The sequence below is a fragment of the Microbacterium memoriense genome, assembly GCF_025398275.1.
Lineage (GTDB): Bacteria > Actinomycetota > Actinomycetes > Actinomycetales > Microbacteriaceae > Microbacterium > Microbacterium memoriense.
On sequence record NZ_JAODOR010000006.1, the window covers coordinates 1 to 55,908 of the forward strand.

Genomic DNA, 55,908 nt, shown 5'->3' on the forward strand with positions numbered 1-55,908 from the left:
GGCAACAACCCGTTCGCGTCGGCACAGGGCATGGGTCAGCGTCCCGCCGGCCCCCGCCCCGGCAACAACCCGTTCGCGTCGGCGCAGGGCATGGGCCAGCGCCCGAGCCCGACTCCCGGCAACATCCCGCGTCCCCAGGCCCCGCGCCCCGGCGCCCCTCGTCCCGGCGCTCCGCGTCCGGGTGGTCCGGGCCGTCCCGGTGGCGCCGGTCGCCCCGGCGCTCCGTTCCAGCAGCGTCCCGGCGGCCCCGGTCGTCCCGGCGGTGCCGGTGGCTTCCAGCGTCCCGGTGGTGCACCCGGTGCAGCTCCGGCCGGCGGTTTCGCCGGTCGTCCCGGCGGTGGCGGTGGCCGTGGCCGCGGCCCCGGCGGTGGTACGGCAGGTGCCTTCGGTAAGGGTGGCGGCAAGTCCAAGCAGCGCAAGTCGCGTCGGGCGAAGCGGCAAGAATTCGAGATGCGGGATGCCCCGACGGTCGGTGGCGTCAACGTCTCGCGCGGTAACGGCGAGATCATCCGCATGCGCCGCGGCGCATCCATCTCGGACTTCGCCGACAAGATCGAGAACATCACCGGCTACACGGTGCAGCCCGGAACGCTCGTCACCATCCTGTTCAACCTGGGTGAGATGGCGACCGCGACCGAGTCGCTCGATGAGGCGACCTTCGAGGTCTTGGGCGCCGAACTCGGCTACAAGATCCAGATGGTCTCTCCCGAGGACGAGGACAAGGAACTCCTCGAGACCTTCGGTCTGGACCTCGACCAGGAGCTCGAGGACGAGAGCGAAGACGACCTCGAGATCCGTCCGCCGGTCGTGACCGTCATGGGTCACGTCGACCACGGTAAGACGCGCCTTCTCGATGCGATCCGCAACGCGAACGTCGTCGCCGGTGAAGCCGGTGGCATCACGCAGCACATCGGTGCGTACCAGGTGTGGACCGAGCACGAGGGCATCGAGCGTGCCATCACGTTCATCGACACCCCGGGCCACGAGGCCTTCACGGCCATGCGTGCCCGTGGCGCGCAGGTCACCGACCTCGCGATCCTCGTGGTCGCCGCCGACGACGGCATCATGCCGCAGACGGTCGAGGCGCTCAACCACGCTCAGGCCGCGAACGTGCCGATCGTGGTCGCGGTCAACAAGGTCGACAAGCCCGACGCCAACCCGGCCAAGGTCCGTCAGCAGCTGACCGAATACGGCCTGGTCGCCGAGGAGTACGGCGGAGATGTGATCTTCGTGGATGTCTCGGCCCGCGATGGCCTCAACATCCAGGGTCTGCTCGACGCGGTCCTCCTGACGGCGGACGCCGGGCTCGACCTCACGGCCAACCCGAACAAGGCTGCCCGCGGTGTCGCGATCGAAGCGAAGCTCGACAAGGGTCGCGGTTCGGTTGCCACCGTCCTCATCCAGTCCGGAACGCTGCGCGTCGGCGACTCGATCGTCGCGGGCACCGCCTATGGGCGAGTGCGTGCGATGGCGGACGAGAACGGCGACGCTGTTCTGGAGGCGTACCCGTCGCGTCCGGTGCAGGTGCAGGGTCTGAACTCTGTGCCGCGCGCCGGTGACACCTTCATCGTCACGGAAGAGGATCGCCTCGCCCGTCAGATCGCGGAGAAGCGTGAAGCCGCCGAGCGCAATGCCCAGCTGGCCAAGGCCCGCAAGCGCATCTCGCTGGAAGACTTCACGCGTGCTCTCGAGGACGGCAAGGTCGAGTCGCTCAACCTCATCATCAAGGGTGACGTGTCGGGTGCCGTCGAGGCGCTCGAAGAGTCGCTCCTCAAGATCGAGGTCGACGATTCCGTGCAGCTGCGGATCATCCACCGTGGTGTGGGTGCTGTCACCGAGTCCGACATCAACCTGGCGACGATCGACAACGCGATCGTCATCGGCTTCAACGTCCGCCCCGATCCCAAGGCCCGCGAGCGCGCGGCGCGCGAGGGTGTGGATGTCCGGTTCTACTCGGTCATCTACAACGCGATCGACGACGTCGAGCAGTCGCTGAAGGGCCTGCTCAAGCCGGAGTACGAAGAGATCCAGTCCGGTGTCGCCGAGATCCGCGAGGTGTTCCGCTCCTCCAAGTTCGGCAACATCGCCGGTGTCATCGTGCGGTCGGGAACGATCACGCGCAACGCCAAGGCGCGCGTCATCCGCGACGGTGTCGTGCTGGCCGATGGCCTCGCCATCGAGTCGCTGCGCCGCTTCAAGGATGACGTCACCGAGGTCCGCACGGACTTCGAGGCCGGTATCGGACTCGGTAAGTTCAACGACATCCAGATCGGCGACGAGATCGAGACCACGGAAATGATCGAGAAGCCTCGCGGCTGACTCGCATGACGTGAGGGGTGCCTACGGGCACCCCTCACGTGTCGAAAGGAACAGTCATGGGTAATGAACGTCAGGCACGCCTCGGCGACCGCATCCGCGTGATCCTCGCCGAACGCCTCGAGAAGGGCCTTCGCGACCCGCGTTTGGGCTTCGTGACGATCACGGACGTCCGCGTCACGGGCGATCTGCAGCACGCCTCGGTCTTCTACACCGTGTACGGCACCGACGAAGAGCGCCTCTCCTCGGCGCAGGCGCTCGCCTCCGCGACCGGGATGCTGCGCAGCGAAGTCGGCAAGCACCTGAACATCCGACTGACCCCGTCGTTGGAGTTCATTCCAGATGCGCTGCCCGACAACGCCGGTCACATCGCCGACCTGTTGCGCGAAGCGCGGGAGCGCGACGCTGCCGTGGCCGGTCTCGCGACCGGTGCATCGTACGCCGGCGACGCAGACCCCTACCTGAAGCCCCGTGAAGAGGGAGCTGCTGCTCCTGCTCCCGCCGCTTCGGTGAGCGACGACGAGGCCTGAGCGGACTACACCTCCCGCGGCAAGCGGAGGTGTCCGCCCGAGGCTTCGAGAAGTCCGTCGGCGATGAGGGAATCGATCGCGCGATCGCGCTGAGCCGCGTCCGGCCAGTCGGGGATCACGGCATCCTGCGGCACGTCGTGGGTGGATGCGTCGCGCAGCGTCTTCAGGACGGCCCCGCGTGTCTGGCGGTCGCTGCCCTCGTATCGGGCCTGGCGGCGACGGTCGTCGCCCGTGTCCGGATAGCCGGCCGCGCGCCACGCGCACATCGACGCGACCGGGCATGCCTCGCACTTCGGTGCCCTCGCCGTGCAGACGACCGCACCGAGCTCCATCGTCGCCGCGTTGAAGACCGCGGCATCCGTGTCGTCGGCCGGTAGGAGAGCATTCATCGCGACGAGGTCGGCCTTGGCCGGCGACCCCGGCTGCGAGCGTCCGGCGACGGCGCGGGCGATCACGCGCCGAGTGTTGGTGTCGACGACCGGATGACGATCTCCGTAAGCGAAGACGGCCACGGCGCGCGCCGTGTAGTCGCCGATCCCCGTCAACGCCAGCAGGGCCTCGACATCGCGCGGGACGACGCCGTCGTGCCGATCACGGATTTCGACCGCCGCGCGGTGGAGCCACAGGGCACGCCGCGGGTACCCGAGGTTCGCCCACTGCCGCACCGCCTCGGCCGGAGGATCACCGGCGAGGGTCGCGGGTGTCGGCCACCGGCCGAGCCACGCCTCCAGGTGGGGGACCACGCGCGCGACCGGCGTCTGCTGCAGCATGAATTCGCTCACGAGCGTTCCCCACGCGCCGAAGCTCGGTGCCCGCCACGGCAGTTCGCGCGCGTTGCGTCGGTACCACGCGATCAGCGGGGCGGCGAGATCGGGCATCCGGACAGCCTACGTCCCACGCCACGTCCCGTATTCAGTCCGCACGCGCGGGAGTCGGCGACTCCGCTGCGGAAATCCGCGCGCGACCCGGGAGTCCCGCGCCCGGGAGACTGAATACGGTCCGTGATGGCCGCGACATCGGCGGCCGGATTAGGCTGGAAGGCATGCCCGAGCCCCGACCGCAGCCCCGCGGGATCCTCTTGGTGGACAAGCCGCAGGGCATCACGAGCCACGACGTCGTCTCCCGTGCCCGCCGCGCCCTGAACACCCGCAAGATCGGCCATGCCGGCACGCTGGACCCCATGGCCACCGGTCTGCTCGTGCTCGGGATCGGCCCGGCGACGCGCCTGCTGACCTTCATCGTGGGCCTCGGGAAGACCTACGAGGCGACCATCCGGCTCGGCGTCGCGACCGACTCGGATGATGCGGACGGCGTCGAGACGAGCCGTACGGATGCGACCGCGGTCACCGACGATCAGATCCGCGCCGGGATCACCCCGTTGACGGGCGACATCTCGCAAGTGCCCAGCACCGTCTCGGCGATCAAGATCGGCGGCAAGCGTGCGTACGACCTCGCCCGGGCGGGGGAGCACGTGGAACTGCGCGCGCGTGCCGTCACCGTCAGCCGCTTCGACATCGTTGCCGTGCGCCGGGAGGCGGGTGTGGTCGACGTGGATGTCGTCGTCGACTGCTCGAGCGGCACCTACATCCGGGCGCTGGCCCGCGATCTCGGCGCGGACCTCGGTGTCGGAGGGCACCTGACGGCGCTCCGCCGCACGCGCATCGGGCCGTTCGACGTGGCCGATACCGTCGCCGAGATCGTCCCCGAGGTGGAGTTGCGCGCCGATGCGAGCGTCGCCGCCGACGTGCTCGGTGTCTTCGCGGTATCGGCGGAGGAAGCCCGCGATCTCCGGCACGGAAAGCGGCTCCCCGGGGCCGCGGCGCGGCTGACCCGCACGACACCCGCGGCCATCGCACCGGACGGGGAGCTCATCGGAATCGTCGAGCGTCGCGGCGACGACGTCAAAAGTGTCATGAACATGCCGCAGGGTGACGCATGATCGAGTGGTTCGCCCTCGTGCAGGTCGCCGTCGCCGTCGCCGTCGGGCTCGTCTGCGTGTCGCTCGGGCTCGCCGGGCGTCGTCCCAGCGACCTCAGCGTCGGCGGACTCGCGCTCATATTCCTGCTTCTCGTGGCGCAGATCGTCGTGGCGATCGTTGCCCCGCTGACGGGCAACCCGCCGACCGGCAGTGCCCTGGAGTTCTGGGTCTACCTGGTCTCGGCCGTTCTCCTGCCGCCCGCTGCTGTCTTCTGGGCGCTCATCGAACGCAGTCGGTGGAGCACCGTGATCATGGGCATCGCTGCTCTGGCCGTCGCCGTCATGGTGTGGCGGATGCAGGTCATCTGGACCCTGCCGACGCTGTGAAGGCCCGCTCGCTGCGCGATTATCATGGACAGGTCATGTCAACGCCCCGTCCCCGAATGACCGGCATCGGCCGCGTCCTCGTGATCGTCTACGCGATCATGGCTCTCGCGGCGACCGGTCGCTCGTTCGTGCAGATCGTCGAAGACTTCGCCGGCGCCCCGATCGCCTACACACTGTCGGCGATCGCTGCGCTGGTCTACATCCTCGCGACCATCGCGCTCGTGCGCTCCGATTCGCACGCGTGGTACCTCGTGGCGTGGGTGGCGATCTGCTTCGAATTGGCCGGTGTGCTCATCGTCGGGACGCTGAGTCTCACGCATCCCGAGTTCTTCGCGCACGACGCGACGGTGTGGTCCGGCTACGGCTACGGCTACTTCTGGATTCCGCTGGCGCTGCCGTTCATCGGCATCTGGTGGCTCGTGACGTCCGGGCGAACCGAACCGGCGGCTGTCCCCGTCGTGGAGGGATCGAGCTGGTGATCGTCTTCCGTGATCCGGCAGATGTGCCCGCCGGTTTCGGCCCGAGCGTCGTGGCCATCGGCAAATTCGACGGCGTGCACTCCGGGCACCGTGCGGTGATCGATCGCGCCCGCGTGGCGGCCGCCGATGCCGGTGCGCGCGTCGTGGCCGTGACCTTCGACCGCAACCCGCTGAGCTTCCTGCGTCCCGAGCTGTGCCCGGAACCACTCGCGAGTCTCGATCAGAAACTGCGGCTTCTCTCCGCCGAGGGGATCGACGCCGTCCTCGTCCTCCGCTTCGACGCGGCGCTCGCCGATCTCGAGCCGCGCGCCTTCGTCGAGCACGTCCTCGTGGAGTCCCTCGGGGTGAAGACCCTCATGGTGGGCGACGACTTCCGTTTCGGTCGGGGCGGCGTGGGGGATCCCGATCTGCTGATCGCCCTGGGCGGCGAGTTCGGCTTCGCGGTCGATGTCGTCGGGGACGTGCACGGTGGGGGGCGGCGCGTGTCGTCGACCTGGGTACGTGATCTGCTGGATGCCGGCGACGTCGAGGGTGCTGCGCGCTTGCTCGGCCGGCCGCACGCCGTTCAGGGCGAGGTCGTGCACGGGCTCAAGCGCGGGCGTGAGCTGGGGTTTCCGACCGCGAACCTGTCGACGGACGCGGAGGGCTTCATCCCGGCGGACGGCGTGTACGCCGGCTGGTTGATCGACGAAGGCCCGGCAGCGGAGGGCACGCAGCCGATCGGCGCCGTGACCCGGTACCCGGCGGCGATCTCGGTGGGCACGAACCCGACCTTCGATGACGTGCATGCGCGCCAGGTCGAGGCCTACGTCCTCGACGAGACGGACCTCGATCTGTACGGACACCGTGTGCAGATCCAGTTCACGTATCGTGTGCGCGGGATGCTGGCGTTCGACGGCATCGAGGCGCTGATCGATCGCATGGACCAGGACGTCGCGGAGATCCGCCGCGTCCTGGCCTGACGCGCGGAACTCAGTACGACGCGGCGTCGACCGCGCCGGTGGCCTGCTCGCCGGCATCCACTCGGCGTGCCTCACCGAGGATGACGGCGCTTCCGCTCGTGCCGAGCCGTGTCGCGCCGGCGGCGAGCATGGCGAGAGCATCCGCGTAGCTGCGGACCCCGCCGGAGGCCTTCACTTCGACATCCGCGCCGACGTTCGCGCGCATGAGTTCGACATGGGGGACGGTCGCGCCGCCACCGGCGAACCCGGTCGAGGTCTTGACGAAGTTCGCCCCGCCCGCCTCGGTCAAACGGCTCCCGCGTGCGATCTGCTCGTCGTCGAGCAACGCGGTTTCCAGGATGACTTTGGTGATGTGTCCGGATGCCGCCGCCACGACCGCGCGGATGTCGTCCGTGACGACATCGTCGAAGCCGGACCGCAGTGCGCCGATGTTCACAACCATGTCGAATTCGGTCGCCCCGTCGGCCAGAGCCTGCCGGACTTCGGCGACCTTGGCGGCGGTCGATGTGGTGCCGTGCGGGAATCCGATGACGGTGCCGACGGCGACGCCGGTACCCGTGAGACGCGCAACGGCGTAGGAGATATCGCTCGGGCGCACGCAGACGCTGAAGACGCCCCATTCCGCCGCGATGTCGAGTTCGGCGTCCACGTCGGCGCGGGTCAATTCGGGCTTGAGGATCGCGTGGTCAAGGGTGGCGGCGAGTGCGCGTTCGGTGATGGTGGCCATTCCTCCAGCGTACGCGCGTGGGCCTGTCGGGAGGACAGCGTGCGGCGACGTGGACCGCGGGTGAACAAAAGATAACGAATGGGTAACGTGACCCGCTAGGGTGGTCGAGACGACGTCGTCACAGCGTGAAGGAACCTCAATGACCGCACCGCCGCGGACCGATGGACTGCCGGCCCTGTTGATCGTGTGCGTGTTGGCCGTGGCCAGTGTGGTGATCGGGGCCATGGGGGTCGCGCCCAGCCGGGTCACGGCGGAAGAACTGCTCGGCGCGGCACGTGATCCGGGGGAGACGGCCTTCGTCGCCGGTCACCGTGGGGGCACGACCGCCGCACCGGAGAACACCCTGCCGGCTGTCCGCGAAGCCCTGCGCGCCGGCTTCGAGTACGTCGAAGTCGACCTCGTGCTGACCGCCGATGGTCATGCCGTCCTGATGCACGACAGAACCGTGGATCGCACGACCGACGGGCAGGGGTCGGTCGCGGCTCTGACACTCGACGAGGTGCGCGATCTCGACGCCGGTTCGTGGTTCTCGCCGGCCTTCGCCGGCACCCAGGTACCGACCGCGGAGGAGTTCCTCGATGTCCTGGCCGGCTCGCACGCCCGAGCGATTCTGGATCTCAAGGGCACCTGGACTCCGGAGGCGGCGGCGACACTGGTGGGCAGTCTGGTCGAGCGTGATCTCGAGCGGGTCGTGGCTGTCGCGAGCTTCGACGCGCGGACTCTGGCGTACGTGCAGGCACGTTCCGAGGTCGTCGCTCGCCTGATCAGCCTCAAGAAGCTGCCGAGCGACATCGCGCACGCGGTGCGACAGGTGGGAGCGCGCGGCATCCTGATCGGGAGGAAGGCCCTGGAAGCGCAACCCGAGGTGATCGACGAGTTGCACGCCGCAGGGCTGCGGGTGATCGTCTACACGCTCAATTCCGACACCCAGTGGGGGAGGGTCACCGATCTCGGCGTCGACGGGATCGTGACGGACGACGCGGGGCTGTTGTACTCGTGGCAGCAGGGTCTGGCCGACGGGTAGGGAATACCCCCGGGGGGTATTATTGTTGTCACCGAGGCGAGCGGTATCCGTTCCCGAGCACAGGAGATGACATGACGACTCAGACCTTCACGATCGACGGCATGACCTGTGGCCACTGCAGTGCAGCGGTCACGCGCGAGGTGCGAGGTGTCGCGGGTGTCGATGACGTCGCCGTCGATGTGGCGGCGGGAACCCTCACCGTCACGATGGATGGGGTGGCCGATGCGCAGATCGCCGCGGCGGTCAGCGAGGCGGGGTACACGCTCGTCGGCCGGAAGTGACATGACTCCCACAGATGCCCGCTCCGACGCGGTCCTCGATATCGAGGGAATGACCTGCGCCAGTTGCGTTGCGCGGGTGGAAAAGCGTCTCACCCGTGTCGAAGGCGTCGACGCCACGGTGAACCTCGCGACCGAAACGGCGCGCGTGAGCTTCCCGGCCGCCCTCGATCCCGACGAACTCGTCCAGGCTGTCCGTGCCGCCGGCTACGACGCCGTCGTGCGCCCTCGCACTGTTCCTGCCGAGGGCCACGTCGCCGGGGCTGACCACGCGCACGATCACGGCGACGTCGCCGGGCGCACGTCACTGCGAACCCGGCTGATCGTCAGCGCGGCACTCGCGGTCCCCGTGATCGCCGTCAGCATGGTGCCCGCGTGGCAGTTCCCGGGCTGGCAGTGGCTCTGCCTCGTGCTCACCACGCCGATCGTGCTGTGGGGCGGATGGCCGTTCCACCGCGCGACGTTCGCCGCCGGGCGTCACGGCGCGTTGACCATGGACACGCTGATCACCCTCGGTACCGGAGCTGCGTTCCTGTGGAGTCTCTGGGCGATGCTGTTCGGCACGGCCGGGCGGATCGGGCTCACCCACGATGCGGACCTGTTCGGCCCCGTCCACGACCCGAGCGCGCTCGTCTACTTCGAGGTGAGCGCGGCCGTCACGGTGTTCCTGTTGTTGGGGCGCGTTGTCGAGCAACGTTCCAAGCGCCGCGCCGGCGCAGCCGTTCAGGCGCTGCTCGCGCTGTCCGCTGCCGAGGTCGAGCTCGTCGACGGGTCCCGGATCCCGGTCGAGGATCTGCAGGTCGGGGACGACTTCCTCACGCGACCCGGCGAGAAGGTCGCGTCGGATGGCCGGGTCGCCCAGGGGCGCGCATCGGTCGACCAGAGCATGCTGACCGGTGAATCGGCCCCCGTGGAGGTCGGCCCGGGCGATGTCGTCACCGGTGGCACCCTCGCCGTCGACGGCCGATTGATCGTCACCGCCACGTCGGTGGGCGCCGATACGCGACTCGCGCACATGGCGCGCCTCGTCGAAGACGCTCAGGCGGGGAAGAGTCATGTCCAGCGCCTCGCCGATCGCATCTCGGCGGTATTCGTGCCGATCGTGATCGCGCTCTCGATCCTCACTCTGGTCGTCTGGGTCGCGCTCGGGGGTGGGATCGCAGCCGGATTCACCGCTGCTGTCGCGGTCCTCATCATCGCCTGCCCGTGCGCGCTCGGGCTCGCCACGCCGATCGCGATCCTGGTGGGTACGGGCCGGGGCGCGCAGCTGGGTGTCCTGATCACGGGACCCGAAGCGCTGGAGAGTGCCGACCGCATCGACACCGTCATCCTTGACAAGACGGGGACCGTGACGACCGGCGAGATGAGTGTGCGCGGCATCGACGTGCTCGATGCTGACACGCATGCCGACACGGTCGCCCACCTGGTGGCGTCGCTCGAGCACGCGTCCGAGCATCCCGTCGCGCGTGCGCTTGCCGCACTGAGCGCGACCCCGGCATCCGTCGAAGAGTTCACCGGCCACGCCGGCCGGGGCGTCACCGGCACCGTCGACGGACACGCCGTCTTCGCCGGTCGTCCCGCCTTCGCCGAAACGCACACCGGGGCGTTGCCCGACGTCGTGACAGCGGCCGTCCGCCGTGCGGAAGAGGCCGGTGCGACCGCCGTCGTGGCCGGATGGGACGGGCGTGTGCGCGCCGTCGTGACGGTCGCCGACACCGTCCGACCCGATAGTGCCGCGGCCGTCTCGTCCCTGCAGGGCATGGGGTTGCACGTTCTCCTCCTCACCGGAGACAACGCCGGCGCGGCCGCGACAGCGGCGCGCGCCGCCGGGATCGACGACGTGATCTCCGGGGTCTTGCCCGAAGGCAAGGTCGCCGAGATCCGCCGACTGCAGGCGGCGGGCCGCCGCGTCGCGATGGTCGGTGACGGCATCAACGACGCCGCGGCGCTGGCCACCGCCGACCTCGGGATCGCGATGGGCGGCGGGACGGATGCCGCGGTCCACGCGAGCGACATCGCGGTGACCGGCGTCGGGCTCGCCCCCGTCGTCACCGCGATCCGGCTCAGTCGGCGCACGATGGCGATCATCCGCGGCAACCTGTTCTGGGCGTTCGCGTACAACGTCGCCGCCCTCCCCCTCGCGGCGTTCGGATTGCTGAACCCGATGATCGCGGGAGCGGCGATGGCGTTCTCGAGCGTGTTCGTCGTGCTCAACAGCCTGCGCCTGCGGGCGGCGCCAGGTCGAGCGCGCTAGACTGGCGCCGAGGGCCTGTCCCATCTGTCGCCGCAGCTCGCAGAAGTGAGTACCCGCAGCCGGGTGGATCGGACCTCGTGCATTTCCCCCGCGGCGACAGTCGCGGACTCCGACCGACCGGTCATTCCGACCGGTTCCGCCGGCTCTCACCGGCATCCACGCTCAGGAGGAGCATGCCGCCCACGGCATCCACCGCATCTGCTCAGCGCGCGTCCAACAGACGGCGCAAGAGCTCTCCGGCGCGACGCGACGACGACGCGCCGCTCATCCCGATCCTCGCGCGCAAAGTGCGCGAGGTCGAGGCCAAGGCCCAGCGCGGCAAGCTCGGCCCGACCAACCGCGTCAAGTTCCAGGTGATCGCCTTCCTCGTCCGCGAGGAGCGCGCCCGCGTCAAATCCGATGAGTCCGTGCCCGCCGGCGCGCGTGCCGAGCTTCTCAAGCGCCTCGACGGTGTTGCCACGATCCTCGCCAAGACCGCCGCCCGCGATACGTCGCTGATCCAGCTGCTGGAAGTCGACCAGGCCACGACACCGGTCGCCAAGCGCATGCGGCGCGATTGGCTGCTGGAATCCGGCGCCGAACTCGCCGAAGACGAGCTGATCATCACCGACGTGGCCCCCGTGCAGACCCAGGTCGTGCCTGCGGCGCTCGCCGAACGGCAGGTCATCCCCGTCCAGATCGAGGCCCGACGCGAGTCGAACCCGTTCCTCGCGCCCGACGTGGCGCTGCGCGCTCCGTCCTCCACCGCCCGCCGTCGCCTCGACGGCTGGGAGCTGATGGGTCCGCTCTACAAGGCGTTCGAGACGGGCGCCGGTGGGTCTGCGGCTTCCATGGAGTTGCCGCCTGTGCCCGAGTTCGATCGCCTGTCGCCCAAGGGCCTGGAGATCATGCCGCACCAGTCGCGGTTCCTCGAGGCCGTCCGGGCCGGGCACCGCTCGTTCCTGCTGGCCGATGAACCGGGCCTCGGCAAGACCGCGCAGTCGGTCGTGGCAGCATCCATCGCGAATGCGTACCCGCTGCTGGCCGTCGTGCCCAACGTCGTGAAGATGAACTGGGCACGTGAGGTCGAACGATGGACGCCGCAGCGGCGCGCCACGGTGATCTCCGGGGACGGTGGCGACATCGACGCGTTCGCGGACGTGTTCATCGTCAACTACGAGGTCCTCGACCGGCATCTGGCGTGGCTCAGCTCGATCGGGCTGAAGGGGATGGTCGTCGACGAGGCGCACTTCATCAAGAACCTCACCTCGCAGCGGTCGCAGAACGTTCTCGGTCTCGCCGCCCGCATCCGTGAGCAGGTGCGCGACCCGCTCATGCTCGCTCTGACGGGCACGCCACTGATCAACGACGTCGAGGACTTCGATGCGATCTGGCGTTTCCTCGGCTGGACCAACGGCGAGAAGCCGGGGCCGGAGCTCATGGAGCGCCTCGACGCGACGGGCCTGACCCCCGCCGACAAGGCGTTCTACCCCGAGGCTCGCGACGCCGTCATCTCGCTCGGCATCGTCCGACGCAAGAAGAAGGACGTCGCGGCCGACCTGCCCGACAAGCTCGTGGCCGATCTCCCCGTGGAACTCGACGACGACTTCGGACGTTCGATCCGCGCGGCCGAGCGCGAACTCGGCGATCGCATGGCGGCGAAGTACCGCCGGATCATCGAGGCGCGCGGCGACAAGGTCTTCCGTGGCGAATTCGATGAGGACATCGTGCGGCTCGTCGCGCACGGAGAACTCGAGGATTCCAAGGCTGCCGGCAACGGTGGCGACAATGTCTTCACGATGGTGCGCAAGATCGGTCAGGCCAAGGCGTTGCTGGCGGCGGACTACGCGGTGCAGCTGCAGCGATCGGTCGGCAAGGTCGTCTTCTTCGCGAAGCACATCGACGTGATGGATGCCGCCGAGGCGCATTTCGCATCGGCGGGGTTGCGGACGATCTCGATCCGCGGCGACCAGACGACCCCGGCCCGACAGCTCGCGATCGATGCCTTCAACAACGATCCCGACGTCGCGATCGCGGTGTGTTCGCTGACGGCGGCCGGCGTCGGTCTCAACATGCAGGCGGCGTCCAACGTCGTGCTCGCGGAGCTCAGCTGGACCGCCGCCGAGCAGACGCAGGCGATCGACCGCGTGCACCGCATCGGTCAGGACGAGCCCGTCACGGCGTGGCGGATCATCGCGGCGCACACGATCGACACGAAGATCGCCGAGCTGATCGATTCGAAGCAGGGCCTCGCGGCTCGCGCCCTCGACGGCGAACAGCTCGATCCGACCTCGAGCGACTCGGTCCAGATGTCTGCGCTCATGCACCTGCTGCGGCAGGCTCTCGGCACGCGTTGACGCAGCATCCGCACGATCGGGTTTTTGCCCGGTCGTGCGGATGGCCGTGCGGTGCCCCGGAGCGATAGTGTCGGGGGAGGCAGCGACGCCGTACGCAGATCACTGAAACAAAGGGTCCCCACATGAAGATCGGCATCCTCACCAGCGGCGGCGATTGCCCCGGACTGAACGCCGTCATCCGCGGTCTCGTGCTCAAGGGCACGACCAACTACAACGTCGAGTTCGTCGGCATCCGTGATGGATGGCGTGGCGTCGTCGACGGCGACTTCTTCCCGCTCACGCGGCACGAGGTCAAGGGCCTCTCCAAGGTCGGCGGCACGATCCTCGGCACGAGCCGCACGAATCCCTATGAGGGTCCGCGCGGCGGCGCCGAGAACATCAAGGCGACGATGTACGGTCACCGCCTCGACGGCATCGTGGCGATCGGCGGCGAGGGCACTCTTGCCGCGGCGAACCGCCTGTACAACGACGGCATCAACGTCATGGGTGTGCCCAAGACGATCGACAACGACCTCCGCGCGACCGACTACTCGTTCGGTTTCGACACGGCCGTCAACATCGCGACCGAGGCGATGGATCGCCTCCGCACCACGGGCGATTCGCACCAGCGATGCATGGTCGCCGAAGTCATGGGACGCCACGTCGGCTGGATCGCTCTGCACTCCGGGATCGCCGCCGGCGCCCACGTCATCTGCATCCCCGAGGTGCCGATGTCGATCGACGAGATCACCGCGCAGGTGCAGAAGGCCCACGACCGCGGCCGCGCGCCGCTGATCGTCGTCTCGGAGGGGTTCACTCTCCAGGGCATGGATGAGGCGTACAGCGACAAGGGCCTGGACGCGTTCAACCGCCCGCGCCTCGGTGGCATCAGCGAGATCCTCGCGCCCGAGATCGAGCGCATCACGGGCATCGAGACCCGTGCAACGGTTCTCGGCCACATCCAGCGGGGCGGTTCGCCGTCGGCCTTCGACCGCGTGCTGGCGACTCGGCTCGGCCTGCACGCCGCGGACGCGGTCGTCGAGGGCGCGTGGGGCCAGATGGTGTCGATGAAGGGCACCGACATCGTCCGTGTCCCCTTCGAGGAGGCCCTGGGCGAACTGAACACCGTCCCGATCTACCGCTACGAAGAGGCCGCCGCTCTCTTCGGCTGACCCCCACCCGTCGTCCCACTTGGGGCGGCCCTTGTCCCACTTTCGGCATACTTTGTCCCACTTGTGGTCGATTCTGACGCCAGAAACCAGCCACAAGTGGGACAAGGGTCGGTTGTGGACCGGAGCTTCCTCCACAATGTGAGGCTTCGCCGCGTCATCCACCGATCGCACCGCAGGGTGCCCGCTCGCGGGGCGCGCGGACGACGATGGGCGGATGCCGGCATCCGACGATCCTGCCGCACTCCTTCCTGCGGCGTTCACTGTTGCGCAAGCGCGCGCGGTCGGCGTTGAGCGAGGACGACTGCGCGGGCTGGCCTACACCACCCCGTTTCATTCCGTCCGAGTGCGGGGCGCCGTAGAGGCGAACTCGCTGACGGCGTCGTGTCTCGCATTCGTGCCGCGGTTGACGGACGGACAGTTCTTCAGCCATGAGACGGCGCTCGTCCAGCACGGCGTGCCGATGCCGGAGTGGCCCTATCGGCCTGCCGTGCATGTGTCCGCGTACCGGCCCGCACGCGAGCCACGCACGCGCGGCATCATCGGGCATCGGCTGCAGCTTCGTGAACCGGCATTCGCGGTCATCGGCGCCCTTCCGATCGAGAATCCGGTGCGCGCATGGCGGCAGGTGGGGAGGCTATGGAGCTTCGCCGATCTTGTCGCGGCGGCTGACTTCCTCATTTCCGGGGATCGTCCTCTCGCGGCGGTCGAGGATCTGCGCGCGGAGATCGCCACCATGGGCGATGTGCGAAGCGGGATCCTCGCCCGTTCGTTGCGCGCCGTGCGTTTCGGGGTGCGGTCGCCGCGTGAAACGCGACTGCGGCTCCTGCTTGGGGATGCAGGATTCCCCGAGCCGGCCGTGGGGTGGAATCTGTTCGACGACCGCGGCGAGTTCGTCGCTGAACTCGACCTGGCGTTCCCGCGCTATCGCGTGGCGATCGAGTACGACGGCCGCGTGCACGCGGAGGATGCCGCGCAGTTCGCACGGGATGCGGACCGGTGGGCTGCCATCCGGGACATGGGGTGGGATCACCGGCGTGTGCTGTCGCATCACATGGGCAGCGGTGGACGTGCTGCCGTGGCGATTGTTCGTGATGCGCTGACGCGGGCGGGGTGGACGCCAGGCCGGTGACCGCCGATCGCTGGCCTCGCTGACCGGGCGTTGCGCGCTGCCGACCGGGCGTCGTCCCCCGCATCCTTCACCCTGCCGTCGCGTGCGCCGCCGCATCCTGCCGCCTCGCCCTCGCCCTCGCCCTCGCCCTCGCCGAGACAGCATGTCCCAAAAGTGGCTGAAATTCCGCGCCGAAACCAGCCACAAGTGGGACACCGGTTGCCCAAAGTGGGACACAGGCTGCCCAAAGTGGGACACGCGCGGCAGCCGCAGGGGCGGCAGCTGCGGGGATCAGTCGGCGAGGTCGAGGACGTCCAGCAGCCAGGCGAGTTCGAACGCCCGCTGGCGCCACGCGTTGTACCGGCCGCTGACACCACCGTGCCCGGCGACCATCTCGCACTTCAGCAGCGCGTCGGCGCCGACGGCGCGCAGACGCGCCACCCACTTGGCCGGCTCGACGTAGAACACGCGGGTGTCGTTGAGCGACGTCGCGGCCAGGATGCGCGGATACGCCACATCCGTCCGGACGTTCTCGTACGGCGTGTAGGACTTCATGTACGCGTAGACCTCGGGATCGTGCAGCGGGTCACCCCACTCATCCCACTCGATCACGGTCAACGGCAGCGACGGGTCCAAGATCGTCGTCAGCGCGTCGACGAACGGCACGTCAGCCAGGATGCCGGCGAACATCTCGGGAGCGATGTTCGCGACCGCGCCCATCAGAAGTCCCCCCGCCGAGCCGCCTTCGGCGACCATGCGATCGGGTGTGGTGACGCCCGAAGCCACCAACTCGTGCGCGCAAGCCACGAAGTCGGTGAACGTGTTGCGCTTGTGCCCGAGCTTCCCGTCCTCGTACCACTGCCGACCCATCTCGCCGCCACCGCGGACGTGCGCGACGGCGAAGATCACACCACGGTCGAGCATCGACAGTCGCGCGACCGAGAAGCCGGGTTCGATCGAGTGTTCGTACGAACCGTAGCCGTACAGGTGCACGGGCCGCGGACCGTCCCCGGGCGTGCCGAAGGACGTCTTCCACACGAGTGAGATCGGTACCCGCACGCCGTCGGATGCCGTCGCCCACACCCGCGATTGCGCGTAGTCGTCGGCGTCATAGCCGCCGAGCACCGGCTGGCGCTTGCGCAACAGGAACTCACCCGTCGCGACGACATAGTCGTACACGGTGCCCGGGGTCACGAACGACCCGTAGCCGAGGCGCACGAGCGGCGGCGCCCATTCCGGGTTACCTGCGGCGCCGGCCGAATACAGCTCCTCGGCGAAGTCGAGTTCGTCGACGCGGTCCGTCGCATAGTCGAGCATGCCCATGCGGGCGAGGCCCTCGCGCCGGTAGGACACCACGCCCCAGTCGCGGAACGCCGAGACGTCCAGCAGCCTGCGGCCGGGCTCGTGGGCGAGCACGACCGCGCGTGGGCCGGTCGGATTGGCCGCCGAGACCCGAACGAGCTCGAAGTCGAGAGCGTCGTGGTTGTGCAGGATGTACAGCACGTCCTCGCCGTCCACGACCGCGTGGGTCGCGGAGTACTCGACCCCCTCGCGCCGCGGCCAGATCGAGCGCGGCTCGGAGCGGAGGTCGGCGGCATCCACGAGGTACTCCTCGGAGGTGATCGACGACCCCACTTCGATCACGAGGTAGCGCTGGCTCCGCGTGAAACCGGCTCCCACCCAGTACCGCTCGTCAGACTCGTGGAACAGCGTCACATCGTCGGATGCCGGCGTTCCCACTTCATGCAGCCACACGGTGTCGGGCCGCCAGGCATCGTCGACCGTCGTGTAGACGACGAAGCGCCCGTCGGGGGAGAACATGGCTCCGGACGAGGTCTGCTCGATCACATCGGGCAGGTCCTTCCCGGTGCCGAGATCGCGGATGCGCAGCGTGTAGCGCTCATCGCCCTCGCTGTCGACGCCGTAGAGCAGGAGCGTGCCGTCGACGGAGACGTCGAAGCTGCCGAGCGAGAAGAACTCCAACCCGTCGGCCTCGATGTTGCCGTCCAGGAGCACCTGCTCGCCCGGCACATCGACTCCGGGGGAGAGGACCGGCGGTGTCCAGTCGGCGGGGTCGGTCAGTGGCGCGCGACAGTGGATGCCGTACTGCTGTCCTTCGACGGAGCGACCGTAGTACCACCAGTCACCCTCTCGCGTCGGTACCGAGAGGTCGCTTTCGAGCGTCCGCGACTTGATTTCCTGGAAGATGCGTTCCCGCAGGGGTTCCAGCGCCGCGGTGCGCGCCTCCGTGTAGGCGTTCTCCGCTTCGAGGTGAGCGATGACTTCGGGGTCATCCTTCGCGCGCAACCATTCGTACTCGTCGACGACCTCATCGCCGTGGTGGATGCGGGTGATCGGGCGGACGGGGGCGACGGGCGGGAGAAGCGTGGTCACTCTGCAACGGTAGCCGACGCCCAGATCCGACGGCCCGGGTTCTGTGATCGAGCGCGGGTATGGGAGTATTTTCCTCGTCCGGTTGCCGGAACATGAACCCACGGTGAACTCTTCGTTCGCACTCGCCGATCGCCTCGGCATTTCCCACATCCTCTGACGGAAAGCGAACTGTGGAAACGGCTGTACTGATCGTCGTGCTGGTGATCGCCCTGGCGCTGTTCTTCGACTTCACGAACGGCTTCCACGACACCGCGAACGCGATGGCCACGCCCATCGCCACCGGAGCCCTCAAGCCCAAGGTCGCGGTGCTGTTGGCGGCCATCCTGAACCTCGTCGGAGCGTTCCTGTCGACCGAGGTGTCCAAAACGATCTCGCACGGCATGATCAACGAAGAGGGGATCGACGCGGGTACGTTCTTGCCGATCATCTTCGCGGGTCTGGTCGGTGCGATCACCTGGAACATGCTCACGTGGTTGCTGGGACTGCCGTCCAGCTCGTCGCACGCGCTGTTCGGCGGTCTCATCGGGGCGACGGTGGTCGGCGCGAGCGCCGCGGCGATCGACTTCGGCGTCGTGCTCAGCAAGGTCGTCCTCCCCGCGTTGATCGCACCCTTCACGGCCGGGGTCATCGCGTTCCTCGTGACCCGTCTCGCCTACGCGATCACGCGCCGCTACGACGGCAAGCCCGACGGTCGCGACGGTTTCCGCTGGGGACAGATCTTCACCTCCTCGCTCGTCGCGCTCGCGCACGGAACGAACGACGCACAGAAGACGATGGGCGTCATCACGCTCGCTCTCATCACGGCAGGGCTCCAGGACGGTGACCACAGCGACCCGCAAACGTGGGTCATCTTCGCCTGCGCATTCACGATCGCCCTCGGCACCTACATGGGTGGCTGGCGCATCATCCGCACGCTCGGCAAGGGACTCACCGACGTCAAGCCGGCGCAGGGTTTCTCAGCCGAGTCCTCGACGGCCGCCACGATCCTCGCCTCGAGCTTCTTCGGCTTCGCCCTGTCGACGACGCAGGTGGCATCGGGGTCGGTGATCGGCTCGGGTCTCGGCCGCCGCGGTTCCGTCGTCCGGTGGCGCACCGTCGGGCGCATCGCCGTCGGCTGGGTGCTGACGTTGCCGGCGGCCGGCGCGGTCGGCGCGGCGGCGGCCCTGATCGTCGTCTGGCTGGGGCCGCTGTGGGGAGTGCTCGTCGGGACCGTCATCGCGGTCACGATCATCCTCGCGATCTTTGCGCGGTCGCGCCGCAACGCGGTGGATGCCGGCAACGCCATGAGCGAAGTCGCGGATTCGGGCCTGGCCGTCAAGGTCAAGCGCAATCCGCCGCCGACCCGCAAGCAGCGACGGAAGGACCAGAAGTGATCGATTGGCTCGCCTTCCTCCAGGTGTTCGCGGCGGCGCTCGCCGGCGCCATGGTCATCGTCGGCTTCTACGCGACGGGCTTGCGGCTGCTCGTCCGCGCGGGGCGCTCGCCGGTCGTCGCCCCGGCGGAGTTCACCGATGCGATCACCGTGATCACCGAGAAGGAAGCTCGTCGCGCAGCGAAAGCGTCCGCGAAAGCTGCGAAGAAGAGCCCGCTCACCGCGGGGCAGAAGCAGATCGCCCTGGTCGGTGCCTACGCGTCGTTCGCTGTCTGCGCACTTACCGTGCTCGGCGGATTGACGCTCATCGTCATCCACTGAGCGTCGGAGGACGGTTCTAGGCTGACCGCATGGTCGATACGCCCACCGATGCCGTCGCCGCGACACCCGTGCAGTTCGGGCGCTACGCCCCGGCGCAGCGCACGATCCTCCATCTGTCCGACACGCACCTGCTCGACGGTGGGCGCTTGCTCGGCGGACGCTATGACACCGCGGCGAACCTTGCGCGCACGCTCGGTGCGCTCGAGCGGCTGAGTATCCGGCCGGACGCGATCGTGTTCACGGGTGATCTCACCGACCTCGGCGAACCCGGGGCGTATACGGCCCTCCGGGCGGCCGTCGAGCCGGTCGCGGCGCGGCTGGGCGCCCCGGTGATCTGGGTGGCGGGCAACCACGACGAGCGCTCCGCGCTGCGCGCGGGATTGCTCGATGCGCCGCCGACCGATGAGCCGGTCATGGGCGTGTGGGATCTCGGCGGTCTCCGCCTGGTCGCACTGGATTCCACGGTCCCGGGCTGGCATCACGGCGATCTCGACCCGGCTCAGCTCGACTGGCTGCGCGCGGTCCTGTCCGAGCCCGCGCCTCTCGGGACGATCCTCGCGCTGCATCACCCCCCGCTTCCCAGCCACATCCCGTTCTTCGACATCCTCGAACTGCGGCATCAGGACGAATTCGCCGCGGGGATCGCGGGATCGGATGTCCGCGCGATCATCGCCGGCCACCTCCACTACTCCACGGCAGGCACGTTCGCGGGGATCCCCGTGAGTGTCGCCTCGGCCACCTGCTACACGATGAACCTGCAGCGGCCGCCCGCCGAGGTCAACGGGATGGATGCCGGGCAGTCCTTCCATCTCGTCCACGTGTACGACGACACCATCACGCATGCCGTGGTGCCGGTGGTCGAGGAGGCGACCGCCGACTACTTCTCGGCGGAGTGGATCGAACGGATGGCCGCGCTCAGCCCTCAGGAGCGGCTGGAGGCCTTCTCGCGAAAACCGGTCTAGCACCCACCGCGGCGTATGGCGGGCAGTCGCGGATATACACACCGTCTATCGGCTCGTGCCGGGTGCGCGGCTAGGCTCGACAGCATCCGATCCGCAGACGTGACCCACAAGGACACCACCATGGCACTGGACGCAACGACGCGTACCGAAACAGATTCCCTCGGCTCCCTCGAGATCCCCGCCGATGCCTATTGGGGCATCCACACCGCGCGGGCGCTGGAGAACTTCCCGATCTCGATGCGGCCGATCTCGGTCTACCGCGATCTCGTGAAGGCTCTCGCGATGGTCAAGCAGGCATCCGCCCGAGCCAACCTCGAGATCGGGGTCCTCGACGCCGACAAGGCCGATCTGATCGACCGGGCGGCGCAACGGGTCATCGATGGGGAGTTCCACGACCAGTTCGTCGTCGGCGTCGTCCAGGGGGGCGCCGGCACATCCACGAACATGAACGCGAACGAGGTCATCACCAATATCGCGCTCGAGATGGCCGGCCGCCCGAAGGGCGACTACGCGTTCCTCTCGCCGATCGACCACACCAACCGTTCGCAGTCGACCAACGACGTCTACCCGACGGCCGTCAAGGTCGGACTGAGCCTCGACCTCAAATCGCTCCTCGAAGAGCTCGACCTGTTGCGTCGGTCCTTCCTCGCCAAGGCGGTGGAGTTCCACGACATCCTGAAGATCGGCCGCACGCAACTTCAGGATGCCGTCCCCATGACCCTCGGTCAGGAGTTCCACGGGTTTGCGACCACCCTCGGGTACGACCATCAGAGACTCACCGAGAACGCGAATCTGCTGTACGAGATCAATATGGGAGCGACCGCGATCGGCACCGGCATCACGACGCATCCCGCGTACGCCACGGCGGTGCTGCGACACCTGCGCGAGATCACCGGGCTCGATCTCGCGACCGCCGACGACCTCGTCGAAGCCACCAGCGACACCGGATCGTTCATGTCGTTCTCCTCGACCCTCAAGCGCAACGCGATCAAGCTGTCGAAGATCGCCAACGACCTGCGCCTGCTTTCGAGCGGTCCGCAGGCCGGATTCGGCGAGATCAACCTCCCCGCACGCCAGGCGGGATCCAGCATCATGCCTGGCAAGGTCAACCCGGTCGTCCCGGAGGTCGTCAATCAGGTGGCATTCGCGGTAGCCGGTGCCGATCTGACCGTCACGATGGCCGTCGAGGGCGGGCAACTTCAGCTCAACGCGTTCGAGCCGATCATCGCGCACTCCATCTTCCAGTCGATCACCTGGATGCGGCGGGCCATGCGCACGTTCCGGGTGAACTGCGTCGACGGGATCACCGCGAACCGTGAACGGCTCGGCGCCATGGTCGGCTCATCGGTGGGAGTCGTGACGGCGCTCACCCCCTTCCTCGGGTACGCCGCGTCGGCGGCTCTCGCCAAGACGGCCCTGCTCACTCATCGCAACGTCGGCGACCTCGTGGTGGAGGCAGGGCTCATGTCGCGCGAAGACGTCGACAAGCAGCTCTCGCCGGCACGGTTGTCGGGTCTCGAGGCGATCACGCAGGCGATTCCGATCATCCAGCCTGTCGAGAATCTCGTCGAAGGCTAACGGCGCGGTTGCTGGTGTCCGCGGCGCGGTCCGGCTAGCGTCGGAGGGCAGCGCGACGAGCGTTCGCCCATCGACACGGAGGCTCTCATGACCGATCCGAACCACCCCGCTCCCGACGCGCAGCCGCCGGTGGAGCCGCCCGTCTACACGGCTCCCGCCGCAGACCCGACGTACGCACCGCCCGCACCGCCCGCCGCACCGCAGGCTCCTGCGTACGGTGAGTATGCCGCGGCGCCGCCCTCCGCGCCTGCCTACGCCGACAACGGCTACGCTGCGGCTCCCGCCTACTCGGCCGGGTACCCGGCCGCGCCCACGCCCGGCCGCACGATGGGCATCGTCGCCCTCGTCCTCGCGATCGTGCCGATCGGCCTGCAGCTCGTCGGTCTCATCCTCGGCATCGTCGCGCTCGTCCAGAGTCGCAAGGCGGGGCAGAAGAACGGCATCGCGCTGGCAGCGATCATCGTCAGTTCGGTGTTGATCGTGCTCGGCATCATCGCGACGATCGCGGTCGTCGCGTGGTTCGCAACGCAGGGCACCGATCTCGTGAACCAGGTCACCCAGTGCCAGGCTGACCCGTCGGGTTCGGTCGTCTTCAACGGTGTGACCATCAGCTGCCAGGAGCTCCTGGAGCAGTCGAACCGCTGAGACCTCAGTCGAGGATGCGGCAGTGCGTCGTGAGGCTGCCGATTCCATCGACGCCGACTGTGACGGTCGAGCGATCGCGGAGGAAGATCTGGGGGTCGCGGGAGTACCCCGCGCCCCCCGGACTTCCGGTGGAGATGAGCGTCCCCGGGAGCATCGTCGCCGAGCGCGAGAGGTGCGAGATGAGGGTCGCAACCGAGCGCACCATCTGCCCGGTGGAGGCATCCTGAACGGTCTGCCCGTCCACGACGGCCCAGATGTGCAGATCCTGCGGGTCGTCGATCTCGTCGGCGGTGACGACGAACGGCCCATTCGGGGTGAAGCCGTCGAACGACTTGCAGCGTGACCACTGGGCCTCGGAGAACTGGATGTCGCGCGCGGTGATGTCGTTGACGACCGTGTACCCCCACACGTGCGACAGCGCGTCTGCCTCGCTGACATCCTTGGCCGCACGCCCCATCACGACTCCGAGCTCGGATTCGTAGTCGATCGACTCGCTGAGGCTCCGCGGCCAGGTGGTTGTGTTCTCGTGTGCCGCGAGAGAGTTCGGCCAGAGCACGAAGACCGTCGGCGCCGAGTCCGTTTTGAGCCCCAGTTCGCTGGAGTGCGCCGCGTAGTTCAACCCGATCGCGAGAACGACCGGAGGCGCGTCGACAGCCGGGCCGAAGCGAAGGCCCTCCACGGGGATGCCGGCAACCTCGGTGGCTGCCTTCTCGACGCGGCGGCGCAGGTCGTCGCCGCCGTCGATGAGCTGCTGTAATCGGCTCGGTGCTCCGGCGAACAGCGGGGCGACCAGGACGGCTTCGTCGCTGCGCACGACCGCCAGCTGGTGATCCGAATCCCCGGGGACGATCACATGAGCCACACGCATCCCGCCAGACTACGCGAGCGAAAAGACTCAGCGCCCGGTGCCGCGGCGATGCCTGCGTGTCTCCCGGGCGCTGAGTTGGCCTGGTTCATTCTCTGCGCGCCCTGGAGACCCTGTCAAGGGTGCCCCGCGCGGCGTCTCGTGCTTGGATGGAGGTATGACTGATGACCGCACCAAGCCTGAATTCGACGCTCCCGCCGGCCCTGCGCCCACCGCGCTCGTCATCCGCGACCTGATCGTCGGAGACGGGGCCGAGGCCAAGCCCGGCGACACCGTCACCGTTCACTACGCCGGTGTCGAGTACGACTCCGGCGAAGAGTTCGACTCGTCGTGGGGACGCGGAGAGTCCATCCAGTTCCCGCTGCGCGGCCTCATCCAGGGGTGGCAGGACGGTATTCCGGGGATGAAGGTCGGCGGACGCCGTGAACTCGTCATCCCGCCGCACCTGGCCTACGGCCCGGCCGGTGGACACTTCCTCGGCGGAAAGACACTGATCTTCATCATCGATCTGCTCCAGGTCGGCTGACCCGACCAGAACCCGAAGAAGCGGATGCCGGACGTCGTCCGGTCATCCGCTTCTTCGCGTCCGGACGTCGTTCACAAGAATTTTTCCATTCGAGGGAATGGAATCCGTGCGCGCGCGTTACACCCCAGCAGTACTTCCCCGTCACTTTCCGAAAGGGCCACCATGACCAACTCCACGCTTCTCGAGATCCCCGGCTACAAGGCCGGTACCTGGGTGCTGGACCCCGCTCACAGCGAGGTCACCTTCTCCGTCCGTCACATGATGATCTCGAAGGTGCGCGGCTCCTTCGGCCTGAAGAGCGCGACGATCGTCGCACCCGAAAACCCCCTCGAGGCGAGCGTGACGGCATCGGCCGAGACCGCATCCATCAACACCAAGGATGAGGGACGCGACACGCACCTCCGCTCCGCCGACTTCTTCGACGTCGAGCAGTACCCGACGATCGATTTCGTCTCGACCGGCGTCCGCGTCTCGGGCGGCGACTTCCTCGTCGACGGTGACCTGACGATGCACGGCGTCACCCAGCCCGTCACCTTCGAGGTCGAGTTCGGCGGCTTCGGCACCGACCCGTGGGGCAACTACAAGGCCGGCGCGACCGCCAAGACGGTCGTCAACCGTGAAGACTTCGGCCTCACCTGGAACGCCGCACTCGAGACCGGTGGCGTTCTCGTCGGCAAGGACGTGACCATCACGCTCGACCTGCAGGGCTCCGTCCAGGCGTGACCTGACGATTCGACGCGGGGGTGGATGCTGCGGCATCCGCCCCCGCTTTCGTGCGCGCGCCGAACCGCAGACGGTCCTGTGCGAGCAGAATGCCGAGGAAAACGATCACGGCACCGATGGGTTCATTCCACGTGAGCGTCTCGCCCAGGATCACGACGCCGAGAAGCACACCGACGACCGGGGTGATGTAGGTCACGGTCGATGCGCGGGTCGGCCCCCACGCGCGCAACGTGTTCTGGTTCCAGATGTACGCGACGCCGGTGCCCAGGCAACCCAGGAGCACGACGCTTCCCACGATCCACGGATCGAGCCGCACCGGCGAGAGCACCAGTACCGGGGTGAGGAGCAGCATGATCGCTGCGCCGAGACCGATGTTGAGGAATGAGAACACCAGCGCACTCATCCCGGTGTTCGAGACGAATCGGCGCATGTACGCGAGGCTGAAGCCGTAGCAGGCGGTGGCGCCGAGGATTGCGAGTTGTGCCACCACGCTCTGCGAGAGGTCCCATCCCTGCCACGGGGCGATGATCACCATCACCCCGAGAATCCCGACGAGGATGCCGGCGATCTGCATCGGCTTCAACTTCTCGACCCGGAACACCGCCCATGCCATGAGCGCTGTCATGATCGGCGTCGTCGCGTTGTAGATGCTCGCGAGGCCGCTCGTCACGTGCTGCTGCGCCCACGAGAACAGCAGGAAGGGGACGACGCAGAACGACACGGCCAGCACGCTCATGTGAATCCAGACGACGAGACGGCGGGGGAGCCGGTCGCGGCGCAGCACAACGAAGATCCCGAGCGTGAGCGCGCCGAGGATCAGGCGCGACCAGGCGACCTGGGCGGGGGAAATGCCGGTCAGCGCGACCTTCATGAACAGGAAGCTCGACCCCCAGACGATTCCGCACAGGACGAACTGGACGGCGATCGACAGTGGCGAGCCGGTCACGGCGTCGCGGGTCGGGGAAGAGGTGTTCACGCGCCGACTCTATGGCGCTTCGCCGTCGCCCGATGCCCGTGCCGAACGCGACGACCGAAAACCGCCGGTGTCCGGCAGTCCGGCTACGGCGCCGCATGCTCGGCGTCGTACGAGCGGAATCGTGGGCTGAGGCGCACGAGTGTCGCCGTCAGGGCCACGATGATCATCCCGCCCAGCGCGGGGGAACCACAGCGCCGTGCTCCACACGCGGGCGAATGCCGGGCTGGCCGAGAAGGGTCGCAGATCGATGAAGGTATCGCGACTCAGGCGGGGCGTCGTTCGAGCCTCTGGGCTGGTAGACTCTCCAGGTTGCCGTTGGATCGGCCGCGGATAAAGAGAGCCCCCACATCAGGTGTCGGGCGCCGCGCAACAAAGAGGAAGGGGATCACCTATGGCACTGGAAGCAGACGTCAAGAAGGCGATCATCGAAGAGTACGCGACGCACCCCGGTGACACCGGATCCCCCGAGGTGCAGGTCGCGATGCTGACGCAGCGTATCAAGGACCTCACCGAGCACCTCAAGGAGCACAAGCACGACCACCACTCGCGTCGTGGTCTGTTCCTCATGGTCGGCCAGCGGCGTCGCCTGTTGGGTTACCTCCAGGACATCGACATCACGCGCTACCGTTCGCTCATCGAGCGTCTGGGCCTGCGTCGCTGAGCATCAGCGTCTAGCGTTCAATCGCGCAGAACATTCTTGAGAGAGCCGCCCTACGGTGTAGGGCGGCTCTCGTCGTTCCCGCCCGGATCAGCCGGGTGGGAACGGGCGCGGGGATTCGCGCGGGCGACGGGATCCGGTGGGGTCGTTGCGGTGGCCTTCGCGGCCGGCGAGAGTCGGGTCGTCGAAGAGCCACGCCGGACGCGGTTCGATCAGCGGCCGCAAGATGCGGCGCACCGGCGCCGTCGCGAGCGCCAGCGCGATCAGCACCGACAAGACGATGACCGCCGGCAACCACAGCCAGGTGGGCTCGGCGTCGCGGAGGATGCCTGTTTCACGGAACGGGTACAGGACGAACGAGTGCAACAGGTAGACGTACATCGTGTACTGGCCGAGGTGCGTCCACCGGTGCTGGCCCCGCGGCACGAGGGCCAGGAAGGCGACGCTCAGCGCGAGCGCGATCACGATGAGACCGAGACGCACACCGCCCGCCCACCACTCGGTGCCGCCGAGCGCGGCGTAGCCGGCGTCGTAGAAGAGCCATTCGCGGAGGTTCACCGCGCGCCACACGTCGACGAAGAACCAGGCGACGAAGCCGGCGACGGCGAACGTGCCGAGCGCCGCGATGCGCACCCACCACCGTTGGCGGCGCAGCAGGTCGAGTTTCTCCAGGATGCTGTGATGGCGCAGCCACCATCCGAGCGTGAAGAAGGGGAGTAGTCCCAGCGTGCGCGAAAGCGACAGGGTTGAGTCGATGTTCGGCCAGTAGCCGACCAGGATCGAGATCCCGACCGTCCAGACGAGAGGCCAGCGAAGGAGGGCGAGGTAGGGAAGGACCAGCCGGAAGATCGCCAGTGCCAGCAAGAACCAGAGCGTCCACGACGGTTGGGTGGGATTCGGATTGGCCTGGCCTTCCACGATCCACTTCGTGAGAGTCCAGAGGCCTTCGAAGATCACGTAGGGCACGACGATGTCGGTGAGCACGCGCGCCATCTGGCGGCGGTTCGGGGAGTCCGACTTGGAGAAGTATCCCGAGATGATCGCGAACGCGGGCATGTGGAATGCGTAGACGAGCAGGTACAGCGCCAGGGCGAAATCACTGTCGTACGTGAGGCGCTGGGTCGCGTGGCCGAGGACCACGAGCACGATGCAGGCGAACCGCGCGTTGTCCCACAGCGGTACGCGGCGACGCGGGCGGGTGATCGCGCCGGTGCTCGTGCCGACCGCGCCAGTCGTCATGTCGCTCCGTCTGTCTGGGGAGGTCTCAGCCTACCGAGCCTGCGCCGGCGTGGGTTCGGCGCCCCGGCGGCGTGTAGCGTCGGGTCTCCCGCGGGTGATCGCACTCCGGCACAGGAATCGAGGAACGATGACCGCCGCAGAGCTGACCCTCGGAGTGATCGGGACATCCCGAAAGCCCGACGAACGACGCGTGCCGATCCACCCCGGTCATCTCGAGCGGATCCCCGCAGATCTCCGGGCTCGGATGATTCTGGAGGAAGGGTACGGTGAGCGGTTCGGGGTGTCCGATGACGACCTGCGTGTGCTCGTCGGAGAGCTCGCGCCGCGCGCGGCCGTGCTCGCCGCCGCCGAGGTGGTGCTCCTCCCCAAGCCGCAGCACGCGGATCTCCTCGAGATGCGTGACGGCCAAACCTTGTGGGGCTGGCCGCATCTGGTCCAGGATGCCCGCATGACGCAGCTCGCGATCGACAAGCGACTGACGGTCATCGCATTCGAAGCCATGCAGCTCTGGGGCCCGGATGGGTCGTTCGGATTGCACGTCTTCCACATCAACAACGAGATCGCCGGGTACGCCTCGGTGTTGCACGCCTTGCAGTTGTGCGGCACTACGGGCGATTACGGTCGGCGCCTCACGGCGACCGTGATCGGTTTCGGCGCGACGGCGCGCGGCGCGGTCACGGCGCTGCGTGCCCACGGGGTGCATGACATCCGCGTTCTGACCAATCGCCGCACCGCCGCGGTCGCCGCGCCCATCCACGCTGCGCAGATGATCCAGTTCGACCATGACGACGGCCCGTACCTCAGCGAGGTCATCACGGATGATGGGCGGGTGGATCTCGCGCCCTTCCTGGCCGAGACCGACATCGTCGTCAACTGCACGCTGCAGGATCCGAACCGGCCGCTTTTGTATCTGCGCGAATCCGACCTCGGCGCTTTCCGGCCGGGGAGTCTGATCGTCGACGTGTCGTGCGATGAAGGCATGGCCTTCGAATGGGCCCGTCCGACGAGCTTTACCGACCCGATGTTCACCGTCGGGGGCACGATCGACTACTACGGCGTCGATCACAGTCCGTCCTACCTCTGGAACTCCGCGAGTTGGGAAATCAGTGAGGCGCTCCGCAGGTTCGTGCCGATCGTGATGGCCGGCCCCGCGGCGTGGGCGTCGAGCGAGACGATTCGGCGTGCGATCGAGATTCGCGACGGAGTGGTCGAGAATGGGGCGATCCTCGACTTCCAGAACCGCGGCGTCGACTACCCGCATCCGCTCAGCGACTGACGGGGAATATTCGGCCGAGCACGACGCTTGAGTAGGGTGTATGCAAATGCATGGAAAAGGCGAGGGGACATCGTGAACGAGATCACGCATCAGATGCACTTCGGCATCTTCACTGTCAGCGACATCACCGAGGACCCGACCACCGGGCGGACTCCGAGCGAGGCGGAGCGCATTCGGGCGACGGTCCAGATCGCGAAGCATGCCGAAGACGTCGGCCTCGACGTCTTCGCGCTCGGCGAACACCACAATCCGCCGTTCTGGTCGTCCTCTCCGACGACGACGCTGGCCTACATCGCTGCCCAGACCGAGCACCTCGTGCTGTCGACGGCAACGACGCTCATCACGACGAACGACCCCGTGAAGATCGCCGAGGATTACGCGATGCTCCAGCACCTGTCGGGCGGCCGCATGGACCTCATGCTCGGGCGGGGCAACACCGGCCCGGTCTACCCGTGGTTCGGCAAGGATATCCGCCAGGGTCTGCCGCTCTCGATCGAGAACTACGCACTCCTGCAGAAGCTCTGGCAGGAGGATGTCGTCGACTGGGAGGGGAAGTTCCGCACACCGTTGCAGGGCTTCACCTCGACGCCCCGCCCGCTCGACGGCATCGCGCCGTTCGTCTGGCACGGCTCGATCCGTACGCCCGAAATCGCCGAGCAGGCGGCCTTCTACGGTGACGGCTTCTTCGCGAACAACATCTTCTGGCCCGCGGAGCACTATCAGCGCCTGATCGGCCTCTACCGTCAGCGCTGGGAGCACTACGGTCACGGCGCGCCCGAGACGGCGATCGTCGGTCTCGGCGGCCAGGCGTTCATGGCCAAGAACTCGCAGGATGCCGTGACACAATTCCGGCCGTACTTCGACAACGCGCCGGTCTACGGGCACGGACCGTCGCTCGAGGACTTCTCCGAGATGACCCCGTTGACCGTGGGTTCGCCGCAGCAGGTGATCGACCGCTACGCGGGGATGCGTGAGCTCTACGGCGACTACCAGCGCCAATTGTTCCTGATGGACCACGCGGGTCTGCCGCTGAAGACGGTGCTCGAGCAGCTCGATCTGCTCGGCGGCGAAGTCGTGCCCGTTCTCCGCAAGGAATTCGCGAAGGATCGCCCGGCGGCAGTCCCCGACGCTCCGACACACGCTGCGCGCGTGGCGGCGACGTACGGCGACGGCCCGGCCCGGCAGGCCACCCCGCGTGCGAACCGCGGCGACAATCTCAGCGGCCCGTCGCCCTACGCCGATATCCCGACACCGGCCGGCGCCGCGTTCGGCGCCGCAGCGACCGGCGGTGCGCGATGACCGCGCGCCGGATCGCGGTCATCTCGGCGGGCTTGTCCAATCCGTCGTCGACCCGGATGCTGGCCGACCGCCTGGCCGCCGCCACTCTGGCGCGGCTGGCGGAAGACGCCATCGAGGCGACGGTCGACACGGTGGAGCTTCGCGACCTCGCGCACGACATCACGAACAATCTGCTGACCGGATTCGCCCCACCCGCACTCGAGTCGGCCATCAACACGGTGGTCTCCGCTGACGCGCTGATCGCGGTGACGCCGATTTTCTCGACGAGCTACTCGGGACTGTTCAAGTCGTTCATCGACGTGCTCGATCCCGATGCTCTCACCGGAATGCCGGTCCTGCTGGGCGCGAACGCCGGCACCGCACGGCACTCCCTGGCCGTGGACTACGCGATCCGGCCGCTGTTCACCTATCTCCACGCCGAGCCCGTGCCCACCGGGGTCTTCGCGGCATCCAGTGACTGGGGGAGCGCAGCCGACGAGGTCGCGCCGCTCAGCGCGCGCGTCGAGCGCGGTGCTCGTGAGCTCGCGGCGGCGATCGCGCAACGTGACCCGGCCGTCGGCGGCGACCCGCTCGACCCGGCAAACTACCTCGACAACTTCACCCGGATGCTGGGGTCCTCCGGAGGCGGCCACCTCCTCGGGGGCCTTGCGGGCGAGTAGCCGCGTCAGTCTGCACTCTCAGCGCGAGCGGAGGGCAGGCGAGCGCACCATGTCGGCGAATGCGGCGAAGGGTGCTGATGCCAAGTCCGGGGGTGTGCCTTCGGCCTCGGGATGCCATTGGACGGCGATGATCGGCGCATCCACGTGCTCGATGGCCTCGATCACGCCGTCGTGCGCGACCGCCGTCGCCACGAGACCGTCACCCAGTTGCCCGATCGCCTGGTGGTGGCCGGACGCGACGGCGATCTCATCGGCGTCGATCTCCGCGCGCAGGCGTGAGTCGGCCGCCACCTGCACCGGGTGCCAGGTCCACTCCAGGCAGCCGCACCCGTCGGAACCCGGAGTGTGGCGGACGGAGCCCGCCGGAAGGTCTTCGATGAGCGTGCCGCCGAAAGCGACGTTGAGTACCTGGAGGCCGCGACAGACACCGAGGATCGGGATGCCGAGGGCGTGCGCCGCGAGCGCGATCTCGAGGTCGAGGCTGTCTTGCGCCGGATTGACGTCGTAACACGGCGCAGCGGCGTCGCCGCCGTAGCGCGCCGGGTCGACGTCTCCGCCGCCCGGGAGCACGAGCCCATCGAAACCGGTCAGATCGGCGTCGCGCACCACGACGACATCGAGGTCTTCGGCGCGGACCAGCGCCGCGACATCGTCGAAGATCGCGTTGGCGAGACCGACGCGGGCATCCGCGCCGTCCGGGTCGGAGAGGCGCGCGGGCATGGCGATTCGAGGAGGCATGCTCCCATCATCGTGCGTCGGCGCGGGCTCAGCCCTCGATGCCGCTCTCGAACTGTTCGACTTCGAAAGCCAGCTGGCGCTGGATCTCGAGCTTCGCCGCCTCATCCATCTCGGTGCCCTCTTCGGGCTCGGGGCTCGTTGCCCGTCCGGCTGCATCGCTCATGGTGGTGGCGTCTCCTTTCGTGCGGGCTCAGCCGCTCTTGCGGCGGAACTCTCGACGGGTCACGGCGCCGTGCGCGCCCTGAATCGCGGACTCGCCGTCGAGGTGCGCTTCGCCGTTGCGGTGCTGGGCGTTCTTCTTGTCGAGCGCTTCCTTGAACTTGCGCTTCATCTCGTCCGAGGCCGAGGTGTTCTCTTCAGTGCTCATGTCGCAAGGATACGCGGTCGGGAGATCCGCAGGTCAGAGGCCGACTGGTAGGCTTGTGCGGGTTGCCTCCACGGCATCCACAACTACACACCGAGCTCATCTGAGCTCATGGAGCAGGCCGGCAGAAAGCTGGTCTCCTGTGGTGGGTTCCCATTCGATGTCGGCGAATGGTGGCTTTTCACTGGTGACCAGCGCAAGCGGACTTCGCGGAGTACCTCCGCGCGCTCATAACTGTCTGTTCCTGCTTCTTCGCAGGAACCTCGGCCGCCACACGGGCGGACACCGAGGCTAAACAAAGAAGGAGTGACCTCTTGGAAGGTCCTGAAATCACCGCCGCCGAAGCCGTCCTCGACAACGGCCGCTTCGGTACCCGCACTGTCCGGTTCGAAACCGGCCGACTCGCGCAGCAGGCACAGGGTGCCGTCGCCGCGTACCTCGACGAGGAGACGATGCTCCTCTCGGCCACCAGCGCCGGAAAGCACCCGCGTGAAGGCTTCGACTTCTTCCCGCTGACCGTCGACGTCGAAGAGCGTTCGTATGCCGCGGGCAAGATCCCCGGTTCGTTCTTCCGCCGTGAGGGCCGTCCCTCCACCGAGGCGATCCTCGTCTGCCGTCTGATCGACCGCCCGCTGCGCCCGTCGTTCGTCGCCGGCCTCCGCAACGAGGTCCAGATCGTCATCACCGTGCTCTCCATCGCACCGGGCGAGTTCTACGACGCGCTCGCGATCAACGCCGCATCGCTGTCGACGCAGATCTCCGGTCTGCCGTTCTCCGGCCCGATCGCCGGTGTGCGCCTCGCGCTCATCCCCGGCCAGGGCGAGAACGCCGACCAGTGGGTCGCGTTCCCGACCGTCACCCAGCTCGAAGACGCCGTCTTCGACCTGATCGTCGCGGGACGCGTGCTCGACGATGGTGACGTCGCGATCATGATGGTCGAAGCTGAAGCCACCGAGCACAGCTGGAACCTGATCAAGGCCGGTGCCGTCAAGCCGAGCGAAGAGATCGTCGCGCAGGGTCTGGAAGCATCCAAGCCCTTCATCAAGCAGCTCGTCGAGGCGCAGAGCGCCGTGGCACGGACCGCTGCCAAGGAGATCCAGGACTACCCGGTCTTCCCGCCGTACGCGCAGCAGACCTACGACTTCGTCGCCGGTCGCGCGTACGACAAGCTCGTGCCGGTCTACCAGATCGCCGACAAGGTCGAGCGTCAGAACGCCGACGACGCGATCAAGGACGCCGTCAAGGCTGAACTGCTCGCCGCCGTCGAGTCGGGCGAGCTGCCCGCCGTCGCGACTCTGGAGTTCTCCGCCGCGTACAAGTCGGTCACCAAGACCATCGTCCGCGGCCGGATCCTCTCCGAGGGTGTCCGTATCGACGGTCGCGGTCTGGCGGACATCCGTCCGCTGGATGCCGAGGTCCAGGTCATCCCGCGCGTGCATGGCTCGGCGATCTTCCAGCGGGGCGAGACTCAGATCCTGGGTGTCACGACGCTGAACATGCTCAAGATGGAGCAGCAGATCGACTCGCTGTCGCCCGTGACGCACAAGCGCTACATGCACCACTACAACTTCCCGCCGTACTCGACCGGTGAGACCGGCCGAGTCGGTTCGCCGAAGCGTCGCGAGATCGGGCACGGCTTCCTGGCCGAGCGCGCACTCGTGCCGGTGCTGCCGAGCCGCGAAGAGTTCCCCTACGCGATCCGTCAGGTGTCCGAGGCTCTCGGCTCCAACGGTTCGACGTCGATGGGCTCGGTCTGCGCCTCGACGCTGTCGCTGCTGAACGCGGGTGTGCCGCTGCGCGCTCCCGTCGCCGGTATCGCGATGGGCCTCGTCTCCGACCAGGTCGACGGCCAGACGCGCTACGCCGCGCTGACCGACATCCTGGGCGCCGAGGACGCGCTCGGCGACATGGACTTCAAGGTCGCCGGTACGAGCGAGTTCGTCACGGCGATCCAGCTCGACACCAAGCTCGACGGCATCCCGACGGCGGTGCTCACCGCGGCGCTCACGCAGGCCAAGGAAGCACGCCTGACGATCCTGAACGTCCTCAATGCCGCGATCGATGGTCCGGACGAGATGGCGCCGACGGCTCCGCGCGTGATCAGCGTGCAGATCCCCGTCGACAAGATCGGTGAGCTCATCGGGCCCAAGGGCAAGACGATCAACTCGATCCAGGACGAGACCGGCGCGCAGATCTCCATCGAGGAGGACGGCACCGTCTACATCGGCGCGACCGATGGTCCTTCCGCCGAGGCGGCCCGTGCGCAGGTCAACGCGATCGCGAACCCCACCAACCCGGAGGTCGGCGAACAGTTCCTCGGAACCGTCGTCAAGCTCGCGGCATTCGGTGCGTTCGTCTCGCTCCTGCCCGGCAAGGACGGCCTCCTTCACATCAGCGAGGTGCGCAAGCTCGCCGGTGGCAAGCGCGTCGAGAACGTCGATGACGTGCTCTCGGTCGGCCAGAAGATCCTCGTGAAGATCACGAAGATCGACGACCGCGGCAAGCTGTCGCTCGAGCCCGTGCTCGAGGAAGCTGCCGACCAGGAAGGCTCGGCTGCGGCCAGCGAGGGTCCCGGAGACGCTCCCGCCGAAGGCTGAACAGCCTCGTCAGGCTCAGGAATCATCTGAGACTGCGGATGCCCGCTTCCTCCCGTTTCGGAGGGGCGGGCATCCGTGCGTTCACCCGTGTCCCCCCAATGGGGGACAAGAACGCGGCCTGACCTGCCATTGACCCAAAGCGTTATGGAATGTTTACCGCGTGTTCGGGTCAATGCACGTCTGTGTCCCCACCCTGCTCTACCCTCGGAATTACGCATCGGGGGGTGTTCAGAAATGCCACATTCCTCAGCATCAAGGGGTGTGGAATGGGATTCTTCGGCGTCGGGACGTCAGCCCCCGCAGAGCGCGCGGAACTCGCGTCCGATGCGGTCCACCCCTCGGCCCCCATCCCGGTGCAGGGAGCGCCTCTCGGCGCCGGAATCCGTGTGCCGCTGGGTGAGACCGGACTCGAGGTCTTCCCGCTCATCCTGGGCGCAGCCGAGTTCGGCTGGCACGTCGACTCGGGCGCGGCCCACGCGATCCTCGACGTGTACCGCAGCCGCGGGGGCAACGCGATCCACACGTCCGACGGCTATTCGGCCGGCCGCAGCGAACACATCGTCGGGCAGTGGATGCAGACCCGTGGCGTGCGCGACGAGACCGTCGTCGCGGTACGCGTGGGGACCCACATGGATCACCCCGGGCTCGGGTCGGTCAACCTCATCCGCTCGGTCGAAGCATCCCTCACGCGGTTGCAGACCGACCGCATCGACGTGTTGTACCTCGATGCCGCCGCAGATTCGGTCACTGCTCTGGAGGACACCCTCGCGACGGCCGAGTGGCTCGTCGAAGCAGGAAAGGTGCGCGCGCTCGGTGGCCACGGTCACACGGCGGCACAGCTCGTCGAGGCGCGCATCCTCGCCTCCGCCGGGTACCCGCGCATCACGGTGCTGGATGTCCCCTACAACGTTCTGCGTCGTGACGAGTTCGACGGCGACCTGAAGCTCGTCGCCGGAGCGCAGGGGATCGCGGTGACCCCGTCGCAGGCTCTCGAGCACGGCTATCTCGCCGGAGCGCACCGGTCTCGTGCCGGAGTCGCGCTGTCTGTGCGCGGAACGCAGTTGGCTGCCGCCATGAACCGGCGCGGCACACGTACGCTCCGAGCCCTCGACAAGGTCGGGGCCGAGTTGTCCGTTCCGACGGCCGCCGTCGCCATCGCGTGGTTGCTGGCGCAGCGCGCCGTGGCAGCGCCGATCGTGAATGCCTACGCCGTCAGTCACATCGAGGAACTCGTCCAGGGTGTCGGCGCGCGGCTGAGTAGAGCACACCTCGCGGACATCGCGCGCGCCGCGCAGTAGCGCTGGGCTCTCCGTCGGGGGCCTGACGTAGGGTGGGAGGTACCCGCCCCCACACCCCCGGCTGCGACGAGACGAGCGTGACGTGACGCATTATCTGTACCTTGTGCGGCATGGGGAGCACCTCGATGCGGAGCACGGACTCGAGGATGGGCCGCTCTCGCCGCGCGGACGTCGACAGGCAGAACTCCTGTCCGACCGGTTGTCCGGTGTGGCGCTGGATGCCGTGTGGCATTCTCCGTTGGAGCGGGCGGCCGAAACGGCGCGCGCGGTGGCCGATCGCCTGCCCTCCGTCGATCCGCAACCGTCGCCGTTGCTGTTCGACTGCATCCCGACCGGGAAGACGCCGGATACGCCCGCAGTGTACGAGTCGTTCTTCGGGTCGTTCACCGAAGCCGACATCGCCGCCGGCAGCGCGCAGATGGCCGATGCCGTCTCGGAGTTCCTCGCTCGCAAGCCTGATTCCCACGAGCTCCTGATCACCCACAACTTCGTGATCGCGTGGTTCGTCCGCGAGGTGTTGGACGCACCGGAGTGGCGCTGGATGACGATCAACCAGGCGCACTGCGGACTCACGGTCCTCGCTCAGCGGACCGGTCGGCCGTGGACGCTCGTGTCGCACAACGACCTCGCCCACTTGCCGTTCGAGCTGCGGACGGGCCTTCCTGAACTCCCGCCGGTCTGACCTTCAGGCCAGGGACTTCCCGTACCAACGCGTCGCGTTCGCCTGTGGGTTATGCGGATTTTCAGCTAGGCGGGGATCGCGGCGACGAGTATCGCGGTGACCCATAGGCCCGATAGAGCCACAAGACCCAACGAGATGGCGATGGTTGCCGTTAGCCTTCGCACGCGGTTTGTGTCTTGACGCGCGAGGAGTACCCCCCATGTGCCAATGGCTATCGTGAGGGTTCCCAGGACTCCAACCGTGATCATCCCAGGGACGCCCGGAACACCCCACGACAGGATTGCGGCTACGCCCATGATCACGGCGACCAGGGGTATGCCTGTGATAAATCGAAAGCTCGAAGGAGCGGTAGTCATGGGACAGAAGCTATCTATATCGTACCGGTGGCGCAATAATCGCTGCTCAGAGAACCTTACGTAACCACACAGTCGCGTTCGGGTTGTCGTTGTACGGCTCGATCGCGGTGAAACCGCTGCGCGCGTACAGGCTGCCGGCCGCTTCCAGAGTGTGGTGGGTGTCGAGCACGAGGTCGACGGCATCCCACTCTTCCGCGCGGGCCTCGAGGCTTTCCAGCAGCGCCCGACCCCACCCGCGGCCGCGGGTCTCCGGTGCCAGATAGAGGTGCTTGACCTCATATCGGGCGCCGTCCGGCCCATCGGCGATTCGGCGGATGCCGCCGCATCCGACGTCGTGACCCTCGTCGTCGACGGCGATCAGGAAGACACCAGCGGGCGGATCGAAGACGGACGCATCCGGAAACACCGGCTGGTAGGTCTGCCCCTTCGGGAACGCTTCACCGCGCATCTCGAAGTACTCCGCGAGCAGTGCGCGGGCGCGGGGGTCATCGGCGGGGATCGACAGCAGGCTCACCATGCGATCGAGCGTAACGCGAGGCGCCCGCCGCGTAGGCTGAGAGCATGACGACGACGCGCGTGGCCCTCGTGGGCGGAACCGGCAAGCTGGGGGCGATCATCGCTGCCGTCATCGATGCGAGCGAGGATTTCGAGACAGTGGCCATCCTCGGCTCCTCGAGCGACCTCGCCGAGATCGATGGAGCCGACCTCGTCGTCGACGCGTCCACTCCCGCCGTCTCGATCGACGTCGTGCGCGCCGCGATCGAGCGCGGACTGAACATCCTGGTGGGCACGTCTGGCTGGTCTGCCGAGCGGATCGCCCTCGTTCGGCCGCTCGCGGAGGCCGCCGGCACGGGCGCCGTGTTCATCCCCAACTTCTCGCTCGGCTCGGTCATCGGCTCAGCCCTCGCCGCCGCCGCCGCGCCCTTTTTCCCGTCTATCGAGATCGTCGAGACGCACCGCGAGACCAAGGTCGATTCGCCGAGCGGCACGGCCGTGCGGACGGCGGAGCTCATCGCCGCCGCACGTCAGGAGGCGGGTCCGGTCGAGTCGCCGTACGCCGACCAGCGTGCCCGCGGCCAGCAAGTGGCGAGCGTGCCGGTGCACTCCCTGCGCCGGCCCGGTGTCATCGCACGACAGGAGACGATCCTCTCCGGTCCCGGCGAGGCACTCACCCTCGTCCACGACACCGTGGATCCGGCCGCTGCCTACGGCCCCGGCATCCGCGTGGCGCTCGCGGCCGCACGCGACGCCCGGGGCGTGACCGTCGGGCTCGACGCGCTCATCGACATCGGACTTCGCGCACCCGTCCCACGCTCGTCGGCGCCGATCGACGAAGGCGGCGTACCGGGGCAGGTCGCGCGCACCACGGGAGCATGAGCGCCCGGATCGGCGTCGCCGTCATGGCGGTGCTGCTCGCCCTCTACGTCGTCCTCGTCGGACAGCGCGCCTGGCTCCTGTTGACGTCGGAGGAGCCTGTCGGGATCGTCATGGGCATCGCGCTCGTCGTGCTGCCGCTCGTCGCCGTCTGGGCGATCTGGCGCGAAATCCGCTTCGGCATGCGCGCCTCCGCGCTGGCGGCGAGGCTCGAGACGGAAGGCGGTCTGCCCGCCGAAGAGCTCGACGTCCGACCGAGTGGCCGACCCGAGCGGGAGCAGGCGGACGAGTTGTTCCCGGCATACCGCGCCGACGTCGAGGCTCATCCGGACGACTGGCGCGCGTGGTTCCGTCTGGGCCTCGCCTACGACGGTGCGGGCGATCGCCGCCGCGCGCGGCAGGCCATTCGCACCGCCATCACTCTCGAGCGCGGTCGCTAAGCCGGGACAGCGGCGGCGACGGCATCCTCGACCGTCGTATGCGTGAACGTGAAGCCGGATGCTTCCAGCACCGCCGGGACGACGTAGGAGTCGCTCGCGAGGAGCGATTGCGTCGCATCGCGGCCCAGGACGAGAGAAATCGCCCAGAGCGGAGCGCGCAAGAGATACGGGCGATTCATCCGGCGCGCGAGCGCGAAGCCGAGGTCGTTGGCGGTCGCCCGGGTCGGGCCGGTGAGGTTCACCGACCCCGCCACGTCGCCGTCGATGATGTGGCGGATAGCCCGCACTTCGTCTTCGAGCGAGATCCAGGGCCACACCTGTGTGCCGCGGCCGATCGGCCCGGACACGCCGAGCTTCGTGAGGAGCAGGAGCGGCTTCAGGACGCCCGCGCGGTGGATGATCGGCGCGGTGCGCAGGAGTACCACTCGTCCCGGGGCGCGGCCTGCCGCGGCTTCCCATTCGCCGCAGACATCCGCGAGGAACGTGTCGCCCCGTGGTGACGTCTCGGTCAGGACGACCCCCGGCGCTGAGGGGTAGTAGCCGGCTCCGGACGCCGACACGAAGGCCGGAGCATCCGTCCCGAGCGCGGTGAGTGCGGTCGCGAGCGTCTGGGTGGGCAGGAGCCGCGACCACAGCAACTCGTGTTTGTAGCGGGGAGTCCACGGGAAGCGCCCGATGCTCGCGCCGTTCAGATTCACGACGGCGCGCGCACCACGCAGCACCTCCGGGTCGAGCGGAGTGTGGCCCGGGTCCCAGGAACGTTCATCCGGCGCGTCGACCGGGCGGCGCACGAGCCGCGTGACGGCGATCCCATCGGCGCGCAACGCGTCGACGAGAGCGCGACCGATCAGGCCGGATGCTCCCGCAACGACGACCCGACCGGTCACCTCCGTGGGGGTGTCAGGCAAGCGTCGCCTCGAGAGTGATCTCGATGCCGCTGAGCGCGGCCGAGACCGGGCATCCGGTCTTGGCTTCCGCGGCGATCCGCGCGAAGTCCTCGGCCGACAGGCCCGGCACGACCGCGTTGACGTTGAGGTGCGATCCGGTGATTCCGGTGCCGGGGATGAACGTCACCGACGCCGTCGTTTCGACGCTCTCCGGAGGAGTGCCGTTGCCCGCGAGCGCGTGGGAGAGCGCCATGCTGAAACATGCCGAGTGCGCGGCCGCCAGAAGTTCTTCGGGTGTCGTGACGGAGGTCGATCCCTCGCTGCGCGCCTTCCAGTTCACCGGCAACGGTCCCTGGTTGGAGCTTTCCAGAGCAACTTCCCCGGAGCCGTCGGTGAGGCTCCCTTTCCAGCTGGTGCTCGCTTCGCTCGTGACGCTCATGCTGTCCTCCTGATGGATCGACGGGGTGGATGCCGGCGCAGGCGCGCCTGTCGTCGAGCCTAGACCGGAGCTTCCGGCAGGGGAACCGTCTGGCGTGCCGACGGGAGCGGGATCAGACCGCGGCGCCCACCGCGGTCACCCGCGCGAGCTCGAGCTCGATCACGTCGCGCCGGGGGGTGCCGCCGAAGCGGGTCTGGATGACGCCATCGCCGTCGAGGATGAGCGTCGTCGGTGTCTGCAACACGTGGAAGTGCGTGGCGATGTCGGGTCGGTGTGTCAGATCGATGTCGAGATGAACGACGCCGTCGCGGTCGTCAGCGATCTCGGCGAGGGTCCGGTGGACCCCGGGGCACCGTGCGCACATCTCGGTGCTGAACTGCAACAGTGTCGCGCGCTCGCCGAGTGCCTCGGCGCCGAGGCGTTGCGGGTCGACGACCTCGCTCGGGTCCTGTCGACGGGGACGATTCTGCTGCCAGCGCAGGTAGAGGCCGATGCCGAGCGTCGCCGCGAGCAACGCGGCGAGAACGAGGGCGGCATCCGTCAGATTCACAACTCCGCAGTCTATCCGCTCGAATGCTCCTCATCCTGGTATCGATCACAAATGATGTCGTGTCCTTCCCCGAACCGGTCGGTGATCGGCGCGGGTAGTCTGGCCTGCGTGAGCGCTGTCGAGGTCATCCCCACTCCCTATGAAGATCTGCTGGCGGAGGTGCTCGCCGATGGCGTGCACAAGGACGACCGCACCGGTACCGGGACGACGAGCGTCTTCGGTCGCCAGATCCGGTTCGATCTGGCCGACGGCTTTCCGCTCATCACCACCAAGCGCGTGCACATGAAGTCGATCGCATACGAGCTCCTGTGGTTCCTTCGGGGTGAGTCGAACGTGGGATGGCTCCGGGATCACGGCGTGACGATCTGGGACGAGTGGGCGGACGCGGACGGGGAGCTCGGACCGGTCTACGGCGTGCAGTGGCGTTCGTGGCCCACGCCCTCCGGCGAGCAGATCGATCAGATCAGCGAGGTGATCGCGCAGATCCGCGCGAATCCCGACTCCCGCCGTCTCATCGTGTCGGCGTGGAATCCGGCCGACATCCCGGACATGGCGCTCGCGCCCTGCCACGCGCTCTTCCAGTTCTACGTCGCCGACGGCAAGCTCTCGTGCCAGCTGTATCAGCGCAGCGCCGACATGTTCCTCGGAGTCCCGTTCAACATCGCCTCCTACGCCCTTTTGACGCTCATGATCGCTCAGCAGACCGGGCTCGAGCCGGGCGAGTTCGTCTGGACCGGCGGTGACTGCCACATCTATGACAACCATGTCGCGCAGGTGCGAGAGCAGTTGTCCCGCGATCCGTATCCGTACCCGAAGCTCAGCTTCGCGCGCACGCCCGACTCGATCTTCGACTACACCTTCGAGGACATCGTCGTGGAGGATTATCAGCACCACCCCGCCATCCGCGGGGCGGTCGCGGTATGACCCGCATCGGGCTCATCTGGGCCGAAGCCCGGGGCGGTGTCATCGGCGCGGCCGGCGGGATGCCCTGGCACGTGCCGGAAGACATGGCCCACTTCAAGGCGGTGACCACCGGGCATCCGGTGATCATGGGGCGGCGCACGTGGGAGTCGTTCCCGCCGCGCTTTCGCCCCTTGCCCGACCGCCGCAACATCGTCGTGACCGGCACGGAGTCGTGGACGGCCGATGGTGCGGAGCGCGCGGCATCGCTCGAGGCGGCCCTCGCGATCGTCGCCGATGACGAGGCGGCGTGGGTGATCGGCGGCGGCCGCCTGTACGCCGCAGCGATCGACGGCGCCGACGTGTTGGAGGTCACCGAACTCGATCTCGAGGTCGACGGCGACACGTATGCCCCGGTTCGTGAGGGGTGGGAACTCGCGGATGCGGGGGAGTGGCAGGTCTCACGGACCGGAGTGCCGTACCGCTTCCTCACCCTGATCCGCCCCTGACGACCTGCGGGACTCCGGGACGAGCGGCCGCTGACGTCTCCCGACGTGCTGAGTCGTATGGCCCGCTCCGGTCAGGGGGCCTCATCAGCCCCAGCCGGCTCCACGTGCACCACGGACCATACGGCTGGTGACGCATCGCCTCCTCCCCAGGTCCCCGATGTGCGGGACTCTCCACTGATCGGGGAGCGGGCGCCCGCGGCGGACCGGCGGCGAGCTGAAATGTGCTCATGTACACGGCGGATCTCACCGATGCCATTGCGCTGCGCGGCGGCGTGGTCCGAACGTCGGCTCTGCGGGGGCTGGGGGCCACCGCATCCGACATCAGACGGGCGCATCGCGCCGGCGAGATCATGCGACTTAGAGAAGGCGTGCTCGCGCTCCCGTCCGCCGATCCAGACGTGCGGGATGCCGCCCGCCACCGCGGAGAGGTCGCCTGTGTCAGCGCGCTGCGTCGCGCGGGTGTCTGGATCTTCGACCCACTTAACCCGACGCGCGCGGTGCACGCGCTCCATGTGTGGGTGGGGGGATCCGGCCGTCGGCACCGCCATGGTCCCTGCGCCTGCATCACCCACAATGACGCCGGTACCTCAGGGTTCGGAAGCACGTCGATCGTGCTGGCGCTCGTCCAGGTCGCGCGCTGTCAGGGTGCTGAGTGCTTCTTCGCGGCATTCGAGTCGGCCTGGCATCGCGGACTTCTGACCCGCCGGATGCGCAAAGAGGTCCGGGCCGGTCTGCCGGCGTCGATGCGGTACCTCGTCGATCTCGCGCGGCCCGACGCAGACAGCGGGCTCGAGTCTCTGCTCCGGCTGCGCCTGCACCGGATCGGCATCACGCTGCAGACACAGGTGTGGATCGCCGAGATAGCTGGGCGGGTGGACTTTCTCCTCGACGGGATCCTGATCCTCGAAACCGACGGCCGCGAGAATCACGACGGTCCCTCTCGGCGTCACCAGGATCTCCTCCGGGATGCGCGGACGGCGGCGCTCGGTTTCGACACCCTCCGCTTTGACTACGCCATGGTGATCCACGACTGGCCGGTGGTGGAAGCAGCGATCCTCGCCCGGCGACGTGTGCTCGGCTCGCGGCTCGGTCGTATGGCCGGTGTTCTTCGCTGAGGCGCATGCGACCCACGAGTGGGCTTCCGCACCACCGGCCATGCGACCGAGCCACCCGTCGAGCCGACGCGGCGCCGGCTGCCGGAGGAAGCACCAGGCGGCGCTGACCGATACCCTGGGAGCATGACGCACACGGGCAACCCCTTCGGTCAGGTCCTCGTCGCGCTCGTCACTCCGATGACGGCCGACGGCGAGGTCGATTGGGCCGCCGTCGAGAAGCACATGGACGACGTCATCACCGCCGGCGCCGACGGCATCGTCGTCACGGGGACGACGGGGGAGACGAGCACGCTCACCGACCCGGAGAAGCTCAAGCTCGTCGAAATCGGCAAGTCGGTCGCGGCCGGCCGCGCCAAGATCATCACCGGCGGTGGCTCCAACGAGACCGCCCACGCGATCGAGCTCTACAAGGCGAGCGAGAAGGCCGGCGCCGACGGCATCATGATCGTCACGCCGTACTACAACAAGCCCACGCAAGCGGGCATCCTCACGCACTTCCGCCTCGTCGCCGATGCGACCGATCTCCCGGTCATCCTCTACGACATCCCCGGCCGCACCGGCGTGCCCATCATGTACGAGACGATCCTCCGCCTCGCCAAGCACCCCAACATCCTCGCGATCAAAGACGCCAAAGGCGACTTCAGCGAGGTGAGCCGGGTGCTGAACCAGACCGATCTGATGTACTTCTCCGGCGATGATGCGAACGCGCTTCCGCACATGGCGATCGGCGCGACGGGACTCATCGGCGTGACCGCCAACGTCGCCGCAGCGCCCTACCGCGTGATGGTGGATGCCGTGAACCGCGGCGACCTGGCGGCCGCGACCGCGGCGCACCAGAGCCTCGAACCGCTCGTCCGCGCCGTCATGACCCACGTGCCCGGCACCGTGAGCGCGAAGTACATCCTGCACGGCCTCGGTCGCATCTCGAGCCCCCGCGTCCGCCTGCCCCTGGTGGGGCCGGAGGAGTGGGAGGCCGCGCTCATCGAGGACGAGCTGGCGCTCGTCACCGGCGTCGCTGGCGCCGACTTCTCCAACTTCCGCCCCGACCGCAATGCGGCCGCCGGTGGAGCACTACCCAAGGTGCACGGCACGACCCGCTGACACCGCAACATCTGAACGCGGATGCCGAGGCATCCGAAGGAGGCACCTGATGCCCACGAACGTCTACGACCCGCCCGCCCTCGAAAAGGGCACCCTGCGCGTCATCCCCCTCGGCGGTCTCGCCGAAATCGGTCGTAACATGACCGTCTTCGAGTTCGGCGGCAAGCTGCTGATCGTCGACTGCGGCGTGCTGTTCCCGGAGGAGCACCAGCCCGGGGTCGACCTGATCCTGCCCGACTTCGAGCCCATCAAGACCCGGCTCGACGACATCGTCGGGGTCGTCCTGACGCACGGCCACGAAGACCACATCGGCGCGGTTCCGTACCTCCTCAAGCTCAAGAACGACATCCCCCTCATCGGCTCGAAGCTGACCCTCGCGCTCGTCGAGGCGAAGCTCAAGGAACACCGCATCAAGCCGTACACGCTCACGGTCGCGGAAGGTCAGGAAGAGCTGATCGGTCCGTTCGACCTCGAGTTCATCGCCGTGAACCACTCCATCCCCGACGCGCTCGCTGTCGCGATCCACACGGATGCCGGCACCGTGCTCGCGACCGGCGACTTCAAGATGGACCAGTTGCCCCTCGACGGCCGACTGACGGACCTCCGCGCGTTCGCCAGCCTCGGCGAGGAAGGAGTCGACCTCTTCATGGTCGACTCGACGAACGCCGATGTTCCGGGCTTCACGCCGCTCGAGCGGGCGATCGGCCCTGTGCTCGACCAGGTGATCGCGAAGGCCCCGCGCCGCGTGATCGTCGCGAGCTTCTCGAGCCATGTGCACCGCGTACAGCAGGTCATCGACGCCGCCGCGGCCAACGGTCGCCGCGTGGCGTTCCTCGGGCGCAGCATGGTGCGCAACATGACGATCGCCGAGGACCTCGGCTACCTGACGGTGCCCCAGGGCGTGCTGATCGACTACAAGAAGGCCAAGGACCTCCCCGACGACAAGATCGTCTACATGTCGACGGGCTCCCAGGGTGAGCCGATGGCTGTCCTCTCGCGCATGGCCAACATGGACCACGCGATCGAGATCGGCGCAGGAGACACCGTGATCCTCGCATCCAGCCTCATCCCGGGCAACGAGAACGCCGTCTACCGCGTGATCGACGGCCTGACGAAGCTCGGCGCCAACGTCGTCCACAAGGGCAACGCGAAGGTCCATGTCTCCGGTCACGCGGCCGCGGGTGAGTTGCTCTACTGCTACAACATCCTGAAGCCGCGCAACGTCATGCCCATCCACGGCGAATACCGTCACCTGATCGCGAACGCCAAGCTCGCTCAGGACACCGGTATCCCGGAGGAGAACACGATCATCGCCGAGAACGGCACCGTCGTCGACCTCAGGGACGGCGTGGCGAAGATCGTGGGCCAACTCGACCTCGGCTTCGTCTACGTCGACGGGTCGACGGTCGGTGAGATCACGGATGCCGACCTCAAAGACCGTCGCACGCTCGGTGAAGAGGGCTTCATCTCGATCATCGTCGTGGTCGATTCGGCGACCGGCAAGATCATCACGGGCCCCGAGATCCACGCCCGCGGCTTCGCCGAGGACGACAAGGTGTTCGACGACGTCAAGCCGAAGATCGCCGCGGCCCTCACCGAAGCGGCGCAGTCCGGCGTCCGCGATTCGCACGCTCTCTCGCAGGTCGTCCGCCGCACCATCGGCCGTTGGGTCAACCAGCGCCTGCGTCGTCGGCCGATGATCGTGCCTCTCGTTATCGAGGCGTAACACCGGCACGCTACTGTCTGGACATGCCCGCTTCGTTCAGCGTTCGCCCCGCCGCCCAGGCGGACGGCGGGTTCTTGGCAGACATGATCGTCGAAGCGGCCAACTGGCGTCAGGGTGGAGCTCGTCCCCGCCACGACATCATCGCCCATCCGGACCACAGCCGGTATATCGCGGGGTGGATGCGGCCGGGTGATGCCGGATTCGTCGCCGTCGACGGCCAGGGCGAGGCCGTGGGCGCCGCCTGGTACCGGATGTTGCCGCGCACCGACCCCGGATTCGGATACGTCGGCACGGGAGTACCGGAGCTCATCATCGGCGTGCGTCCGATCTGGCGCGCGCACGGTGTCGGGCGTGCGCTTCTGCGACACCTGTGCGCGCACGCGCGGGCGCAGGGCTTTGGCCGCATCAGCCTGTCGGTCGAGCGCGGCAACTTCGCACACACGCTGTACCGCAGCGAGGGATTCGCCATCACCGCGCCCGGCGTCGGGCGCGACACGATGGTCAAGCGCCTGCGCTGACGGCAACGTTTCCGCCCGGGCGCTGTCGGAGGGTCGTTCCTGAGCCTGCCGAATAGCCGCGTCAATCCGCGCGTTTCCCGCGTTCGGCGCCTACCGTGGGGTAATGGCCAGGAGCACCAGTACGCCCACGAACGCCCGCGCGTCCGCGAAGGGCTCCTCTCCGCGCGCCCGCAAGAGCGAACCGACCCCGAAGCGTTACGTCGACCAGATCGAGAAGCCTCCCGTCATCGTCCGCTCCTGGATGGGCCTGGCTCACATGACCGGGGGGATGTTCCGTGCGTTCGGGCCGGAGACCCTCGACAAGGACCAGCGCCGCGACGGGTTCCCGTTCCTGTTGGTTCTGCTCGCTGTCGCCGGAGCGGTCACCGAGTGGTTCCTGATCGGTACCGATGTCGGCACGAACATCAGCGCCTACACCGTGGGTGCGTTGATCGGCCGCGTCGCTTTCATCATGCCGGTCCTGCTCCTGATGCTCGCGGGCTGGCTGTTCCGGCATCCGTCTTCCGTGCACGACAACGGCCGGATCGGGATCGGTTTCGGTCTGTTCGTCCTCTCGATCGCCGGGTTCTGCCACGTCGCCGGCAACCGTCCGCAACCGAAGGAGGGCCTGCCTTCGCTGAGCGAGGCCGGCGGTCTCTTCGGGTGGATGATCGGCGAGCCGCTCAGCCTCCTCACGAGCATCGGCGCCTACGTCGTGCTCGGCATTCTTACGGTGCTGAGCGTCCTGATCCTCACCAAAACCCCGCCGAACCGCATCGGGCGACGACTCGGTGACTTGTACGCCTGGATGTTCGGCGCCGAACGACCCGAGCCCGCCGACCCGTCCGGGACCGCGCCGACGGTGGCGTTCACGAGCGCCGACGAGGATGAGAAGGATGCCGGCACCCCCTGGTGGCGGCGTAACAAGACGGGCCGTGAAGAGGACGTCGACGGCCACCTCGGCTCCGATGATCTGACGGCTTTGCTCACACCATCGGGCGCGGGCGGATTCGAGCAGGCCATCGCGACCCCGGTGGTTGCGGCCGTGCCCCCGATTCCGCCGATGCCCGACGCGGCAACCGAGATCATCGATCCCGCCGTCATCGCGCACGCGAAACGGGCGCGGAAGACCGACACCGGCATCCGGGAGGACAGCGGCGAGATCATCCTCGACGACGGAATCCTCCCCGGGATCTCCGGACTCGGCGACGACCACGACGGCCGCCCTCCGGTTCCGCCCTACCGGCTCCCGTCGGTCGGGGCCCTCGCCGAGGGCACGCCGCACAAGGCCCGCTCCGAAGCCAACGACATCATCGTCCGGGCGATCATGGGTGTCTTCGAGCAGTTCTCGATCGACGCGCGCGTGACCGGCTTCTCGCGTGGCCCGACCGTGACGCAGTATGAGATCTCGCTCGGCCTCGGTGTGAAGGTCGAGCGCATCACGGCGCTCACGAACAACATCTCGTACGCGGTCGCCTCCAACGAAGTGCGCATCCTCGCGCCGATTCCCGGCAAGAGTGCGATCGGTGTCGAGATCCCGAACACCGACCGCGAAATCGTGACGCTCGGCGACGTCCTGCGTTCGAACGCTGCGGTGAGCCAGACGCACCCCATGACGATCGGCGTCGGCAAGGATGTCGGCGGCGGTTACGTCGTCGCGAACCTCGCGAAAATGCCCCATCTGTTGGTGGCCGGTTCGACCGGGTCGGGCAAGTCGAGTTTCGTGAACTCGATGATCACGAGCCTGCTGATGCGCGCCAAGCCCTCCGAAGTGCGGATGGTCCTGATCGACCCGAAGCGCGTCGAGCTCACGAGCTACGCCGGCGTCCCGCACCTGATCACGCCCATCATCACCAACCCCAAGAAGGCCGCCGAAGCGCTCCAGTGGGTCGTGAAGGAAATGGACATGCGGTATGACGACCTCGCGTCGTTCGGATTCCGCCACATCGACGACTTCAACAAGGCCGTTGTCGCGGGTGAGATCAACCTTCCGGTGGGCAGCGAGCGCGTGCTCAAGCCGTACCCGTACCTCTTGGTCGTCGTCGATGAGCTCGCCGACCTCATGATGGTCGCGCCGCGGGACGTCGAAGACTCGATCGTCCGCATCACGCAGCTCGCCCGCGCCAGCGGCATCCATCTGGTCCTCGCGACCCAGCGACCGTCGGTCGACGTCGTCACCGGCCTCATCAAGGCGAACGTCCCGTCGCGGCTCGCCTTTGCCGTGACGAGCGTCACCGATTCGCGTGTCATCCTCGACCAGCCCGGCGCCGACCGCCTGATCGGCCAGGGCGACGCGCTCTTCCTCCCCATGGGCGCGTCGAAGTCCGTGCGTGTGCAGGGCGCGTGGGTCGCGGAGAGCGAAATCGAAAAGGTCGTCGAGCACGTCAAAAAGCAAGCACGCCCGGACTATCGGGCCGATGTCGCGGTGGTCGCCGAGAAGAAGGAGATCGACGCCGATATCGGCGACGACCTCGAGCTCCTCCTGGCCGCGGCCGAACAGATCATCTCGACCCAGTTCGGATCGACGTCGATGCTGCAGCGCAAGCTCCGCGTCGGTTTCGCCAAGGCCGGGCGCCTGATGGATCTGCTTGAGTCGCGCGAGATCGTGGGGCCCTCCGAGGGCTCGAAGGCGCGCGACGTCCTCGTCACGCCCGAGCAGCTTCCGGAGGTGCTCGCTCGTCTGCGTGGCGTCGCTCCGGCGGCTCCAGTGGCAACCGCCCCCGACGGGTACGGTCCGGATGCCGTGGACACCCAGTTCGATGGGTACGAGGTCGTCGAGGGTGACGACGGGTCCGAGGATGCGTGGGGCCTGACGGGGCGGGATTGACCGGGGATCGGGCACTGCTGTTCGGTAGGCTCGGCGCGTGAGCATCCCTCGGCAATTGCCCAACGCGATCACGATCGTGCGTATCCTGTGCGCGCCGGTCTTCCTCTGGATGCTCCTGGCAGACGGAGGGTCCGACGGTCCGCTGCGCTGGTGGGCCGCGGTGCTGTTCATCGTCGCGATCGCGACCGACGGCATCGACGGGTATCTCGCGCGCAAGTACGAGATCGTCACCGATCTCGGCAAGCTCCTCGATCCGATCGCCGACAAGGTGCTGACCGGTTTCGCGTTCATCGGACTGTCGATTCTCGTGGAGCTGCCCTGGTGGGTCACGATCCTCGTGCTCGTACGCGAAGTGGGCATCACGGTCCACCGCCTGCTGGTCGCGAGTACGCACGTCGTCGCCGCCGCCTGGATGGGCAAGCTCAAGACTGTCGCCCAAGCTGTCGCGCTCTCGCTCGCGCTGCTGCCGCTGTGGACGATCGTGGGGGAGTGGATCCACGTGGTCAACACCGTCACGATGTGGATCGCCGTCATCCTGACGGTCGCCAGTGGGATCGACTACGTCCTCACCGAGGTACGCGGATCGCGCGCCACGCGGTCGAAGGGGCGCGCGTCGTGAGTGGCATCTCGGGCCTGCCCGATTTGCCCGACGAGTTGGAGAACACCCTGGTGTCCTTCGGTCGTCGCAACGAATCCGAACGACTGATCGATCGCCTGAAGGATCTGGGCTGGACGATCGCGATCGCGGAGTCGCTCACGGGGGGACTGGTCACGGCATCCCTCATCGCCGTCTCCGGCGCCTCTCAGGTCGTCCGCGGCGGTGTCGTCGCGTACGCGACGGATGTGAAGGCGAGCGTCCTCGGGGTCGACCCGACGCTCCTCGAGGCGCACGGCCCGGTACATCCGCGCGTGGCGCGGCAGATGGCCGATGGCGTGCGTCGTGCGCTGGGGAACGACGGCGTGACGGCGGACGTCGGGATTGCGACGACCGGTATCGCCGGCCCCCTGTCACCGGACGGGCAGCCGGTGGGCACGGTGCATCTGGCCGTGTCGACACCGCTGGGCTCGCGCGTCGAGTCTCTCGAGCTCAGCGGGGATCGCGATTCGATCCGAGCCGAAGCCACTGCTCGCGCCATCCGCTTGGCGCTGGATGCGCTCTGATCGTCGATGTCGGTGGGAATACCCGCTGTGACATCTGGGTTACGTATGAGCGATTCCCAACCATTCCACAGCGCACGAGGGATACTGTGACCAGCAAGTCCGGTACTGTTGTCCACCCGGGGCGCGCAATGACTGTCAGAGGAGGGGGCCCGACATGATCCTGGTTCGTCAAGAGATCGGCGAAGTCCTGCGCGACTTCCGCCTGCAGAAGGGACGCACCCTCCGCCAGGTTGCCGGCCGCGCGAGCGTGGCTCTCGGCTATCTGAGCGAGGTAGAACGCGGTCAGAAGGAGGCCTCGAGCGAAATCCTCGCTTCGGTCGCCGACGCGTTGGATGTGCCCATTTCGATCATCATGCGCGAAGTCGGCGATCGACTTTCCGTACTCGAGGGTCTTCAGGTGTTTCCGGATGTCGTTCCCGACGACCTGGCAGCACTGGAAGACGACCTCATCCAGTCTGAACTCTCGTTGCGCTGACGTGCGGCTGAGCGAATTCGGCCGAGCGGTCGAGGACGAGTTCGGCGCGCGCGGCGACTCGCTCGTCGCAGATCTGGCTCTCGCTCCGCTGGCGTATCGCACCGCTGAGCAGGCGCTCCGCGACGGCGTGCCACCGCGTGAGGTGTGGACGGCACTCTGCGCCGCGACCGACGTCCCGGTCTCGCGGCGTCACGGTGTCGGCCTTCTCGACGCGAACAAGAAAACCCGCTGACGTCATCACGCGGCGTGTCGCTTTCGTACTTCTGTTCGATTCGCACGTAGTCTCCTGCACAACAGGTGTCTCCGACACGTTTTCCACCGTTTCACCGGGAACCCCGACGAATGTCGGAGCCCCTTCGTAACGTGGACAGCGTCAACAGACATCCCACGTCTTGTCGCAGAACCTTCCCGTCGGGGCGGGTCGCGACAGCCTACAGGCGGCAGAACCACGAGCACGAAGGAGCACGTCATGCCCTCACCCGCAGACCGCGAAAAGGCCCTCGAGTCGGCCCTCGCCCAGATCGACCGGCAATTCGGAAAGGGCTCGGTCATGCGACTGGGCAGCGATGAGCGCGCACCGGTCGCCGTCATTCCTACCGGCTCGATCGCCCTCGACGTCGCCCTCGGCGTGGGCGGACTGCCCCGCGGACGCATCATCGAGATCTACGGCCCGGAGTCCTCGGGTAAGACCACGCTCACGCTGCACGCGATCGCCAACGTCCAGCGAGCCGGCGGGATCGCCGCCTTCATCGACGCGGAGCACGCGCTCGACCCCGACTATGCACAGAAGCTCGGTGTCGACATCGACCAGCTGCTGGTCTCTCAGCCCGACACGGGAGAGCAAGCCCTCGAGATCGCCGACATGCTGGTGCGCTCCGGCGCGATCGACCTCGTCGTGATCGACTCGGTCGCCGCCCTCGTCCCCAAGGCCGAGATCGAAGGCGAGATGGGTGATACCCACGTCGGTCTGCAGGCGCGGCTCATGTCGCAGGCGCTTCGCAAGCTCACCGGCGGGCTCAGCCAGACGGGCACCACGATGATCTTCATCAACCAGCTGCGCGAGAAGATCGGTGTGTTCTTCGGCTCGCCCGAGACGACCGCCGGTGGCAAGGCGCTGAAGTTCTACGCGTCGGTGCGCCTCGACATTCGCCGAATCGAGACGCTGAAGGACGGGACCGAGGCAGTCGGTAACCGTACCCGCGTCAAGGTCGTCAAGAACAAGATGGCCCCGCCCTTCAAGCAGGCGGAATTCGACATCCTCTATGGCATCGGGATCTCCCGCGAGGGCAGTCTCATCGACTTCGGTGTGGAACACGGCATCGTCAAGAAGTCGGGTGCCTGGTACACCTATGACGGCGAGCAACTCGGTCAGGGCAAGGAGAATGCCCGCAACTTCCTGCTGAAGAACGTCGACATGGCAGCGGACATCGAGACCAAGATCAAGCAGAAGCTCGGCATCGGCCAGCCCAAGCAGGTGGCTGATCCCGCCGATGATCTGGCCGCCCGCCGTCCCGCGTGAGCGTGAATGCTGACGATCACCTCGCCCCGGTGATCCCGCTGTTCGGCGGACCGGCTCCGGCCGCGCCCGCCGAACACGGGGTCGCCGGCGGGGACGGAACACCGGCGCGGCGCCCTGTCTCCGCTGATCGAGTGCCCGCGCGCGCGCCGGAATCCGCTGATCGAGTGCCCGCGCGAGGCCCTGTCTCGACGTCCTCACCCGGAATCGGCGACGGCTCGTGGCATACGACGTGGACCGAGCCCGATCCGCGGTTCGAGCAGTCGGTCCGCCCGGATGAGTCGGACGCGCGCGACTTGGCCGAGAAGCGACTGCTGAAGAAGCTGCGCGTGCGTTCCCTCTCGGAACGCGAGGCGCGCTCGTTCCTGCGCGAGCAGGATGTGGCCCCCGATGCGGTCGAGCACGTCATCGACGCGTTCGTTCGCCATGGCTATCTGGACGATGCGCGGCTGGCGGAGCAGCTCATCCATGCCGGGACGACACGCAAAGGGCAGGGGCGTCAGGCGATCTCGCTCGCGCTCGGGCAGCGGGGCATTCCCCGTGACGTGGCCGATGCAGCGCTCGCGGAGGTGGCCGACGACGACGCCGAGCGCGCGCTCGAGTTCGCACGGCAGAAGGCGCGCGCCATGCGCGGTCTTGATCGCGAGGTCGCTGTCCGTCGTCTGGTCGGGCAATTGTCCCGTCGCGGCTACGGAGGGCTCGCACTCAGCACCGCGCGACAGGCTCTGGACGAGCTGGAACGACCCGCTGCGCGCGGCGTTCGTTTCGAGTGAGTGCCCGGCATCCACTCACGCAGGGCCTCGTAGAATGAGGGCATCATGACTTCGCCGTCCGCCGTCCCCACGCTCATCGCACCGTCCTCGGCAGCCCGCGCTGCCGACGGCACCGCTCGGACATACGAAGTGCGTACGTTCGGGTGTCAGATGAACGTGCACGATTCCGAGCGCCTCTCCGGGTCGATGGAGAGCGCCGGTTACGTGCGGGCGGATGCCGGCGACGAGCCGGACGTGGTCGTCATCAACACATGTGCCGTTCGCGACAACGCCGCCGGCAAGCTCTACGGCACCCTGGGATATCTGAAAAGCCGGAAAGATCAGCGCGCGGGCATGCAGATCGCCGTCGGCGGTTGCCTCGCGCAGATGGATAAGGACGCCGTCCTCGACAAGGCACCCTGGGTCGACGTCGTGTTCGGGACGCACAACATGGGGTCTCTTCCCCGGCTGCTCGAACGCGCGCGCCACAACGGCGACGCGGAACTCGAGATCCTCGAATCGCTCGATGTCTTCCCCTCCACGCTGCCGACCAAGCGCGACGCGGTGCACAGCGGATGGGTCTCGATCTCGGTCGGGTGCAACAACACCTGCACGTTCTGCATCGTCCCGAGCCTTCGCGGCAAGGAGAAGGACCGTCGCCCCGGTGACATCCTCAGCGAGATCAGGCTCCTCGTCGACGACGGCGCGATCGAAGTGACGCTCCTCGGACAGAACGTCAACAGCTACGGCGTGGAATTCGGCGACCGGCATGCGTTCGGCAAGCTTCTGCGCGCGGCGGGCGAGATTCCCGGGCTCGAACGCATCCGGTTCACGAGTCCCCATCCGGCAGCGTTCACCGACGACGTGATCGATGCAATGGCCGAGACGCCGCAGGTCATGCCTCAGCTGCACATGCCGCTGCAGTCCGGTTCGGATCGCGTCCTCAAGGCGATGCGGCGGTCGTACCGCAGCGACAAGTTCCTCGGAATCCTCGACCGCGTGCGGGACCGCATGCCGAACGCGGCGATCACGACCGACATCATCGTCGGGTTCCCGGGCGAAACCGACGAGGACTTCGAGGACACCATGCGTGTCGTCGAGCAGGCACGCTTCGCCAGCGCCTTCACGTTCCAGTACTCCATCCGAGAAGGCACGCCGGCTGCGACGATGCCCGACCAGGTGCCGAAGGCGATCGTGCAGGAGCGCTTCGAGCGCCTCGCCGCCCTGCAGGATCGCATCAGCCTCGAGGAGAACGAGAAGCAGGTCGGGCGCGAGGTCCACGTGCTGGTCTCGACGGGTGAAGGCAAGAAGGATGCCGCGACCCATCGCCTCACCGGGCGGGCGGAGGACAATCGCCTGGTGCACTTCGAGCTGCCGGAGTCGAGCCCTCGGCCCCGTCCGGGAGACGTCGTTTCGGTCGTCATCTCGCACGCGGCGCCCTTCTATCTGCTCGCCGACAGCCCCGATGGCGCACCCCTGCGGGTGCGCCGCACGCGCGCGGGAGACGCATGGGACCGCACGCAGGCGGAGTCGTGCGGCGTGCCTGCTCCGGCGTCCGGCGATGGCGGACCCCGGGCAGTGGGCCTCGGCATCCCCACCCTCCGCGCAACCGAGTGACCGCGCTCCGCGGACAGGGGAGCAGGAGATCGTGAGCGGTGGGCGGCTGTGGGTCGTCGTCGGAGCGACCGGGACGGGTAAAACGGATCTGTCGCTGCGGCTCGCGGAAGCCCTGATCGCGCGAGGACGACCGGCGGAGATCGTCAACGCGGATGCCATGCAGCTGTACCGCGGGATGGACATCGGCACGGCGAAGCTGCCCGAGGTGGAGCGGCGCGGCATTCGACACCACCTCTTCGACACTCTCGAGGTCACCGATGAAGCCGCCGTCGCCTGGTACCAGACGCTCGCGCGCGAGCACATTGCGGCGATCTTCGATCGCGGCGGTGATGCGATCCTCGTCGGGGGGTCGGGGCTCTATGTCTCCAGCGTCGTCTACGACTTCCGCTTCCCGCCGCACGACGATGCACTGCGAGCGAAGCTGGAGGGCGAACTCGAGCGCGTCGGTGCCGGCGCGCTCTACGCGCGTCTCCGCGCGGCAGATCCCGTCACCGCCGAGCGAATCGATCCGCGCAACGCTCGCCGAGTCGTCCGCGCGCTGGAGGTGCTCGGCCAAGGTGGCCCGACCCACGGTGCGTCGCTGCCGAGTGAGCCGGTGTTGTGGCACGTGCCGACGACGGTGATCGGGGTGAAGGTCGAGCGCGAGGAGCTCGTCACACGACTCGACGCGCGTGTCGAACGGATGTGGGCGCTGGGTCTGATCGAGGAAGTGCGCGGCTTGCGTGCGCACGGGCTGGAGTCGGGCGTCACGGCACCGCGCGCGATCGGTTACGCACAAGCGCTCGCGCAACTCGACGGCGCCCTGTCTGAGCCCGAGGCGATCGCCGAGACGCAGACGCTGACGCGCCGCTATGCCCGCCGACAGGTGTCGTGGTTCCGGCGTTACCCCGACCTGGTGTGGATCGATCCGACGGCCGATGCGGGTGCGCTGGCAGACTCGCCGACACGACCCTCGTGATCCCGTCCGGGCCCACCCGTCCATGGAACAACCCCTACCAGGACATCAACCGCACGCTGACGGTCCA

General features: G+C 67.8%; 56 protein-coding genes. 43 read left to right on the forward strand and 13 right to left on the reverse strand.

Annotation, left to right across the window (positions count from 1 at the left end):
- On the forward strand, window positions 1–2,319 hold a 2,319-nt coding region (gene infB / locus N4R40_RS05535), incomplete at its 5' end, for a translation initiation factor IF-2 (RefSeq protein WP_261606375.1).
- 56 nt (window positions 2,320–2,375) lie between these two features.
- Window positions 2,376–2,846, forward strand: coding sequence for a 30S ribosome-binding factor RbfA (gene rbfA / locus N4R40_RS05540; RefSeq protein ID WP_261606376.1), 471 nt, complete (start codon window positions 2,376–2,378; stop codon window positions 2,844–2,846).
- A gap of 5 nt (window positions 2,847–2,851) precedes the next feature.
- Here the strand turns inward: rbfA and N4R40_RS05545 are convergent, their stop codons facing one another.
- Window positions 2,852–3,724: an HhH-GPD family protein gene (locus N4R40_RS05545; RefSeq protein ID WP_261606377.1), complete on the reverse strand. Its 873-nt coding sequence runs from the start codon at window positions 3,722–3,724 to the stop codon at window positions 2,852–2,854.
- Between the two features lie 164 nt (window positions 3,725–3,888).
- On the opposite strand from N4R40_RS05545, the gene truB reads away from it, so the two are divergent.
- From truB to N4R40_RS05565, 4 genes are read left to right on the forward strand one after another with little or no spacing between them, the layout of a single operon-like run.
- Window positions 3,889–4,785: a tRNA pseudouridine(55) synthase TruB gene (gene truB, locus N4R40_RS05550; RefSeq protein ID WP_261606378.1), complete on the forward strand. Its 897-nt coding sequence runs from the start codon at window positions 3,889–3,891 to the stop codon at window positions 4,783–4,785.
- Complete coding sequence (locus N4R40_RS05555; protein ID WP_261606379.1) at window positions 4,782–5,150, forward strand: hypothetical protein; 369 nt, start codon at window positions 4,782–4,784, stop codon at window positions 5,148–5,150. The genes truB and N4R40_RS05555 overlap by 4 nt, the downstream gene beginning before the upstream one ends.
- A gap of 35 nt (window positions 5,151–5,185) precedes the next feature.
- Window positions 5,186–5,629 carry a hypothetical protein gene (locus N4R40_RS05560; RefSeq protein ID WP_261606380.1) on the forward strand — a complete coding sequence of 148 codons (444 nt, stop codon included), beginning with the start codon at window positions 5,186–5,188 and terminating at the stop codon, window positions 5,627–5,629.
- The gene (locus tag N4R40_RS05565) at window positions 5,626–6,591 is read left to right on the forward strand and encodes a bifunctional riboflavin kinase/FAD synthetase (RefSeq protein ID WP_261606381.1); all 966 of its coding nucleotides are present in this window, start codon (window positions 5,626–5,628) and stop codon (window positions 6,589–6,591) included. Before N4R40_RS05560 ends, N4R40_RS05565 begins: the two co-directional genes overlap by 4 nt.
- A 10-nt stretch (window positions 6,592–6,601) precedes the next feature.
- On the opposite strand, the gene deoC is transcribed toward N4R40_RS05565, so the two are convergent.
- Window positions 6,602–7,318 carry a deoxyribose-phosphate aldolase gene (gene deoC / locus N4R40_RS05570; protein WP_261606382.1) on the reverse strand — a complete coding sequence of 239 codons (717 nt, stop codon included), beginning with the start codon at window positions 7,316–7,318 and terminating at the stop codon, window positions 6,602–6,604.
- 139 nt (window positions 7,319–7,457) lie between these two features.
- Between deoC and N4R40_RS05575 the strand changes: the two genes are divergently transcribed.
- The 6 genes from N4R40_RS05575 (at window position 7,458) to N4R40_RS05600 (ending at window position 15,490) form a co-directional block, all read left to right on the forward strand.
- The gene (locus N4R40_RS05575) at window positions 7,458–8,342 is read left to right on the forward strand and encodes a glycerophosphodiester phosphodiesterase (RefSeq protein ID WP_261606383.1); all 885 of its coding nucleotides are present in this window, start codon (window positions 7,458–7,460) and stop codon (window positions 8,340–8,342) included.
- A gap of 71 nt (window positions 8,343–8,413) precedes the next feature.
- A complete protein-coding gene (locus tag N4R40_RS05580) occupies window positions 8,414–8,623 on the forward strand; it encodes a heavy-metal-associated domain-containing protein (protein ID WP_261606384.1) in 210 nt (69 codons plus the stop codon).
- A gap of 1 nt (window position 8,624) precedes the next feature.
- Window positions 8,625–10,874, forward strand: a complete 2,250-nt coding sequence (locus N4R40_RS05585; protein ID WP_261606385.1) for a heavy metal translocating P-type ATPase — start codon at window positions 8,625–8,627, stop codon at window positions 10,872–10,874.
- A 173-nt stretch (window positions 10,875–11,047) separates the two neighbouring features.
- On the forward strand, window positions 11,048–13,210 hold the full coding sequence (locus N4R40_RS05590; protein WP_261606386.1) for a DEAD/DEAH box helicase: 2,163 nt from the start codon (window positions 11,048–11,050) through the stop codon (window positions 13,208–13,210).
- Window positions 13,211–13,332: 122 nt separating this feature from the next.
- The gene (locus N4R40_RS05595) at window positions 13,333–14,361 is read left to right on the forward strand and encodes a 6-phosphofructokinase (protein ID WP_261606387.1); all 1,029 of its coding nucleotides are present in this window, start codon (window positions 13,333–13,335) and stop codon (window positions 14,359–14,361) included.
- 214 nt (window positions 14,362–14,575) lie between these two features.
- Complete coding sequence (locus tag N4R40_RS05600) at window positions 14,576–15,490, forward strand: endonuclease domain-containing protein (protein ID WP_261606388.1); 915 nt, start codon at window positions 14,576–14,578, stop codon at window positions 15,488–15,490.
- Between the two features lie 270 nt (window positions 15,491–15,760).
- On the opposite strand, the gene N4R40_RS05605 is transcribed toward N4R40_RS05600, so the two are convergent.
- A complete protein-coding gene (locus N4R40_RS05605; protein WP_261606389.1) occupies window positions 15,761–17,863 on the reverse strand; it encodes a S9 family peptidase in 2,103 nt (700 codons plus the stop codon).
- Window positions 17,864–18,033: 170 nt separating this feature from the next.
- Here N4R40_RS05605 and N4R40_RS05610 point away from each other — a divergent pair, with 170 nt between their 5' ends.
- From N4R40_RS05610 to N4R40_RS05630, 5 genes are all read left to right on the forward strand, one after another.
- The gene (locus tag N4R40_RS05610; protein ID WP_261606390.1) at window positions 18,034–19,236 is read left to right on the forward strand and encodes an inorganic phosphate transporter; all 1,203 of its coding nucleotides are present in this window, start codon (window positions 18,034–18,036) and stop codon (window positions 19,234–19,236) included.
- Between the two features lie 50 nt (window positions 19,237–19,286).
- Window positions 19,287–19,556 (forward strand): peptidase, encoded by a 270-nt coding sequence (locus N4R40_RS05615; protein WP_261606471.1) that lies wholly within the window; start codon window positions 19,287–19,289, stop codon window positions 19,554–19,556.
- Window positions 19,557–19,585: 29 nt separating this feature from the next.
- Entirely contained in the window at window positions 19,586–20,518 is a 933-nt protein-coding gene (locus tag N4R40_RS05620) for a phosphodiesterase (RefSeq protein WP_261606391.1), read from the forward strand.
- A gap of 120 nt (window positions 20,519–20,638) precedes the next feature.
- The gene (locus N4R40_RS05625; RefSeq protein WP_261606392.1) at window positions 20,639–22,096 is read left to right on the forward strand and encodes an aspartate ammonia-lyase; all 1,458 of its coding nucleotides are present in this window, start codon (window positions 20,639–20,641) and stop codon (window positions 22,094–22,096) included.
- 87 nt (window positions 22,097–22,183) lie between these two features.
- Window positions 22,184–22,741, forward strand: coding sequence for a DUF4190 domain-containing protein (locus N4R40_RS05630; RefSeq protein WP_261606393.1), 558 nt, complete (start codon window positions 22,184–22,186; stop codon window positions 22,739–22,741).
- A gap of 4 nt (window positions 22,742–22,745) precedes the next feature.
- Here the strand turns inward: N4R40_RS05630 and N4R40_RS05635 are convergent, their stop codons facing one another.
- Complete coding sequence (locus N4R40_RS05635) at window positions 22,746–23,609, reverse strand: fumarylacetoacetate hydrolase family protein (protein ID WP_261606394.1); 864 nt, start codon at window positions 23,607–23,609, stop codon at window positions 22,746–22,748.
- A 154-nt stretch (window positions 23,610–23,763) separates the two neighbouring features.
- On the opposite strand from N4R40_RS05635, the gene N4R40_RS05640 reads away from it, so the two are divergent.
- Together N4R40_RS05640 and N4R40_RS05645 are read left to right on the forward strand one after the other, a co-directional pair.
- On the forward strand, window positions 23,764–24,132 hold the full coding sequence (locus N4R40_RS05640; RefSeq protein ID WP_261606395.1) for an FKBP-type peptidyl-prolyl cis-trans isomerase: 369 nt from the start codon (window positions 23,764–23,766) through the stop codon (window positions 24,130–24,132).
- A 162-nt stretch (window positions 24,133–24,294) separates the two neighbouring features.
- On the forward strand, window positions 24,295–24,855 hold the full coding sequence (locus N4R40_RS05645) for a YceI family protein (protein ID WP_261606396.1): 561 nt from the start codon (window positions 24,295–24,297) through the stop codon (window positions 24,853–24,855).
- On the opposite strand, the gene N4R40_RS05650 is transcribed toward N4R40_RS05645, so the two are convergent.
- Window positions 24,821–25,831, reverse strand: a complete 1,011-nt coding sequence (locus N4R40_RS05650; RefSeq protein ID WP_261606397.1) for a DMT family transporter — start codon at window positions 25,829–25,831, stop codon at window positions 24,821–24,823. The genes N4R40_RS05645 and N4R40_RS05650 overlap by 35 nt on opposite strands.
- A 391-nt stretch (window positions 25,832–26,222) precedes the next feature.
- Here N4R40_RS05650 and rpsO point away from each other — a divergent pair, with 391 nt between their 5' ends.
- Window positions 26,223–26,492, forward strand: a complete 270-nt coding sequence (gene rpsO / locus N4R40_RS05655; RefSeq protein ID WP_261606398.1) for a 30S ribosomal protein S15 — start codon at window positions 26,223–26,225, stop codon at window positions 26,490–26,492.
- 87 nt (window positions 26,493–26,579) lie between these two features.
- On the opposite strand, the gene N4R40_RS05660 is transcribed toward rpsO, so the two are convergent.
- Window positions 26,580–27,728, reverse strand: coding sequence for an acyltransferase family protein (locus N4R40_RS05660; RefSeq protein ID WP_261606399.1), 1,149 nt, complete (start codon window positions 27,726–27,728; stop codon window positions 26,580–26,582).
- Between the two features lie 127 nt (window positions 27,729–27,855).
- Between N4R40_RS05660 and N4R40_RS05665 the strand changes: the two genes are divergently transcribed.
- From N4R40_RS05665 to N4R40_RS05675, 3 genes are all read left to right on the forward strand, one after another.
- On the forward strand, window positions 27,856–29,004 hold the full coding sequence (locus N4R40_RS05665) for a N(5)-(carboxyethyl)ornithine synthase (protein WP_261606400.1): 1,149 nt from the start codon (window positions 27,856–27,858) through the stop codon (window positions 29,002–29,004).
- 93 nt (window positions 29,005–29,097) lie between these two features.
- Window positions 29,098–30,303, forward strand: a complete 1,206-nt coding sequence (locus N4R40_RS05670) for an LLM class flavin-dependent oxidoreductase (protein WP_261606472.1) — start codon at window positions 29,098–29,100, stop codon at window positions 30,301–30,303.
- A complete protein-coding gene (locus N4R40_RS05675; RefSeq protein WP_261606401.1) occupies window positions 30,300–30,962 on the forward strand; it encodes a CE1759 family FMN reductase in 663 nt (220 codons plus the stop codon). The genes N4R40_RS05670 and N4R40_RS05675 overlap by 4 nt, the downstream gene beginning before the upstream one ends.
- Before the next feature lie 18 nt (window positions 30,963–30,980).
- Here N4R40_RS05675 and N4R40_RS05680 read toward each other — a convergent pair whose 3' ends face one another.
- Genes N4R40_RS05680 through N4R40_RS05690 form a run of 3 tightly spaced genes read right to left on the reverse strand, consistent with a single transcriptional unit; the run spans window position 30,981 to window position 32,067 of the window.
- Window positions 30,981–31,700, reverse strand: coding sequence for a gamma-glutamyl-gamma-aminobutyrate hydrolase family protein (locus N4R40_RS05680; RefSeq protein ID WP_261606402.1), 720 nt, complete (start codon window positions 31,698–31,700; stop codon window positions 30,981–30,983).
- Window positions 31,701–31,728: 28 nt separating this feature from the next.
- Complete coding sequence (locus tag N4R40_RS05685; protein ID WP_261606403.1) at window positions 31,729–31,863, reverse strand: hypothetical protein; 135 nt, start codon at window positions 31,861–31,863, stop codon at window positions 31,729–31,731.
- Between the two features lie 27 nt (window positions 31,864–31,890).
- The gene (locus tag N4R40_RS05690; protein WP_261606404.1) at window positions 31,891–32,067 is read right to left on the reverse strand and encodes a DUF5302 domain-containing protein; all 177 of its coding nucleotides are present in this window, start codon (window positions 32,065–32,067) and stop codon (window positions 31,891–31,893) included.
- Window positions 32,068–32,378: 311 nt separating this feature from the next.
- Here N4R40_RS05690 and N4R40_RS05695 point away from each other — a divergent pair, with 311 nt between their 5' ends.
- From N4R40_RS05695 to N4R40_RS05705, 3 genes are all read left to right on the forward strand, one after another.
- Window positions 32,379–34,661: a polyribonucleotide nucleotidyltransferase gene (locus tag N4R40_RS05695; protein ID WP_261606405.1), complete on the forward strand. Its 2,283-nt coding sequence runs from the start codon at window positions 32,379–32,381 to the stop codon at window positions 34,659–34,661.
- 266 nt (window positions 34,662–34,927) lie between these two features.
- Window positions 34,928–35,959 carry an aldo/keto reductase gene (locus tag N4R40_RS05700; RefSeq protein ID WP_261606406.1) on the forward strand — a complete coding sequence of 344 codons (1,032 nt, stop codon included), beginning with the start codon at window positions 34,928–34,930 and terminating at the stop codon, window positions 35,957–35,959.
- A gap of 82 nt (window positions 35,960–36,041) precedes the next feature.
- Window positions 36,042–36,641 (forward strand): histidine phosphatase family protein, encoded by a 600-nt coding sequence (locus tag N4R40_RS05705; protein ID WP_261606407.1) that lies wholly within the window; start codon window positions 36,042–36,044, stop codon window positions 36,639–36,641.
- Window positions 36,642–37,043: 402 nt separating this feature from the next.
- On the opposite strand, the gene N4R40_RS05710 is transcribed toward N4R40_RS05705, so the two are convergent.
- Entirely contained in the window at window positions 37,044–37,514 is a 471-nt protein-coding gene (locus N4R40_RS05710; protein ID WP_261606408.1) for a GNAT family N-acetyltransferase, read from the reverse strand.
- Between the two features lie 44 nt (window positions 37,515–37,558).
- On the opposite strand from N4R40_RS05710, the gene N4R40_RS05715 reads away from it, so the two are divergent.
- Together N4R40_RS05715 and N4R40_RS05720 are read left to right on the forward strand one after the other, a co-directional pair.
- Window positions 37,559–38,374 carry a 4-hydroxy-tetrahydrodipicolinate reductase gene (locus N4R40_RS05715; protein WP_261606409.1) on the forward strand — a complete coding sequence of 272 codons (816 nt, stop codon included), beginning with the start codon at window positions 37,559–37,561 and terminating at the stop codon, window positions 38,372–38,374.
- Window positions 38,371–38,811, forward strand: coding sequence for a tetratricopeptide repeat protein (locus N4R40_RS05720; protein ID WP_261606410.1), 441 nt, complete (start codon window positions 38,371–38,373; stop codon window positions 38,809–38,811). Before N4R40_RS05715 ends, N4R40_RS05720 begins: the two co-directional genes overlap by 4 nt.
- Here the strand turns inward: N4R40_RS05720 and N4R40_RS05725 are convergent.
- From N4R40_RS05725 to N4R40_RS05735, 3 genes are all read right to left on the reverse strand, one after another.
- On the reverse strand, window positions 38,808–39,719 hold the full coding sequence (locus N4R40_RS05725) for a TIGR01777 family oxidoreductase (protein WP_261606411.1): 912 nt from the start codon (window positions 39,717–39,719) through the stop codon (window positions 38,808–38,810). The two genes, N4R40_RS05720 and N4R40_RS05725, sit on opposite strands and share 4 nt — an antisense overlap.
- Window positions 39,712–40,137 carry an OsmC family peroxiredoxin gene (locus N4R40_RS05730; RefSeq protein WP_261606412.1) on the reverse strand — a complete coding sequence of 142 codons (426 nt, stop codon included), beginning with the start codon at window positions 40,135–40,137 and terminating at the stop codon, window positions 39,712–39,714. The genes N4R40_RS05725 and N4R40_RS05730 overlap by 8 nt, the downstream gene beginning before the upstream one ends.
- Window positions 40,138–40,249: 112 nt before the next feature.
- Window positions 40,250–40,687, reverse strand: coding sequence for a TlpA family protein disulfide reductase (locus N4R40_RS05735; RefSeq protein ID WP_261606413.1), 438 nt, complete (start codon window positions 40,685–40,687; stop codon window positions 40,250–40,252).
- Window positions 40,688–40,786: 99 nt separating this feature from the next.
- On the opposite strand from N4R40_RS05735, the gene N4R40_RS05740 reads away from it, so the two are divergent.
- From N4R40_RS05740 to miaA, 15 genes are all read left to right on the forward strand, one after another.
- Window positions 40,787–41,611 (forward strand): thymidylate synthase, encoded by an 825-nt coding sequence (locus N4R40_RS05740; RefSeq protein WP_261606473.1) that lies wholly within the window; start codon window positions 40,787–40,789, stop codon window positions 41,609–41,611.
- Window positions 41,608–42,096, forward strand: coding sequence for a dihydrofolate reductase (locus N4R40_RS05745; RefSeq protein WP_261606414.1), 489 nt, complete (start codon window positions 41,608–41,610; stop codon window positions 42,094–42,096). The genes N4R40_RS05740 and N4R40_RS05745 overlap by 4 nt, the downstream gene beginning before the upstream one ends.
- 227 nt (window positions 42,097–42,323) lie before the next feature.
- On the forward strand, window positions 42,324–43,211 hold the full coding sequence (locus N4R40_RS05750) for a type IV toxin-antitoxin system AbiEi family antitoxin domain-containing protein (RefSeq protein ID WP_261606415.1): 888 nt from the start codon (window positions 42,324–42,326) through the stop codon (window positions 43,209–43,211).
- A gap of 123 nt (window positions 43,212–43,334) precedes the next feature.
- Entirely contained in the window at window positions 43,335–44,312 is a 978-nt protein-coding gene (gene dapA / locus N4R40_RS05755; protein ID WP_261606416.1) for a 4-hydroxy-tetrahydrodipicolinate synthase, read from the forward strand.
- Window positions 44,313–44,361: 49 nt separating this feature from the next.
- A complete protein-coding gene (locus N4R40_RS05760; RefSeq protein WP_261606417.1) occupies window positions 44,362–46,038 on the forward strand; it encodes a ribonuclease J in 1,677 nt (558 codons plus the stop codon).
- A gap of 23 nt (window positions 46,039–46,061) precedes the next feature.
- On the forward strand, window positions 46,062–46,556 hold the full coding sequence (locus tag N4R40_RS05765) for a GNAT family N-acetyltransferase (protein ID WP_261606418.1): 495 nt from the start codon (window positions 46,062–46,064) through the stop codon (window positions 46,554–46,556).
- A 103-nt stretch (window positions 46,557–46,659) separates the two neighbouring features.
- Window positions 46,660–49,362 carry an FtsK/SpoIIIE family DNA translocase gene (locus N4R40_RS05770; protein WP_261606419.1) on the forward strand — a complete coding sequence of 901 codons (2,703 nt, stop codon included), beginning with the start codon at window positions 46,660–46,662 and terminating at the stop codon, window positions 49,360–49,362.
- Window positions 49,363–49,399: 37 nt separating this feature from the next.
- A complete protein-coding gene (gene pgsA / locus N4R40_RS05775) occupies window positions 49,400–49,981 on the forward strand; it encodes a CDP-diacylglycerol--glycerol-3-phosphate 3-phosphatidyltransferase (protein WP_261606420.1) in 582 nt (193 codons plus the stop codon).
- Window positions 49,982–50,031: 50 nt separating this feature from the next.
- The gene (locus tag N4R40_RS05780) at window positions 50,032–50,523 is read left to right on the forward strand and encodes a CinA family protein (protein ID WP_261606474.1); all 492 of its coding nucleotides are present in this window, start codon (window positions 50,032–50,034) and stop codon (window positions 50,521–50,523) included.
- Window positions 50,524–50,677: 154 nt separating this feature from the next.
- Window positions 50,678–50,998: a helix-turn-helix domain-containing protein gene (locus tag N4R40_RS05785; protein ID WP_261606421.1), complete on the forward strand. Its 321-nt coding sequence runs from the start codon at window positions 50,678–50,680 to the stop codon at window positions 50,996–50,998.
- Window position 50,999: 1 nt separating this feature from the next.
- Window positions 51,000–51,230, forward strand: coding sequence for a DUF3046 domain-containing protein (locus tag N4R40_RS05790; RefSeq protein WP_261606422.1), 231 nt, complete (start codon window positions 51,000–51,002; stop codon window positions 51,228–51,230).
- 237 nt (window positions 51,231–51,467) lie between these two features.
- Window positions 51,468–52,517: a recombinase RecA gene (gene recA, locus N4R40_RS05795; RefSeq protein WP_261606423.1), complete on the forward strand. Its 1,050-nt coding sequence runs from the start codon at window positions 51,468–51,470 to the stop codon at window positions 52,515–52,517.
- On the forward strand, window positions 52,514–53,287 hold the full coding sequence (locus tag N4R40_RS05800) for a regulatory protein RecX (RefSeq protein WP_261606424.1): 774 nt from the start codon (window positions 52,514–52,516) through the stop codon (window positions 53,285–53,287). The genes recA and N4R40_RS05800 overlap by 4 nt, the downstream gene beginning before the upstream one ends.
- A 45-nt stretch (window positions 53,288–53,332) precedes the next feature.
- On the forward strand, window positions 53,333–54,883 hold the full coding sequence (miaB, locus tag N4R40_RS05805) for a tRNA (N6-isopentenyl adenosine(37)-C2)-methylthiotransferase MiaB (RefSeq protein WP_261606425.1): 1,551 nt from the start codon (window positions 53,333–53,335) through the stop codon (window positions 54,881–54,883).
- A 31-nt stretch (window positions 54,884–54,914) separates the two neighbouring features.
- Window positions 54,915–55,841: a tRNA (adenosine(37)-N6)-dimethylallyltransferase MiaA gene (gene miaA, locus N4R40_RS05810; protein WP_261606426.1), complete on the forward strand. Its 927-nt coding sequence runs from the start codon at window positions 54,915–54,917 to the stop codon at window positions 55,839–55,841.
- The last annotated feature ends 67 nt before the right edge of the window (window positions 55,842–55,908 follow it).

What these genes read in the sequence shown, in the direction of transcription:
- rbfA (WP_261606376.1), top strand. Translation starts at nt 2,376, where the DNA reads ATGGGTAATGAACGTCAGGCACGCCTCGGCGACCGCATCCGCGTGATC.
- N4R40_RS05545 (WP_261606377.1), bottom strand. Translation starts at nt 3,724, where the DNA reads ATGCCCGATCTCGCCGCCCCGCTGATCGCGTGGTACCGACGCAACGCG.
- truB (WP_261606378.1), top strand. Translation starts at nt 3,889, where the DNA reads ATGCCCGAGCCCCGACCGCAGCCCCGCGGGATCCTCTTGGTGGACAAG.
- N4R40_RS05555 (WP_261606379.1), top strand. Translation starts at nt 4,782, where the DNA reads ATGATCGAGTGGTTCGCCCTCGTGCAGGTCGCCGTCGCCGTCGCCGTC.
- N4R40_RS05560 (WP_261606380.1), top strand. Translation starts at nt 5,186, where the DNA reads ATGTCAACGCCCCGTCCCCGAATGACCGGCATCGGCCGCGTCCTCGTG.
- deoC (WP_261606382.1), bottom strand. Translation starts at nt 7,318, where the DNA reads ATGGCCACCATCACCGAACGCGCACTCGCCGCCACCCTTGACCACGCG.
- N4R40_RS05575 (WP_261606383.1), top strand. Translation starts at nt 7,458, where the DNA reads ATGACCGCACCGCCGCGGACCGATGGACTGCCGGCCCTGTTGATCGTG.
- N4R40_RS05580 (WP_261606384.1), top strand. Translation starts at nt 8,414, where the DNA reads ATGACGACTCAGACCTTCACGATCGACGGCATGACCTGTGGCCACTGC.
- N4R40_RS05585 (WP_261606385.1), top strand. Translation starts at nt 8,625, where the DNA reads ATGACTCCCACAGATGCCCGCTCCGACGCGGTCCTCGATATCGAGGGA.
- N4R40_RS05590 (WP_261606386.1), top strand. Translation starts at nt 11,048, where the DNA reads ATGCCGCCCACGGCATCCACCGCATCTGCTCAGCGCGCGTCCAACAGA.
- N4R40_RS05595 (WP_261606387.1), top strand. Translation starts at nt 13,333, where the DNA reads ATGAAGATCGGCATCCTCACCAGCGGCGGCGATTGCCCCGGACTGAAC.
- N4R40_RS05600 (WP_261606388.1), top strand. Translation starts at nt 14,576, where the DNA reads ATGCCGGCATCCGACGATCCTGCCGCACTCCTTCCTGCGGCGTTCACT.
- N4R40_RS05615 (WP_261606471.1), top strand. Translation starts at nt 19,287, where the DNA reads ATGGTCATCGTCGGCTTCTACGCGACGGGCTTGCGGCTGCTCGTCCGC.
- N4R40_RS05620 (WP_261606391.1), top strand. Translation starts at nt 19,586, where the DNA reads ATGGTCGATACGCCCACCGATGCCGTCGCCGCGACACCCGTGCAGTTC.
- N4R40_RS05625 (WP_261606392.1), top strand. Translation starts at nt 20,639, where the DNA reads ATGGCACTGGACGCAACGACGCGTACCGAAACAGATTCCCTCGGCTCC.
- N4R40_RS05630 (WP_261606393.1), top strand. Translation starts at nt 22,184, where the DNA reads ATGACCGATCCGAACCACCCCGCTCCCGACGCGCAGCCGCCGGTGGAG.
- N4R40_RS05635 (WP_261606394.1), bottom strand. Translation starts at nt 23,609, where the DNA reads ATGCGTGTGGCTCATGTGATCGTCCCCGGGGATTCGGATCACCAGCTG.
- N4R40_RS05640 (WP_261606395.1), top strand. Translation starts at nt 23,764, where the DNA reads ATGACTGATGACCGCACCAAGCCTGAATTCGACGCTCCCGCCGGCCCT.
- N4R40_RS05645 (WP_261606396.1), top strand. Translation starts at nt 24,295, where the DNA reads ATGACCAACTCCACGCTTCTCGAGATCCCCGGCTACAAGGCCGGTACC.
- rpsO (WP_261606398.1), top strand. Translation starts at nt 26,223, where the DNA reads ATGGCACTGGAAGCAGACGTCAAGAAGGCGATCATCGAAGAGTACGCG.
- N4R40_RS05660 (WP_261606399.1), bottom strand. Translation starts at nt 27,728, where the DNA reads ATGACGACTGGCGCGGTCGGCACGAGCACCGGCGCGATCACCCGCCCG.
- N4R40_RS05665 (WP_261606400.1), top strand. Translation starts at nt 27,856, where the DNA reads ATGACCGCCGCAGAGCTGACCCTCGGAGTGATCGGGACATCCCGAAAG.
- N4R40_RS05670 (WP_261606472.1), top strand. Translation starts at nt 29,098, where the DNA reads ATGCACTTCGGCATCTTCACTGTCAGCGACATCACCGAGGACCCGACC.
- N4R40_RS05675 (WP_261606401.1), top strand. Translation starts at nt 30,300, where the DNA reads ATGACCGCGCGCCGGATCGCGGTCATCTCGGCGGGCTTGTCCAATCCG.
- N4R40_RS05680 (WP_261606402.1), bottom strand. Translation starts at nt 31,700, where the DNA reads ATGCCTCCTCGAATCGCCATGCCCGCGCGCCTCTCCGACCCGGACGGC.
- N4R40_RS05685 (WP_261606403.1), bottom strand. Translation starts at nt 31,863, where the DNA reads ATGAGCGATGCAGCCGGACGGGCAACGAGCCCCGAGCCCGAAGAGGGC.
- N4R40_RS05690 (WP_261606404.1), bottom strand. Translation starts at nt 32,067, where the DNA reads ATGAGCACTGAAGAGAACACCTCGGCCTCGGACGAGATGAAGCGCAAG.
- N4R40_RS05700 (WP_261606406.1), top strand. Translation starts at nt 34,928, where the DNA reads ATGGGATTCTTCGGCGTCGGGACGTCAGCCCCCGCAGAGCGCGCGGAA.
- N4R40_RS05710 (WP_261606408.1), bottom strand. Translation starts at nt 37,514, where the DNA reads ATGGTGAGCCTGCTGTCGATCCCCGCCGATGACCCCCGCGCCCGCGCA.
- N4R40_RS05715 (WP_261606409.1), top strand. Translation starts at nt 37,559, where the DNA reads ATGACGACGACGCGCGTGGCCCTCGTGGGCGGAACCGGCAAGCTGGGG.
- N4R40_RS05720 (WP_261606410.1), top strand. Translation starts at nt 38,371, where the DNA reads ATGAGCGCCCGGATCGGCGTCGCCGTCATGGCGGTGCTGCTCGCCCTC.
- N4R40_RS05730 (WP_261606412.1), bottom strand. Translation starts at nt 40,137, where the DNA reads ATGAGCGTCACGAGCGAAGCGAGCACCAGCTGGAAAGGGAGCCTCACC.
- N4R40_RS05745 (WP_261606414.1), top strand. Translation starts at nt 41,608, where the DNA reads ATGACCCGCATCGGGCTCATCTGGGCCGAAGCCCGGGGCGGTGTCATC.
- N4R40_RS05750 (WP_261606415.1), top strand. Translation starts at nt 42,324, where the DNA reads ATGTACACGGCGGATCTCACCGATGCCATTGCGCTGCGCGGCGGCGTG.
- dapA (WP_261606416.1), top strand. Translation starts at nt 43,335, where the DNA reads ATGACGCACACGGGCAACCCCTTCGGTCAGGTCCTCGTCGCGCTCGTC.
- N4R40_RS05760 (WP_261606417.1), top strand. Translation starts at nt 44,362, where the DNA reads ATGCCCACGAACGTCTACGACCCGCCCGCCCTCGAAAAGGGCACCCTG.
- N4R40_RS05765 (WP_261606418.1), top strand. Translation starts at nt 46,062, where the DNA reads ATGCCCGCTTCGTTCAGCGTTCGCCCCGCCGCCCAGGCGGACGGCGGG.
- N4R40_RS05770 (WP_261606419.1), top strand. Translation starts at nt 46,660, where the DNA reads ATGGCCAGGAGCACCAGTACGCCCACGAACGCCCGCGCGTCCGCGAAG.
- N4R40_RS05785 (WP_261606421.1), top strand. Translation starts at nt 50,678, where the DNA reads ATGATCCTGGTTCGTCAAGAGATCGGCGAAGTCCTGCGCGACTTCCGC.
- recA (WP_261606423.1), top strand. Translation starts at nt 51,468, where the DNA reads ATGCCCTCACCCGCAGACCGCGAAAAGGCCCTCGAGTCGGCCCTCGCC.
- miaB (WP_261606425.1), top strand. Translation starts at nt 53,333, where the DNA reads ATGACTTCGCCGTCCGCCGTCCCCACGCTCATCGCACCGTCCTCGGCA.